This window comes from Streptomyces sp. NPDC008092, from assembly GCF_042957285.1.
Classification (GTDB): Bacteria; Actinomycetota; Actinomycetes; order Streptomycetales; family Streptomycetaceae; genus Streptomyces.
Map to the genome: position 1 here is coordinate 56,923 of NZ_JBIBHY010000008.1, position 56,327 is coordinate 113,249.

48 protein-coding genes (2 of these 48 only partly in view) are annotated in these 56,327 nt (G+C 72.5%); 24 read left to right on the forward strand and 24 right to left on the reverse strand.

What is annotated here, in order from left to right; genetic code table 11:
- A protein-coding gene (locus tag ACFZB3_RS25870) for an NADH-quinone oxidoreductase subunit D (RefSeq protein WP_391378995.1) crosses the window boundary here: on the reverse strand, positions 1-5 show its beginning. It extends 1,147 nt beyond the left edge of the window; the window shows 5 of its 1,152 coding nt (coding positions 1-5); the start codon lies at positions 3-5; its stop codon lies off the left edge, out of view.
- A gap of 31 nt (positions 6-36) precedes the next feature.
- Between ACFZB3_RS25870 and ACFZB3_RS25875 the strand changes: the two genes are divergently transcribed.
- Together ACFZB3_RS25875 and ACFZB3_RS25880 are read left to right on the forward strand one after the other, a co-directional pair.
- A complete protein-coding gene (locus tag ACFZB3_RS25875; protein WP_391378997.1) occupies positions 37-540 on the forward strand; it encodes a PH domain-containing protein in 504 nt (167 codons plus the stop codon).
- A complete protein-coding gene (locus ACFZB3_RS25880) occupies positions 537-1,877 on the forward strand; it encodes a PH domain-containing protein (protein WP_391378998.1) in 1,341 nt (446 codons plus the stop codon). The genes ACFZB3_RS25875 and ACFZB3_RS25880 overlap by 4 nt, the downstream gene beginning before the upstream one ends.
- A gap of 186 nt (positions 1,878-2,063) precedes the next feature.
- Here the strand turns inward: ACFZB3_RS25880 and ACFZB3_RS25885 are convergent, their stop codons facing one another.
- Both ACFZB3_RS25885 and ACFZB3_RS25890 read right to left on the reverse strand, forming a co-directional pair.
- The gene (locus ACFZB3_RS25885) at positions 2,064-3,317 is read right to left on the reverse strand and encodes a hypothetical protein (protein ID WP_391379001.1); all 1,254 of its coding nucleotides are present in this window, start codon (positions 3,315-3,317) and stop codon (positions 2,064-2,066) included.
- A gap of 97 nt (positions 3,318-3,414) precedes the next feature.
- Entirely contained in the window at positions 3,415-4,527 is a 1,113-nt protein-coding gene (locus ACFZB3_RS25890) for an alpha/beta hydrolase-fold protein (protein ID WP_391379003.1), read from the reverse strand.
- 224 nt (positions 4,528-4,751) lie between these two features.
- Between ACFZB3_RS25890 and ACFZB3_RS25895 the strand changes: the two genes are divergently transcribed.
- From ACFZB3_RS25895 to ACFZB3_RS25920, 6 genes are all read left to right on the forward strand, one after another.
- Positions 4,752-6,563, forward strand: coding sequence for a phosphatidylglycerol lysyltransferase domain-containing protein (locus tag ACFZB3_RS25895; protein ID WP_391379005.1), 1,812 nt, complete (start codon positions 4,752-4,754; stop codon positions 6,561-6,563).
- 100 nt (positions 6,564-6,663) lie between these two features.
- Entirely contained in the window at positions 6,664-7,599 is a 936-nt protein-coding gene (folP, locus tag ACFZB3_RS25900; RefSeq protein WP_391379007.1) for a dihydropteroate synthase, read from the forward strand.
- Positions 7,596-8,099 (forward strand): nuclear transport factor 2 family protein, encoded by a 504-nt coding sequence (locus ACFZB3_RS25905; protein ID WP_391379009.1) that lies wholly within the window; start codon positions 7,596-7,598, stop codon positions 8,097-8,099. Before folP ends, ACFZB3_RS25905 begins: the two co-directional genes overlap by 4 nt.
- A gap of 248 nt (positions 8,100-8,347) precedes the next feature.
- Complete coding sequence (gene folB / locus ACFZB3_RS25910) at positions 8,348-8,707, forward strand: dihydroneopterin aldolase (RefSeq protein ID WP_391379011.1); 360 nt, start codon at positions 8,348-8,350, stop codon at positions 8,705-8,707.
- Complete coding sequence (folK, locus tag ACFZB3_RS25915) at positions 8,704-9,315, forward strand: 2-amino-4-hydroxy-6-hydroxymethyldihydropteridine diphosphokinase (RefSeq protein WP_391379013.1); 612 nt, start codon at positions 8,704-8,706, stop codon at positions 9,313-9,315. Before folB ends, folK begins: the two co-directional genes overlap by 4 nt.
- 50 nt (positions 9,316-9,365) lie before the next feature.
- The gene (locus ACFZB3_RS25920; RefSeq protein WP_391379015.1) at positions 9,366-9,854 is read left to right on the forward strand and encodes a DUF3180 family protein; all 489 of its coding nucleotides are present in this window, start codon (positions 9,366-9,368) and stop codon (positions 9,852-9,854) included.
- A gap of 19 nt (positions 9,855-9,873) precedes the next feature.
- Here the strand turns inward: ACFZB3_RS25920 and folE are convergent, their stop codons facing one another.
- From folE to dacB, 6 genes are all read right to left on the reverse strand, one after another.
- Positions 9,874-10,479, reverse strand: coding sequence for a GTP cyclohydrolase I FolE (gene folE / locus ACFZB3_RS25925; protein ID WP_351960910.1), 606 nt, complete (start codon positions 10,477-10,479; stop codon positions 9,874-9,876).
- Between the two features lie 136 nt (positions 10,480-10,615).
- Positions 10,616-12,655 (reverse strand): ATP-dependent zinc metalloprotease FtsH, encoded by a 2,040-nt coding sequence (gene ftsH / locus ACFZB3_RS25930; RefSeq protein WP_391379018.1) that lies wholly within the window; start codon positions 12,653-12,655, stop codon positions 10,616-10,618.
- Between the two features lie 209 nt (positions 12,656-12,864).
- Positions 12,865-13,425 carry a hypoxanthine phosphoribosyltransferase gene (gene hpt, locus ACFZB3_RS25935; RefSeq protein WP_093500061.1) on the reverse strand — a complete coding sequence of 187 codons (561 nt, stop codon included), beginning with the start codon at positions 13,423-13,425 and terminating at the stop codon, positions 12,865-12,867.
- Positions 13,426-13,501: 76 nt separating this feature from the next.
- Entirely contained in the window at positions 13,502-14,623 is a 1,122-nt protein-coding gene (tilS, locus tag ACFZB3_RS25940; RefSeq protein ID WP_391379019.1) for a tRNA lysidine(34) synthetase TilS, read from the reverse strand.
- Positions 14,624-14,814: 191 nt separating this feature from the next.
- Entirely contained in the window at positions 14,815-15,948 is a 1,134-nt protein-coding gene (locus ACFZB3_RS25945) for a zinc-dependent metalloprotease (RefSeq protein WP_391379022.1), read from the reverse strand.
- 244 nt (positions 15,949-16,192) lie between these two features.
- Positions 16,193-17,854, reverse strand: a complete 1,662-nt coding sequence (gene dacB, locus ACFZB3_RS25950) for a D-alanyl-D-alanine carboxypeptidase/D-alanyl-D-alanine-endopeptidase (protein ID WP_391379024.1) — start codon at positions 17,852-17,854, stop codon at positions 16,193-16,195.
- A gap of 79 nt (positions 17,855-17,933) precedes the next feature.
- On the opposite strand from dacB, the gene ACFZB3_RS25955 reads away from it, so the two are divergent.
- Both ACFZB3_RS25955 and ACFZB3_RS25960 read left to right on the forward strand, forming a co-directional pair.
- Positions 17,934-18,425 (forward strand): inorganic diphosphatase, encoded by a 492-nt coding sequence (locus ACFZB3_RS25955; RefSeq protein ID WP_018547987.1) that lies wholly within the window; start codon positions 17,934-17,936, stop codon positions 18,423-18,425.
- A 160-nt stretch (positions 18,426-18,585) separates the two neighbouring features.
- Complete coding sequence (locus tag ACFZB3_RS25960; protein WP_391379027.1) at positions 18,586-20,241, forward strand: threonine/serine exporter family protein; 1,656 nt, start codon at positions 18,586-18,588, stop codon at positions 20,239-20,241.
- A 95-nt stretch (positions 20,242-20,336) separates the two neighbouring features.
- On the opposite strand, the gene ACFZB3_RS25965 is transcribed toward ACFZB3_RS25960, so the two are convergent.
- Positions 20,337-21,251 (reverse strand): VTT domain-containing protein, encoded by a 915-nt coding sequence (locus tag ACFZB3_RS25965; protein WP_391379781.1) that lies wholly within the window; start codon positions 21,249-21,251, stop codon positions 20,337-20,339.
- A gap of 156 nt (positions 21,252-21,407) precedes the next feature.
- Between ACFZB3_RS25965 and ACFZB3_RS25970 the strand changes: the two genes are divergently transcribed.
- Complete coding sequence (locus ACFZB3_RS25970; RefSeq protein ID WP_391379029.1) at positions 21,408-21,773, forward strand: heavy metal-binding domain-containing protein; 366 nt, start codon at positions 21,408-21,410, stop codon at positions 21,771-21,773.
- Positions 21,774-21,848: 75 nt separating this feature from the next.
- Here ACFZB3_RS25970 and ACFZB3_RS25975 read toward each other — a convergent pair whose 3' ends face one another.
- Positions 21,849-22,619: a TipAS antibiotic-recognition domain-containing protein gene (locus tag ACFZB3_RS25975; protein WP_391379031.1), complete on the reverse strand. Its 771-nt coding sequence runs from the start codon at positions 22,617-22,619 to the stop codon at positions 21,849-21,851.
- A gap of 136 nt (positions 22,620-22,755) precedes the next feature.
- On the opposite strand from ACFZB3_RS25975, the gene ACFZB3_RS25980 reads away from it, so the two are divergent.
- On the forward strand, positions 22,756-24,042 hold the full coding sequence (locus ACFZB3_RS25980) for an ion channel protein (protein WP_391379033.1): 1,287 nt from the start codon (positions 22,756-22,758) through the stop codon (positions 24,040-24,042).
- 40 nt (positions 24,043-24,082) lie between these two features.
- On the forward strand, positions 24,083-25,492 hold the full coding sequence (locus ACFZB3_RS25985) for a glutamate decarboxylase (protein WP_391379035.1): 1,410 nt from the start codon (positions 24,083-24,085) through the stop codon (positions 25,490-25,492).
- Positions 25,493-25,635: 143 nt separating this feature from the next.
- Here ACFZB3_RS25985 and ACFZB3_RS25990 read toward each other — a convergent pair whose 3' ends face one another.
- The 3 genes from ACFZB3_RS25990 to ACFZB3_RS26000 form a co-directional block, all read right to left on the reverse strand.
- Positions 25,636-26,175: a DinB family protein gene (locus ACFZB3_RS25990; protein ID WP_391379036.1), complete on the reverse strand. Its 540-nt coding sequence runs from the start codon at positions 26,173-26,175 to the stop codon at positions 25,636-25,638.
- Between the two features lie 113 nt (positions 26,176-26,288).
- Positions 26,289-27,749 (reverse strand): aldehyde dehydrogenase family protein, encoded by a 1,461-nt coding sequence (locus ACFZB3_RS25995; RefSeq protein WP_391379038.1) that lies wholly within the window; start codon positions 27,747-27,749, stop codon positions 26,289-26,291.
- A 127-nt stretch (positions 27,750-27,876) separates the two neighbouring features.
- Positions 27,877-28,701 carry a Scr1 family TA system antitoxin-like transcriptional regulator gene (locus ACFZB3_RS26000; protein WP_391379783.1) on the reverse strand — a complete coding sequence of 275 codons (825 nt, stop codon included), beginning with the start codon at positions 28,699-28,701 and terminating at the stop codon, positions 27,877-27,879.
- Between the two features lie 333 nt (positions 28,702-29,034).
- Between ACFZB3_RS26000 and ACFZB3_RS26005 the strand changes: the two genes are divergently transcribed.
- Complete coding sequence (locus ACFZB3_RS26005; protein ID WP_391379040.1) at positions 29,035-29,535, forward strand: ATP-binding protein; 501 nt, start codon at positions 29,035-29,037, stop codon at positions 29,533-29,535.
- A 91-nt stretch (positions 29,536-29,626) separates the two neighbouring features.
- On the opposite strand, the gene ACFZB3_RS26010 is transcribed toward ACFZB3_RS26005, so the two are convergent.
- The 5 genes from ACFZB3_RS26010 to rpmG form a co-directional block, all read right to left on the reverse strand.
- Positions 29,627-29,845 (reverse strand): DUF397 domain-containing protein, encoded by a 219-nt coding sequence (locus tag ACFZB3_RS26010; protein ID WP_089100703.1) that lies wholly within the window; start codon positions 29,843-29,845, stop codon positions 29,627-29,629.
- Positions 29,846-30,448: 603 nt separating this feature from the next.
- Complete coding sequence (gene rpsR, locus ACFZB3_RS26015; protein ID WP_391379041.1) at positions 30,449-30,709, reverse strand: 30S ribosomal protein S18; 261 nt, start codon at positions 30,707-30,709, stop codon at positions 30,449-30,451.
- A 4-nt stretch (positions 30,710-30,713) separates the two neighbouring features.
- Positions 30,714-31,913, reverse strand: coding sequence for a GTP-binding protein (locus ACFZB3_RS26020; protein WP_391379043.1), 1,200 nt, complete (start codon positions 31,911-31,913; stop codon positions 30,714-30,716).
- Positions 31,913-32,173, reverse strand: a complete 261-nt coding sequence (locus ACFZB3_RS26025) for a type B 50S ribosomal protein L31 (protein ID WP_391379045.1) — start codon at positions 32,171-32,173, stop codon at positions 31,913-31,915. The genes ACFZB3_RS26020 and ACFZB3_RS26025 overlap by 1 nt, the downstream gene beginning before the upstream one ends.
- A gap of 9 nt (positions 32,174-32,182) precedes the next feature.
- Complete coding sequence (rpmG, locus tag ACFZB3_RS26030) at positions 32,183-32,347, reverse strand: 50S ribosomal protein L33 (RefSeq protein ID WP_217556043.1); 165 nt, start codon at positions 32,345-32,347, stop codon at positions 32,183-32,185.
- Between the two features lie 74 nt (positions 32,348-32,421).
- Between rpmG and rpmB the strand changes: the two genes are divergently transcribed.
- The 4 genes from rpmB to ACFZB3_RS26050 all read left to right on the forward strand — a co-directional run bounded on the left by rpmB (position 32,422) and on the right by ACFZB3_RS26050 (position 34,315).
- Complete coding sequence (gene rpmB / locus ACFZB3_RS26035; protein WP_391379048.1) at positions 32,422-32,658, forward strand: 50S ribosomal protein L28; 237 nt, start codon at positions 32,422-32,424, stop codon at positions 32,656-32,658.
- 18 nt (positions 32,659-32,676) lie between these two features.
- A complete protein-coding gene (gene rpsN / locus ACFZB3_RS26040) occupies positions 32,677-32,982 on the forward strand; it encodes a 30S ribosomal protein S14 (RefSeq protein ID WP_391379049.1) in 306 nt (101 codons plus the stop codon).
- A gap of 207 nt (positions 32,983-33,189) precedes the next feature.
- Positions 33,190-33,645 carry a hypothetical protein gene (locus ACFZB3_RS26045; RefSeq protein WP_391379051.1) on the forward strand — a complete coding sequence of 152 codons (456 nt, stop codon included), beginning with the start codon at positions 33,190-33,192 and terminating at the stop codon, positions 33,643-33,645.
- A gap of 154 nt (positions 33,646-33,799) precedes the next feature.
- Entirely contained in the window at positions 33,800-34,315 is a 516-nt protein-coding gene (locus ACFZB3_RS26050; RefSeq protein WP_391379053.1) for a DUF4232 domain-containing protein, read from the forward strand.
- Between the two features lie 298 nt (positions 34,316-34,613).
- Here ACFZB3_RS26050 and ACFZB3_RS26055 read toward each other — a convergent pair whose 3' ends face one another.
- Positions 34,614-35,750: a DUF2786 domain-containing protein gene (locus ACFZB3_RS26055; protein WP_391379055.1), complete on the reverse strand. Its 1,137-nt coding sequence runs from the start codon at positions 35,748-35,750 to the stop codon at positions 34,614-34,616.
- 160 nt (positions 35,751-35,910) lie between these two features.
- Between ACFZB3_RS26055 and ACFZB3_RS26060 the strand changes: the two genes are divergently transcribed.
- Both ACFZB3_RS26060 and ACFZB3_RS26065 read left to right on the forward strand, forming a co-directional pair.
- On the forward strand, positions 35,911-36,705 hold the full coding sequence (locus ACFZB3_RS26060) for a Clp protease N-terminal domain-containing protein (RefSeq protein WP_391379057.1): 795 nt from the start codon (positions 35,911-35,913) through the stop codon (positions 36,703-36,705).
- Between the two features lie 67 nt (positions 36,706-36,772).
- A complete protein-coding gene (locus ACFZB3_RS26065) occupies positions 36,773-38,461 on the forward strand; it encodes a bifunctional 3'-5' exonuclease/DNA polymerase (protein WP_391379059.1) in 1,689 nt (562 codons plus the stop codon).
- 9 nt (positions 38,462-38,470) lie between these two features.
- Here ACFZB3_RS26065 and ACFZB3_RS26070 read toward each other — a convergent pair whose 3' ends face one another.
- Both ACFZB3_RS26070 and ACFZB3_RS26075 read right to left on the reverse strand, forming a co-directional pair.
- Positions 38,471-41,920, reverse strand: a complete 3,450-nt coding sequence (locus tag ACFZB3_RS26070; RefSeq protein ID WP_391379061.1) for a BTAD domain-containing putative transcriptional regulator — start codon at positions 41,918-41,920, stop codon at positions 38,471-38,473.
- A 503-nt stretch (positions 41,921-42,423) separates the two neighbouring features.
- Positions 42,424-43,317 carry a glycosyltransferase gene (locus ACFZB3_RS26075; protein WP_391379063.1) on the reverse strand — a complete coding sequence of 298 codons (894 nt, stop codon included), beginning with the start codon at positions 43,315-43,317 and terminating at the stop codon, positions 42,424-42,426.
- 377 nt (positions 43,318-43,694) lie between these two features.
- On the opposite strand from ACFZB3_RS26075, the gene ACFZB3_RS26080 reads away from it, so the two are divergent.
- A complete protein-coding gene (locus ACFZB3_RS26080; RefSeq protein ID WP_391379065.1) occupies positions 43,695-47,495 on the forward strand; it encodes a BTAD domain-containing putative transcriptional regulator in 3,801 nt (1,266 codons plus the stop codon).
- 27 nt (positions 47,496-47,522) lie between these two features.
- On the opposite strand, the gene ACFZB3_RS26085 is transcribed toward ACFZB3_RS26080, so the two are convergent.
- Positions 47,523-48,392: a ricin-type beta-trefoil lectin domain protein gene (locus ACFZB3_RS26085; protein ID WP_391379067.1), complete on the reverse strand. Its 870-nt coding sequence runs from the start codon at positions 48,390-48,392 to the stop codon at positions 47,523-47,525.
- Between the two features lie 648 nt (positions 48,393-49,040).
- A complete protein-coding gene (locus tag ACFZB3_RS26090; RefSeq protein WP_391379069.1) occupies positions 49,041-49,667 on the reverse strand; it encodes a LuxR C-terminal-related transcriptional regulator in 627 nt (208 codons plus the stop codon).
- 371 nt (positions 49,668-50,038) lie between these two features.
- On the opposite strand from ACFZB3_RS26090, the gene eccCa reads away from it, so the two are divergent.
- The 3 genes in view from eccCa to ACFZB3_RS26105 are tightly spaced (at most 26 nt apart) and all read left to right on the forward strand, a layout consistent with a single transcriptional unit that may run on beyond the window.
- Entirely contained in the window at positions 50,039-54,070 is a 4,032-nt protein-coding gene (gene eccCa, locus ACFZB3_RS26095) for a type VII secretion protein EccCa (RefSeq protein ID WP_391379071.1), read from the forward strand.
- A complete protein-coding gene (gene eccD, locus ACFZB3_RS26100; protein ID WP_391379073.1) occupies positions 54,067-55,578 on the forward strand; it encodes a type VII secretion integral membrane protein EccD in 1,512 nt (503 codons plus the stop codon). Before eccCa ends, eccD begins: the two co-directional genes overlap by 4 nt.
- Positions 55,579-55,604: 26 nt before the next feature.
- Positions 55,605-56,327: the 5' end (the start) of a type VII secretion protein EccB gene (locus tag ACFZB3_RS26105; RefSeq protein ID WP_391379075.1), read on the forward strand. It continues 852 nt past the right edge of the window; the window shows 723 of its 1,575 coding nt (coding positions 1-723); the start codon lies at positions 55,605-55,607; the stop codon falls past the right edge of the window.

Here is a 56,327-nt window from a genome sequence, read left to right on the forward strand (position 1 = left end):
GTCATGGACCCAGTCTCCCCTACGTACGCTGGCCCTATGGAGACGGGGAGCGCCGCCGGCGCCGAGACCACGGGGACCGAGCCGGTGTGGACGGGGCTGCCGCCCGGGCTGCTGCGGATGCGCCGGCTGCTGCTGGTGGTGTGGCTGGGGCTGCTGGCCCTGGCCCTGGGAGTGCTGCTGGGCCTGCTCGCGGGCCCGGTGTGGGCGGCCTTCGCGCTGCTGCCGCTGGCCGTGCTGGCCTGGGGCTGGGTGCTGCTGGGCCGCAACTGGCGCTCCTGGCGGTACGCCGAGCGCGCCGACGACCTGCTGATCACCCGCGGGGTGCTGTGGCGCGAGGAGACCGTGGTGCCGTACGGGCGGATGCAGCTCGTGGAGGTCACCTCGGGACCCGTCGAGCGGCACTTCGGGCTGGCCAGCGTGCAGCTGCACACCGCGGCCGCGGCCACCGACGCGACGATCCCCGGGCTCGACCCGGCCGAGGCGGAACGGCTGCGCGACCGGCTCACCGAACTCGGCGAGGCCCGATCGGCGGGGCTGTGACCGCCCCGGGCGTCGAGGGCGCCATAGACACGGGCCAGAGCGCGGGCAAGACCGCGGGCGAGCGGCGGCTGCACCCGGTGACGCCGTTCCGGCGGGCGTGGGCGCCGGTCGCGGTGCTCACCGGCTGGGCGGTGCACGACCCGAACCAGGCACAGGAGCAGCTGACGAAGCTGACCACGACCATGGTCCTCGGCGGGCTCGCCGCCCTGGTCACGGCGGGGGCCCTCTACGGCTTCCTGACCTGGTGGTTCACCTACTTCTCGGTGACCGACAGCGAACTGCGGATACGCACCGGCCTGTTGTTCCGGCGGACCGCGCACATCCGGCTGGAGCGGATCCAGGCAGTCGACATCACCCAGCCGCTCCTCGCGCGCGTGGCGGGCGTCGCCAAGCTGCGGATAGACGTCGTCGGCACCGACAAGAAGGACGAACTCGCCTTCCTCGGCCAGGGCGAGGCGCGCCGGCTGCGCGCGGAGCTGCTCGCGCGTGCCGCCGGGTTCGCGCCCGAGACGGCGCGCGAGGTCGGCGAGGCGCCGGCGCACGAGCTGATGCGGGTGCCCCCGGGCAAGCTCGCGATCTCGATCCTGCTGACGGGCGCGACCTGGGGCTCGCTGGCCGCCGCCCTCGTGGCCCCGCCGTTCCTCTGGCTGACCACCCACAGCGTGTGGACGGTCCTCGCCACGGCCGTGCCGCTGCTCGGCGCGGCGGCCACGACCAGCGTGGGGCGGTTCGTCGGGGAGTACGACTGGACGGTCGGGGAGTCCCCGGACGGGCTGCGCATCGACCACGGGCTGCTCGACCGCACGCACGAGACGGTGCCGCCGGGGCGGGTGCAGACCGTGCGGATCGTGGAGCCGCTGATGTGGCGGCCGCTGCGCTGGGTGCGGGTGGAGCTGGACGTGGCCGGGTCGGCGAACTCCGTGCTGGTGCCGGTCGCCCCGCGCGCGGTCGCCGAGTCGGTCGTCGCGCGCGTGCTGCCCGGGGTGACCGTGCCCGGTGAGCTGCTGCGGCCGCCGGGGCGGGCCCGGTGGTGCGTGCCGCTGTGGTGGCGCGGGTACGGGCTCGCGGTCACGGACGCGGTGTTCGCGGCACGGCACGGGCTGCTGCGCCGGCGCCTCGCGCTCGTCCCGCACGCCAAGGTCCAGAGCGTACGGCTCACCCAGGGGCCCTGGCGGCGGCTGTGGCGGCTCGCGGACGTTCATGTGGACACGGGGGCCGACAAGACCGTGACGGCCCGGCTGCGGGGCGCCGAGGAGGCCGCGGGCCTGCTTCGCGAGCAGGCCGAGCGGTCACGGACTGGGCGCCGGTCGGCCCGCCCGGACCGCTGGATGGCCTGACGGCCGGACCGGTCGGTGATCAGGTGCGGCGCCATCGTGGCCGGTCGCGCAGTTCCCCGCGCCCCTGAAGGGCGCTGACCTGCTTTCAGGGGCGCGGGGAACTGCGCGACCAGCCCCCACGCACCCGCACCCGACCACCGGCCGGCCGTCCCCGGCTCGGAACCGCCGCGTGGAACCGCCGCGTGTTCAGGACGCGGCGCTGCGCAGGCCGCCGAGGTTGATCTGCTCCGTCTCGTCGTGCGCGGTCAGGTCGATGACCTGGCCGACGCCCCGCGCCTGTGCGTCGGCGGGCTTGAACTCGGCCTCGGCCTCGGTCTTGTGGAGCGCGAGCGCCTCCTGGCCGACGACGTCCGCGAGGTCCTCGTTGTGCATGGCGTCCAGGCCGCCCGCCGACGCGCCCTTCTGGGTACCGAAGAAGTCGAAGCCGCCGGTGACCAGCGGGCGCGGCATCGGCGCGGCCGGCAGGACCGCCACCGCGGTCGGCACCGTGAAGTGGCCCGAGGGCTTGACGGAGTTCGCGGACGGAGCCGGCGCGGGGTGGGCGTCCTGCTCCGCCCGTGCCGGGGCGGTGTCCCCGGCCTCGTCCTGGTCGTCCGGACCGGCCGTGCTGGCGGCGGCCGCGCGCGCGTGCCCGTCGGCCGCCTCGGGCTGCCCCTGTGCCTCGTCCTCCGGTGCGGTCTCGCCCGTCGGGGCGGCCTCGGGTTCGGCGACCGTCTCCGCCGTGCCCTCGGCTTCGGCGGCCGCGTCGGTCCCGGCCTTCGGGGCGTCCTTCGGAGCGTCCTTCTCGTCGAACCGGGCCAATGCCACCTTGGCCCGCAGGAACAGCTTGGAACCCTCCGGCGAGAAGACCGCGGGAACCGTCTCCTCGACCGTCAGCTCCTCGGCCTTCTCCTCGGCAGTCTTCTCGGCCTTCTCCTCGACGTCCGCGGCGGACCCCTCCGCCTCGTCCGCCTTGCGGGGGCCCGGGAGTGCGTTCGACGGCTCGGCGGCCTCGATCTCCAGCAGGCGGCGGCCCTCCAGGGCGCTCGCGCGCTCCGTCTCGGCCGTGGCGTAGCGGCGCAGCAGGGACGCGTGCTCGTTGCGCAGCCCCGCCAGCTCCGACCGCTTCGCGCGCAGTCGCTGCTCCAGCTTGGCGCGCAGCTCCCGCGACTCCTCCAGGTCGGTCTCCAGCTCGGCGATCCGCTCCTCGTGGCGCCACTCGTCGCTCGCACGCGCGCGTGCGAGGTCGGCCACCTGCTTGCCCGCCTCGCTGTCCCAGCGCCGCATGACGGCGGCACCGACGGCCGCGGTGGCCGCGGCTATCGCGGCCAGGGTGCGCAGCACCGTCGGTTGGGAGAACAACCAGGGGCCCAGGGCGCAGACGAGGGAGACACCGGCGATCGCCGAGGGAGGCAACAGCCTGTGCAAGGGCGGTGAATGACGGTGACGTCCACGTGGCATGGCCAGAAACTTACCGCGCGTAGGCGAATCGTGGTGCCCCGGGCCGTAAAAACACAGCGACAACGAAGTCTTCACACGGTATCGGCAAGGGCGGGGCTCAGCGGTCGCTCAATCGGCCGCTGATCCACTGGAGCGTCGCGGGGATCTCGCGGCGCCAGGTGTTGAAGTTGTGGCCGCCGCTGTCGAGGATGATCGACGAGATCCGGGTCGGCTTCACGGCCTCGACGGACGCGATGAATCTCAGCGTGGCCTTGTAGTTCGTCTCCCCGACTTTGCTGCTGGTGACCAGCAGGGAGGTGTCCGGGGCGGGCTCGTGCTTCAGGAACCACCAGAGGTCCGCGCGGTTCCGGAGATTCCGGTCGCCCTGGAAGAGGTCGCCGGTCGTGGCGTCGAGAGGCGCCTTGTACGACGGGGAGAGCCCGGCGCCGGCCCCGTACACGCCGGGGTGGTGCATCGCGAGCTTGAGTGCGCAGTACCCGCCCGTCGAGTCGCCGACGATCCCCCAGCCGCCCGGCTTCACGGCGGCCCGGTAGTGCGCGCGCACGGCGTCGGGCAGGTCCCTGGCGAAGAAGGTCTCGGTCTGCGGGCCGCGCGGGACGTCCACGCACTCGGTGTCCCGGGGCGGCGCGACCGTCGGCCGCAGCATCACCAGGATCGTCGGCCGCATCCGCCCGTCCCTGACCAGGTGCTGCGCGGTGCGCGGGTAGTGCAGCTTGTCGACCAGCGCCCGGGCGGTCCCGGGATAGCCGCTGAGGACGACCACCACCGGGAACGTGCGCGTGCGGTACTGCGGCTGGAAGTACTCCGGCGGCAGGTACACGTACGCGGGCGTGGCGATGTGGGTGGTACGGCCGACTATGCCGACCTGCTGGATCTGTCCGGCCGTCCGGGGCAGCGAGCCGCCCATGCCGTGCACCTCCGACGTGGACACCACCTGGAGCGGGCCGGACGCGTGGTCGACGACGACGCCCTGGTCGGTCTCCGTGCCGAACAGGTCCGCCCAGCTCGCGTAGAAGCCGAAGGCCTGGTTGACCGCTATCCCGACGCACGCGAAGAGTGCCAGCTGGGTGGCCAGCAGAAGACCGACGCGGCCGCTGACGGCCCGCCAGTTCCGGCGGCCCAGCCGGGGCCACAGCCACACCGTGCCTACGAACAGCAGTGCGGCGGACAAGATCGCCATTGCCAGCAATTTATTGCTCGTGAGACCCATGAGGTGCTTCCTGCCTGCGCTTCCCCCCGTGGCCACCGCTGCTTTCAGCAAGGCTTGCCCCGGGCTTTCCCTGGCCTTTGAACCGGCTTTCCGGTGGGGAGTGAACCTCTCCCCCCGAGACACCGTCCTAGAGGGCGCAATGTCGCCGGATGCCCGAATCGGGCCCGGATTCAAGGTCTCTCGCAGAACTACGGGATGCGATGTCTGTCAGGATAGATGGGGAAATGTCGGGCGGGGTTCCGAGCCGATCAGGCCGGGCGCGGCGCATAGTCCGTGGCCCGCGCCCTGAGGCCGTCCCCGCTCTGGTCGGCAGGGCGTGCGCGGTCGTGGGCGTCCTGGACATCGCCGCGGGCGTGTTCCCGCGCTTCCGTCACAGCCGTATGCACGCCATGGCAGAGGTACTGCCCGGCTCGCTCGGCCCGTTCGCCGCCGCGCTCTCGCTCAGCGTCGGCGTGCTGTTGCTGCTGCTCGCGCACGGGCTCAAGCGCCGCAAGCGCCGGGCCTGGCGGGCCGCGGTCGCGCTGCTGCCGGCCGGCGCGATCTCGCAGTTCGTGTACCGGCACTCGGTCATCGGCGCGCTGATCTCACTGGCCCTGTTCGTGCCGCTCGTGCTCCACCGCGACGAGTTCAAGGCGCTGCCCGACCCGCGCAGCCGCTGGCGGGCGCTCGCCAACTTCGTCCTCATGAGCGCCGGTTCGCTCGCCCTCGGCCTGGTCATCGTCAGCGCCCACCCGAAGCGCACGATCGGCGACCCGAGCCTGGCCGACCGCATCACCCACGTCCTGTACGGCCTGTTCGGCTTCGAGGGCCCCGTCGACTACGAGGGCTCCACCTCCTGGACGGTCGCCTTCTCCCTCGGCGCCCTCGGCCTGATCACCGCCGTCACCACCATCTACCTCGCCTTCCGCCCGGAACACCCCGCCGCGCACCTCACCGAGGAGGACGAGGCCCAGCTGCGCGCCCTGCTGGAGAAGCACGGCGCCCGCGACTCCCTCGGCCACTTCGCGCTCCGCCGCGACAAGGCCGTCGTCTTCTCCCCCAGCGGCAAGGCCGCGGTCACCTACCGCGTCGTCTCCGGCGTCATGCTCGCCAGCGGCGACCCGATCGGCGACGTCGAGGCCTGGCCCGGCGCGATCGAACGCTTCATGGACGAGGCCAAGGCCCACTCCTGGACCCCCGCCGTCATGGGCTGCTCGGAGACGGGCGGCGAGGTGTGGACCCGCGAGACCGGCCTGGACGCCCTCGAACTCGGCGACGAGGCGGTGGTGGACGTGGCGGATTTCTCGCTCGCCGGACGCGCGATGCGCAACGTGCGCCAGATGGTCAAGCGCATCGAGCGGGCCGGCTACGAAACCCGGGTACGGCGCATCCGTGACCTCGGCGAGGCCGAACTGGACCGCATCCGCCGGGCCGCCGAGGACTGGCGCGGCACCGACACCGAACGCGGCTTCTCCATGGCGCTCGGCCGCATCGGCGACCCCAACGACGGCGACTGCCTGATCGCCACCGCCCACAAGACCGACGAGACACCCGGCCAGTACGGCGACCTCAAGGCGATCCTGCACTTCGTGCCCTGGGGCACCGACGGCGTCTCCCTCGACCTGATGCGCCGCGACCGCTCCGCCGACCCCGGCATGAACGAACTGCTCATCGTGGCCGCCCTCCAGGCGGCCCCGAAACTCGGCATCACCAGGATCTCGCTCAACTTCGCGATGTTCCGCTCCGCCCTCGCCCGCGGCGAGAAGATCGGCGCCGGACCGGTACTGCGCGCCTGGCGCGGACTGCTGGTCTTCCTCTCCCGCTGGTTCCAGATCGAGTCCCTGTACAAGTTCAACGCCAAGTTCCAGCCCCGCTGGGAGCCCCGCTTCGTGGTCTACCGGGCCTCCGGCGACCTCCCGCGCATCGGCCTCGCCGCCATGCAGGCCGAGGGCTTCGTCAGCCTCGCCCTCCCGCTCCCCCGCTTCCTGCGCCGCCAGGCACCCGCCCCCCGCCCGTGCGCCCACAGCATCGCCGAACAGGGCGTACGAGCGGCCTGACCCCGGGACCGGCCCGAGCGGACGCCCCGCCCCCTCCGGCCCGGGGGCGCCGCTCGGGCCACGGGGGCTGGCCGCAGGGCCCTGGGCCTACGCTGAACGTATGAGCAACCACAGCGGACGTGGCCAGGTGACAGGGCTTCCGGCATGGGACCGGTGCGCGGTCATGGGGGTTGTGAACGTCACCCCCGACTCCTTCTCCGACGGCGGCCGCTGGTTCGACACGACGGCCGCCGTGAAGCACGGCCTCGACCTCGGCGCCCAGGGCGCCGACCTGGTCGACGTCGGCGGCGAGTCCACCCGCCCGGGCGCCACCCGCGTCGACGAGGACGAGGAACTGCGCCGGGTCGTCCCCGTCGTCCGCGGCCTCGCCTCCGAAGGCGTGGTCGTCTCCGTCGACACCATGCGCGCCTCCGTCGCCCGGCAGGCCCTCGCCGCCGGCGCCGCCCTCGTCAACGACGTCAGCGGCGGCCTCGCCGACCCCGACATGATCCCCGTCGTCGCCGACTCCGGCGCCCCCTTCGTCGTCATGCACTGGCGCGGCTTCCTGGAGGGCGGCAACGTCAAGGGCGTGTACGACGACGTCGTCGGCGAGGTCCTCGACGAACTGCACGCACGCGTGGACGCCGTCCTGGCCGGCGGCATCTCCCCCGACCGCGTCGTCGTCGACCCCGGGCTCGGCTTCTCCAAGAACTCCGAGCACGACCTGACCCTGCTCGCCCACCTCGACCGGCTGCACGCCCTGGGCCACCCCCTGCTCGTCGCCGCCTCCCGCAAGCGGTTCCTCGGCCGGGTCCTGGCCGGGCCCGAAGGGGCGCCCCCGCCCGCCCGGGAGCGTGACGCGGCGACGGCCGCCGTCTCGGCACTCGCGGCGCACGCCGGCGCATGGGCGGTGCGCGTGCACGAGGTACACGCCACGGCGGACGCGGTACGGGTCGCGCGCGCCATAGAGGGAGCGCGCGCCGGAACGGACACGCCGGGCGCAGCGACCGCACAGGCCACGCCGAACACCCCCCACCGCGCAGAAGGAGCCCGGTGAGCGCCCCCCATACCGACGTCGAGCAGGTCGAGGCCGCCAACACCGCCTTCTACGAGGCACTGGAGAACGGCGACTTCGAGACCGTCTCCTCCCTCTGGCTCACCCCCGCCGACCTGGGCGTCGACGAGGAGTACCACGACCCCGCCGACAGCGGCGTGATCTCCTGCGTGCACCCGGGCTGGCCGGTGCTCACCGGCCGCGGCGAGGTCCTGCGGTCGTACGCGCTGATCATGGCGAACACCGACTACATCCAGTTCTTCCTCACCGACGTGCACGTCTCCGTCACCGGCGACACCGCCCTGGTGACCTGCACGGAGAACATCCTCAGCGGCGGCCCCGCCCCCGAGGGCGGCCAGGAACTCGGCCCGCTGGTCGGACAGCTGGTCGTCGCCACGAACGTGTTCCGGCGCACCCGGGACGGCTGGAAACTCTGGTCCCACCACGCCTCCCCGGTGCTCTCCGACACCGACGAGGACGAGGAGGACGACACGCCCTCCTGAGCACCGGACCCCCCTCGCGGCCCAAGAAGTGGCTGGAATCACGAACTCGCGAGTAGGTACGGCCACCGGCCCGTGAGCCGCCGGGTTCTCCGGGGGAAACACGCGATGAACCCTGCCGCACCCCGGCGGACCCAGCGCCCCGTACCCCGGCGCTGTCAGTGCCCGCAGGTAGATTCATGGGTGGCCGGTCCGTCGCCCGCACGCGATGCCACCCGGCCGCCACACCGACGATTGCAGGAGTGATTCGCGTGGATCGTGTCGCGCTGCGCGGCCTCAGGGCCCGCGGGCACCACGGTGTCTTCCCCAAGGAGCGCGAGGAGGGCCAGACCTTCATCGTGGACCTCGTCCTTGGCCTGGACACCCGTCCGGCGGCGGCCGACGACGACCTGGCGAAGACCGTGCACTACGGCATCGTGGCCGAGGAGGTCGTCGCCGTGGTCGAGGGGGAGCCGGTGAACCTGATCGAGACGCTCGCCGAGCGGATCGCCCAGGTCTGCCTCAAGCACGAGGGGGTACAAGAGGTCGAGGTCCAGGTCCACAAGCCGGACGCGCCCATCACCGTCCCCTTCGACGACGTCACCGTCACCATCACCCGGAGCCGAGTATGACCGCATCCTCTCTGCGGGGTCCCAGCGACCCGACCGTCCAGCCGGTGCCCGCCTCCGTCGTCGCGCAGGTCGACGCCGCCGACACCACCCTGTCCAACCCCAGACGGGCCGTGGTCGCCCTCGGCTCCAACCTCGGCAACCGCCTGGAGACCCTGCAGGGCGCCATCGACGCCCTGGAGGACACCCCGGGCGTCCGCATCAAGGCCGTGTCGCCGGTCTACGAGACCGAGCCGTGGGGCGTCGAGCCCGGCAGCCAGCCGACGTACTACAACGCGATCGTGGTGCTGAAGACCACGCTCCCGCCGTCCTCCCTGCTGGAGCGTGCCCACGCGGTCGAGGAGGCGTTCAACCGGGTGCGGGACGAGCGCTGGGGCCCGCGCACCCTCGACGTCGACATCGTCGCCTACGCCGACGTCGTCTCCGACGACCCGCACCTCACCCTGCCCCACCCGCGCGCCCACGAGCGCGCCTTCGTGCTGGCGCCCTGGTACGACATCGACCCGGAGGCCCTGCTGCCCGGCCGCGGCACGGTCGCGGACCTGCTTGCCGCCGTCACCCGGCACGGTGTGGAAGCCCGCGGGGACCTGGAACTCCGACTGCCCGAGTAGTCGTTAAGGTCGAGACGACCACATCGCTGCGGGGGAGCTGAAGGAAAACAGTGAAAGAGCTGCGGATCAGGGTGCTGGCCGGCGTCTTCGTCGTGGCCGGAGTGCTGTCCTGGGCGGCCGCCCGCCTCTGGAACGCGGTGGGGACGCTGCCCAGCGTGCCGGTGGCCGCCCCGATCGTCCTCGCCCTGATCGCCGTGGTCCTGCTCTCCACCGCGCTCTCGCTGCGGGCCCGCCTCAAGGCCCAGCGCGAGCGCCGCCCCGGCGCCAAGGGCGTCGACCCCCTGATGGCGGCCCGCGCGGTCGTCTTCGGCCAGGCGAGCGCCCTGGTCGCCGCCCTCGTCGCCGGCATGTACGGCGGCACCGGCGTCTTCCTCCTGGAACTCCTCGACCTCCCGACCCGCCGCGACCAGGCCCTCTACGCGGCCTTCTCGGTCGTCGCCGGCATCGCCGTGATAGCGGCGGCCATCTTCCTGGAACGGGTGTGCAAGCTCCCGGAGGACGACGACAACAACCACGGCGGGGCCGAACCGGTGGCGTGACCCCGGTCAGGGGCAGGCGTCAGCGGGCCATGATGAGGCTCATCGCCTCGTTCCGCGTGGCCGCGTCCCGCAGCTGGCCGCGGACCGCCGACGTTATGGTCTTCGCGCCGGGCTTGCGGATCCCCCGCATCGACATGCACATGTGCTCGCACTCGACGACCACGATGACGCCCCGCGGCTCCAGGATCTGCATCAGGGAATCGGCGATCTGCGTAGTGAGACGTTCCTGCACCTGCGGGCGGCGCGCGTAGACGTCGACCAGCCGGGCCAGTTTGGACAGCCCGGTGATCTTCCCGGTCACCGACGGGATGTACCCGACGTGGGCGACGCCGTGGAACGGGACCAGATGGTGTTCACAGGTGCTGTAGACCTCGATGTCCTTCACCAGCACCATTTCGTCGTGCCCGATGTCGAACGTGGTGGTCAGGACGTCCTCGGGCTTCTGCCACAGCCCCGCGAAGATCTCCTTGTAGGCCCGCGCCACCCGCGCCGGAGTCTCCCGCAGGCCCTCGCGGTCCGGGTCCTCGCCGACCGCGATGAGGAGTTCGCGTACGGCGTTCTCGGCGCGTTTCTCGTCGAACTCGCCGATGGTGCCTTCGCCGTCCAGGGTCACGGGGTCGGTCATCTGGGGTGCCTCGTTCCATCGGGTGTGCGCATGTGGATCACGCGCTCATGTACAGGCATTACGGAAATGCCGCGCCCCCCAGGCTAGATCCTGGGGGGCGCGGCATCCATTCCGAGCCAGGTGAGACCGGTGTGACTCAGCTCTCGGGTCGGTCCTCCGGGGCCTTCTCGACCGCGGTGGCGGGCTCGGCCGCCGTGGACTTCACCGTGCTGATCGCCGGCGTCGAGCCGTTCGCCCCGTTGGTCAGTGCGAGCTCCCTGGGGGAGAGCACCGGCGGGCGGGTGGACGGCGTACGGCGGGAGGAGCCGGTCCACGCGGGGCGCGCGGGCCGCTTGTGGATCGCCGCGAAGACCTCGGCGATCTCCTCCTTGTTCAGGGTCTCCTTCTCCAGCAGCTGGAGAACGAGGTTGTCGAGGACGTCGCGGTTCTCGACCAGGATCTCCCAGGCTTCGTTATGCGCGTTCTCGATGAGTTTCTTCACTTCCTCGTCCACCAGAGCGGCGACCTCTTCCGAGTAGTCGCGCTGGTGGGACATCTCACGGCCGAGGAAGGGCTCGGTGTTGTCGCCGCCGAACTTGATCGCGCCGAGACGCTCGGTCATGCCGTACTGCGTGACCATCGCGCGGGCGGTGGCCGTGGCCTTCTCGATGTCGTTCGCGGCGCCCGTGGTCGGGTCGTGGAAGACCAGTTCCTCGGCCGCGCGGCCGCCCAGCATGTAGGCGAGCTGGTCGAGCATCTCGTTGCGCGTGGTCGAGTACTTGTCCTCGTCCGGCAGGACCATCGTGTAGCCGAGGGCGCGGCCGCGGGACAGGATCGTGATCTTGTGGACCGGGTCGGAGTTCGGGGAGGCCGCCGCGACCAGGGCGTGTCCGCCCTCGTGGTACGCGGTGATCTTCTTCTCCTTGTCCGACATGATCCGGGTCCGCTTCTGCGGGCCCGCGACCACGCGGTCGATCGCCTCGTCGAGCATCTGGTTGTCGATGAGCTTGCGGTCGCTGCGGGCCGTGAGCAGCGCCGCCTCGTTCAGCACGTTCGACAGGTCGGCGCCGGTGAAGCCCGGGGTACGGCGGGCGACCGCCGCGAGGTCGACGTCGGGCGCGACCGGCTTGCCCTTCTGGTGGACCTTGAGGATCTCCAGACGGCCCTGCAGGTCCGGCGGGTCGACCGCGATCTGGCGGTCGAAGCGGCCGGGGCGCAGCAGCGCCGGGTCGAGGATGTCGGGCCGGTTCGTCGCGGCGATGAGAATCACGCCGCCCTTGACGTCGAAGCCGTCCATCTCGACGAGCAGCTGGTTCAGCGTCTGCTCGCGCTCGTCATGACCGCCGCCGAGGCCTGCGCCACGGTGTCGGCCGACCGCGTCGATCTCGTCGACGAAGACGATCGCCGGGGCGTTCGCCTTGGCCTGCTCGAAGAGGTCGCGGACCCGGGAGGCACCGACACCGACGAACATCTCGACGAAGTCGGAACCGGAGATCGAGTAGAAGGGGACCCCTGCCTCGCCGGCGACGGCACGCGCGAGCAGCGTCTTGCCGGTGCCGGGGCGGCCGTAGAGGAGAACGCCCTTGGGGATCTTGGCGCCGACGGCCTGGAACTTGGCCGGCTCCTGCAGGAACTCCTTGATCTCGTGGAGTTCCTCGACGGCCTCGTCGCAGCCCGCGACGTCCGCGAAGGTCGTCTTCGGGGTGTCCTTGGTGATGAGCTTCGCCTTGGACTTGCCGAAGTTCATGACCCGGGAGCCGCCGCCCTGCATCTGGTTCATCAGGAACAGGAAGACGACCACGATGAGGACGAAGGGCAGCAGGGAGAGCAGGACGCTGACGAAGGCGTTCTGCTTGGTCGGCGCGACGGTGTAGCCGTCGGGGATCTGCTTGTCCTGGTACTTGGTCTGCAGCGTGTTGGCGAGGGTGACGCCCTGGTCGCCGATGTAGCTCGCCTGGATCTTCGAGCTGCCCTCGACCTTCTCGCCGTTCTTGAGCGTGACCTTGATGGTCTGCTCGTCACCGGTGGTCAGCTTGGCCGATTCCACCTTGTTGTCATTGATCGCCGCCACGACCTGGCCGGTGTCCACCGTCTTGTAGCCGCCGGACGAGCCGACGACCTGCATCAACACGACCACGGCAAGGACGGCCAGCACGATCCACATGACCGGCCCACGGAAGTATCGCTTCACGTCCATCCATACGGAGCGGTGTCGCCCCGTCCCTCCTGCCATAGTGAGTTTGATAAGACAGTTCTTCTGACGGTACCCCAGCATTGTCGCCCGAAGCCGCACGAAGCTGCGCGGACGACTGGTGAAACCCGTCTCTGCATGCTCCAACGGCGCGAAACCCGCTGGGGTTCCCGATCGTCTTACGTAAGTGGACCCTCCGGCGTATCAGCCGGGGTTCAGCCGCCGTAGACGTGAGGCGCGAGCGTACCGACGAACGGGAGGTTGCGGTACTTCTCGGCGTAGTCGAGGCCGTAACCGACGACGAACTCGTTGGGGATGTCGAAGCCGACCCACTCGACGTCGATGGCGACCTTGGCCGCGTCCGGCTTGCGCAGCAGCGTGCAGATCTTCAGGGTCTCGGGCTCGCGGGAGCCGAGGTTGTTGATCAGCCAGGACAGGGTCAGGCCCGAGTCGATGATGTCCTCGACGATCAGGACGTGCCGGCCCTTGATGTCGGTGTCGAGGTCCTTGAGGATCCGCACCACACCGGAGGACTGGGTGCCCGCGCCGTACGAGGACACGGCCATCCAGTCCATGGTGACGGGGGTGGACAGCGCCCGGGCGAGGTCCGCCATGACCATCACGGCGCCCTTGAGGACGCCGACGATGAGCAGGTCCTTGCCCGCGTACTCCGCGTCGATCTTCGCGGCCAGCTCGGCCAGCTTCGCGTCGATCTCTTCCTTGGTGATGAGCACCTGCTGGAGGTCGGCACCCATGTCTTTCGCGTCCACCCGCATCACTTTCGGTCGGTCGTCCCACCGGCCTACCCGGCCCTTCGGAGGAGCTCCGGGGAACTCTCCGCGAGGTCGGGATTCAGCCTTGCCGAATCACCAGTCTGCCACCCTGGCGCTGGGCGACGACTTTGCCCGGGAGATTGATGGCCCCCTGGCCGCGCCAGCCGGTGATCAGGCGGTCGACTTCCTCGATGTGCCGGGCGAACAGGGAACCGGCCGGTGCGCCCGCCTCGATGGCCGCGCGGCGCAGGATCCGGCGGCGGACCGCGGGGGGCAGCGCGTAGAGCTTGGCGCACTCCAGCAGGCCCGCCGCGTCCCGTACGGAGGCCTCGGCCTGGCTGGCCCAGGTGTCGAGGGCGTCGGCGTCGTCGCGGGAGAGCTGGGCGGTGCGGGCGAGCGCCTCGACGACACCCTTGCCGAGGGCCTTCTCCAGAGCGGGCAGGCCCTCGTGGCGGAGCCGGGAGCGGGTGTAGGCCGGGTCCGCGTTGTGGGGATCGTCCCAGACCGGGAGGGCCTGGACCATGCAGGCCTTGCGGGCGGTCTGCCGGTCCAGCTGGAGGAACGGGCGGCGGTAACGGCCGCCGGCCCCCGAGACCGCGGCCATTCCGGACAGGGAGCGGATGCCGGAGCCGCGGGCGAGGCCGAGCAGGACGGTTTCGGCCTGGTCGTCCCTGGTGTGGCCGAGCAGGATCGCGGTGCCGCCGTGCCGTTCGAGGGCGGCGTCCAGGGCGGCGTAGCGGGCGTCGCGGGCGGCGGCTTCGGGTCCGCCGTCGCGGCCGACGGTCACGGTGATGGACTCGACCGGGTCGAGGCCGAGTTCGCGCAGGCGCAGGACGACCTCGTCGGCGCGCAGGTCGGAGCCGGGCTGCAGGCCGTGGTCGACGGTGATGCCGCCCGCGCGGATGCCGAGCTTGGGGGCCTCGAAGGCGAGGGCGGAGGCCAGCGCCATGGAGTCGGCGCCGCCGGAGCACGCGACGAGGACGAGCGGAGAGGGGGGCCGCTCGTTCGGTGTCTGCTCCGGGATCTCGAGGATCTCGGGGACCACGGGGAGGCCGCCGGCGGGGCGTGCGAGGCGCACGCCGATGCGCCCACCGGCGCGCTCACCGGCGGTACGGCTGTGCCGACTGTCGTCGGTGAGGATGTCGTGGAGGACGCGGCGGACCGCCAGGCGTATCGCCGCGACCGCAGGATGGGGACCCATGTCCGGTTCCCTTCATGAAGTTTTCGGGGGGTGAGCCCGAGATCGGTCACTCAGAGTACGTAGATGGTGACAGAAACGGGCCGTTCCCCGAGCATCGCACGCCTACCCATCGCTCACGGTCCCTCGGACGGGTGATTGGAGGGGCGTTCGCCTGCCGTCGGCCGGTTTCCGTTCACCACACATCCGCTCGTTCACGACTCGGACTTGCGGTGCACCCGCGCGACCCAGTCCGCCGGTTTGGCGATCTCCGCCTTGGTCGGCAGGGTGTTCGGAGAGGTCCACACCCGGTTGAAGCCGTCCATGCCGACCTGTTCGACGACGGCCCGCACGAACCGTTCGCCGTCCCGGTACTGACGGAGTTTGGCATCCAGGCCGAGCAGCTTGCGCAGCGTCGTGTCGAGCCGGGAGGCGCCCTTGGCGCGCCGCTGCTGGAACTTCTCGCGGATCTCGGCGACGGTCGGCACGACCGCGGGTCCGACGCCGTCCATGACGAAGTCGGCGTGGCCCTCTAGGAGGGACATGACGGCGGTGAGCCGGCCGAGGATCTCGCGCTGGGCCGGGGTCTGCACGAGTTCGACGAACGACCGTCCGCCGTCGTCCTCCTCGGCCTCGGGGCGGCTGCCGGCGAGGGACTGGGCGGCGTCCCGGATGCGTTCGAGCACGGTCATCGGGTCGACATCGGTCTCCGACAGGAACGACTGGATCTCGCCCTCCAGATGGGCGCGCAGCCAGGGCACCGCCGTGAACTGGGTGCGGTGCGTCTCCTCGTGCAGGCACACCCACAGGCGGAAGTCGTGGGGCTGGACGTCGAGTTCGCGCTCCACGTGGACGATGTTCGGGGCGACGAGCAGCAGCCGGCCGCCGCCGTTCTCGTCCGCCGGGAGGTCGCGGGAGGAGGGGGCGAAGGTCTCGTACTGGCCGAGGACCCGGGACGACAGGAACGACAGCAGCATGCCGAGTTCCACGCCGGTGACCTTGCCGCCGACCGCGCCGAGGACCGCGCCGCCGGGGCTGCCCGCGCGCCGCTCCTGCATCTTCTCGAGCAGCGGCTTGAGGAGTTCGCGGAAACCGGCGACGTTCGCCTTGACCCAGCCGGGCCTGTCCACCACCAGAACGGGGGTGTCGTGAATGTCGTCGGTCCCCATACGAGTGAAGCCCCGGACGTGTTCCTCCGAGGCCTTCGCGTGCCGCCGCAGTTCCGCGACGATGACCCGGGCCTCGTCGCGGCTCACCTCGGGCCCCGGCCGCACGAGCCGGGTCGCGGTCGCCACCGCGAGATTCCAGTCGACCATCCCAGAAGAAGCAGCGCCACCGATGCTCGTCATGCGTCAACCGTACGTTAGCGCTACCGGTTGGGGCAGGCCGTGGGGGTTGGTGAGGTTGGCGTGACTTGTGTGGTGGGGTCGGGTTGGGCGCTTGCGTGGGCAGGGGCGGGGGTTTGTTTCACGGTGCCCGGCACTGTCCGCCGTGCCCGCCCTCCCCCACTCTCGGCTTCGCTCAAGCGGGGGGACCCCATCGCCGTGCGGAACGCCTGCCCACGGTGGTTGAGAGGCGGTCGCGGCCCGGCGGTCACAGGCCCGCCAAGGCCGTTGCAGCCTGGTCGAGAGCTGCCTGGGCCGCTGGTGGGTTCGTCGTGTTCGAGGTCAGGAAGGCGAAGGCCAGGAGGCGGCCGTCCTTGTCGACGACCGTGCCCGCGAGGGTGTTGACGCCGGTGAGGGTGCCGGTCTTCGCGCGGACGACGCCGGCCGCGCCGTCCGTGTAGCGGCTGGTGAGGGTGCCCGTGAAGTGGGCGACGGGGAGGCCCGTGAGGACCGCGCGCAGGCCCGGCCGGTCCGCGTCGGCGGCCATGACGAGGAGGGCGGTCAGGAGGTTCGCCGTCAGCCGGTCGTCGCGGTTCAGGCCGCTGCCGTCGTGGAAGGAGGCGCCGGTCATCGGCAGGCCCAGCTTGGTCAGCTGGGCGTCGATCGCGGCCGCTCCCCCGTCGAAGCCGGCCGCCTTGCCGCCGGCGAGCGCCGTCTGGCGGGCCAGGGCCTCGGCGATGTCGTTGTCGCTGTTGGTCAGCATGCGCTCGACGATCGCGGACAGCGGCGGCGAGGAGACGGTGGCGAGGGTGTCGGCCCGGCCGCTCGCCTTGGAGGTGCCCGGGGCCGAGGTCTTGATGCCGGCGTCCGTCAGGAAGCCCGCGAACTTCCGGGCCGCGTCGGCCGCCGGGTCGCTCACCCGGTTCACGGGTCCCTCGACGGAGTCGTCGGTGCGGCCCTCGTCGGCCGTCAGGGGGCTCACGCGCGCGAGGTTGCCGTTGACGCCGATGGGGTGCAGGTCGGGGCCGGAGTAGAGGGTGGTGTCGTACGAGAGGGTGATCTGCCTGATGCCCCGCGCGGTCAGCGCCTTCGCCGTCTGGGTGGCGAGGGTGCGCAGGCTGGCCCAGCCGGCCGCGTCCTTGCGGGCGGTCAGGGTGGGGTCGCCGCCGCCGACCAGGACGACCTCCCTGGTGCCGGGTTCGAGGGCCACGCGCGTGGTGATGCGGTGGTCGGGGCCGAGCGCGGAGAGGGCGGCGACGGCAGTGGCGATCTTGGTGGTGGAGGCGGGGGTCAGGGCGGTGTCGGCGCCGGAGCCGTACAGGCGGCTGCCGCTGGCCACGTCGACGACCACGGCGGTACGGACGCTGCCGAGCGCCGAGGCCTTCAGGAGGGGCCCCAGGAGGTTCGTGACGGCCGTTCCGGAGATGCCGACGGACTTTCCGGCGGGCGCCGACTTCACGGTGTTCGTGGCGCCGTTGAGCCCCGTGAGGACGGGTCCGGCGCTGGGCGCGGGGGCGGGCCCGCCGTCGGCTGTGACGGAGCCCGCACCGGAGCCGTGATCTGTGCCACCCGTCCGCTCCGGGGCGACGGCCCGGTCCCGCTCGGCCGTACGCTGGCCGTTGGCGTCCCAGGGGCCCGCCGCGGTCACCGCACCGGCGGCCAGCGCGAGCCCGGCCGTGGCGGCGCCCGCGGTGTACCGCCAGGTCCTGAACGTCACGGACCGCGGCCGAGGGGGGCGGACCAGGGTGGCAAGCCGGGGTCCCGTCGCGCGCGCGGCGCGTGCGAGCCGGGGTCCGACCGTTCGCCGCAACCTCGCGACCTGCGATTTCGTGGCCGTCACCAGGCGTGCCAGACGCGGTCGTACGGCGCCCGCGATCTTCCGCACACGCGGTTTCGCGGACTGCCAAGGCCTCAGCTCTGGCACGACCACCAGCCCCTTTCGCGATCACACACCTGCGTGGGGGACACTTAACCATCAGAACTATGTGTTGATCATGGAGGAGCCACCGGTGGAGTTCGACGTCACGATCGAGATCCCGAAGGGTTCGCGGAACAAGTACGAGGTGGACCACGAGACCGGTCGGATCCGCCTCGACCGTCGTCTCTTCACCTCGACCGCCTACCCGACCGACTACGGCTTCGTCGAGAACACCCTCGGCGAGGACGGCGACCCGCTGGACGCGCTGGTCATCCTGGACGAGCCGACCTTCCCGGGCTGCCTGATCAAGTGCCGCGCGATCGGCATGTTCCGGATGACGGACGAGGCCGGCGGCGACGACAAGCTGCTGTGCGTCCCGGCGACCGACCCGCGTGTGGAGCACCTGCGCGACATCCACCACGTGTCGGAGTTCGACCGCCTGGAGATCCAGCACTTCTTCGAGGTCTACAAGGACCTGGAGCCCGGCAAGTCCGTCGAGGGCGCCAACTGGGTGGGCCGCACCGACGCCGAGGCGGAGATCGAGCGGTCCTACAAGCGCTTCAAGGAGACGGGCGGTCACTGAGACCACCCCGCAAGCCGTAACCGGGAGACGGGCCGCACGCACGCGTGGGGCCCGTTTTCCGTGCCCGCGTTCTTCGCGGCCGCCGGATTTCGTGTCCGCTGCGTGGTCACGCGCATACTGAGGCTGTTGTGGAAGGTGTCGTTCAGGGAGCGTTGCGACGGTGACGGAGGCGGAGGACCGCAAGCCCGGGTCGGACGAGGCGCGGTACGACCCGGAACTCACGTCCGAGTTCGCCGTCCCCCAGGGCATCGAGGTCCCCGAGGGCGGCGGCGAGCCGGAGACGACGTCCGAGTTCGCGGTGCCGGAGGGACTCGCGGCGCCGCAGCCGGCGGGTGCCGAGGCGGAGGGGTCGGCGTTCAGCCTGCCGAGCACCTACAGCGCCCAGGAGGCCCCGGCCGTCTTCACGCCCGCCTCCGGGTTCCCCGCGGTCAGCCTCGTCAAGGACGCGCCCTGGCAGGACCGGATGCGCACGATGCTGCGCATGCCGGTGGCCGAGCGGCCGGCGCTGGAACCGGTGCAGAAGACCGAGGAGGGCGCTCCCGCCGTCCCGCGCGTGCTCGACCTGACCCTGCGTATCGGGGAGTTGCTGCTTGCGGGCGGCGAGGGCTCGGAGGACGTGGAGGCCGCGATGTTCGCGGTCTGCCGGTCGTACGGGCTCGACCGCTGCGAGCCGAACGTCACGTTCACGCTGCTGGCGATCTCGTACCAGCCCTCGCTCGTCGACGACCCGGTGACCGCGTCCCGGACGGTGCGGCGGCGCGGGACGGACTACACGCGCCTGTCCGCCGTCTTCCGGCTCGTGGACGACCTCACCGACCCCGAGGCCCACGTCTCCCTGGAGGAGGCCTACCGGCGGCTCGCGGAGATCCGCCGTAACCGGCACCCGTACCCCGGCTGGGCGCTGACCGCGGCGAGCGGGCTGCTCGCCGGGGCCGCCTCCGTGCTGGTCGGCGGTGACCTGCTGGTGTTCGTGGCGGCCGCGGTCGGCGCGATGCTCGGCGACCGGCTGGCGTGGCTCTGCGCGGGGCGGGGGCTGCCGGAGTTCTACCAGTTCATGATCGCCGCGATGCCGCCGGCCGCGATCGGGGTCGCCTTCTCGCTCGCCCACGTCGATGTCGCGGCGTCCGCCGTCGTCACCGGTGGGCTGTTCGCGCTGCTGCCCGGGCGGGCCCTCGTCGCGAGCGTCCAGGACGGGCTCACCGGCTTCTACATCACCGCCTCCGCGCGTCTGCTGGAGGTCATGTACTTCTTCGTCGGCATCGTCATCGGGGTGCTGACGATCCTGTACTTCGGCGTGAAGCTGGGCGGCAGCCTCAACCCCGACGTGGCGCTCGGCGTCTCCGAGCGGCCGCTGATCCAGATCGCCGCGTCCATGGTGCTGTCGCTGACCTTCGCCGTACTGCTCCAGCAGGAACGATCCACCGTGCTGGCCGTGACCCTCAACGGGGGCGTGGCGTGGTCGGTCTACGGAGCGATGCGCTACGCCGGGGGGATCTCGCCGGTCGCCTCCACGGCGGTGGCGGCGGGGCTGGTGGGGCTGTTCGGGCAGCTGCTGTCGCGGTACCGGTTCGCCTCCGCGCTGCCGTACACGACGGCGGCGATCGGGCCCCTGCTGCCGGGGTCGGCGACCTATTTCGGGCTGCTGTCGATGGCCCAGAACGAGGTCGACAAGGGGCTGGTGTCACTGGCCAAGGCGGCGTCGCTCGCCATGGCCATCGCCATCGGGGTCAATCTGGGGTCGGAGATCTCCCGGCTGACCCTGCGGGTGGGGTCGGCCGGGAAGCGGAGGGCCGCGAAGCGGACGAGGGGGTTCTGAGCGCCTGAGGGGGAGCCGGTGCGGGTACGTCGGCGGGTGCGGGTACGTCGTGGCTGGTCGCGCAGTTCCCCGCGCCCCTAAAGGGGCGCTTTCGCTTACGGCGCCCGGTAGTGGTCCTCGGTGTACGGGTTCTGCTGGCCGTAGCCGTTCTGGTCGTAGTACGGCTGCTGCTGGCCGTACCCGTACTGCTGCTGGGGCTGGGGCTGCTGCCCGTACTGCTGCTGAGGCTGCTGGCCGTACTGCTGCTGGGGCTGCTGGCCGTACTGCTGCTGGGGCTGCTGTGGGGTGTACGTCGGCTCGATCCTGCGCAGCTGGGTCGTCGCGTCGTCCATCACCGGGGGTGCCGGGTGCTGCCGGACCGGCTGCGGCTCCGGCTCCTGTGCGGCCGCCTTCTTGTCCTTCGCGCGGGCCCGCAGGAACTCGATGACGATCGGGACCACCGAGACCAGGACGATCAGGATCAGGATCGCCTCGATGTTGTTGTTGACGAATTCGATCTTGCCGAGCCAGGAGCCGAGCAGGGTGACGCCGGCGCCCCACAGGACGCCGCCGATGACGTTGAAGGTCAGGAACGAGCGGTACGCCATACCGCTGACGCCGGCGATGATCGGCGTGAACGTGCGGATCACCGGCACGAAGCGGGCCAGGATCAGGGACTTCGGGCCGTGCTTCTCGAAGAACTCGTGCGCCTTGGTGACGTTCTCCCGCTTGAAGAGGCGGGAGTCCGGGCGGTTGAAGAGCGACGGGCCGACCTTCTTGCCGAACATGTAGCCCGCCTGGTCACCGAGGATCGCGGCGAGGCAGATCAAGGCGATGGCGCCCCACAGCGGGAAGTCCAGCTGGTTCGAGGTGATCAGCAGGCCGCAGGTGAAGAGGAGCGAGTCGCCCGGGAGGAAGAAGCCGATCAGGAGTCCGGACTCGGCGAAGACCACCAGGAGCAGGCCCCAGATGCCGAACGAGTCGAGAAGTTGGTTCGGATCCAGCCAGCTCGGGCCGAGGGCGAGCGTCATAGACGTTCCGGTCGTCACGGTTCCGGGCTCCTGTGAGGTGAAGGCACTGCGGGTTCCTGGTGCGGGCGCACAAAACTATCAACGCAATGTGTCCGCCCCAGGTTCCACCGGTGGAACCAGGATGCACTGTGCCCGGCCTGGGGAATGGCTGTGGACATGGGTATCGAAGAGTACGGCGGCGGTCAGGGACCGCAGGCCGATGTGCTGGTGGTCACCACGAACGACGTTCCCGGGTACCGGGTGCGGGAGGTCATCGGCGAGGTCTTCGGGCTGACCGTGCGCTCCCGGCACCTGGGCAGCCAGATCGGTGCGGGCCTGAAGTCGATGATCGGGGGTGAGCTGAAGGGGCTGACGAAAACGCTCGTCCAGACCCGCAACCAGGCCATGGAACGGCTCATCGAGCAGGCACGCGCGCGTGGTGCCAACGCCGTGCTGGCCTTCCGGTTCGACGTGACCGAGGCGGCGGACACGGGGACCGAGGTGTGCGCCTACGGCACCGCCGTCATCCTCGACAAGGAGTAGGCAAGGAGTGGGCGAGGAGTAGGCAAGGAGCGGGCGAGGAGTGGGCGAGGCATAGGAGGCACAGACAGGGCGCGGTCACGCCGTGTGCCGGGCCGCGTTCGCCTCGATCGCCTCCTTCAGGTGCTCGGCCAGGCCCGGGGCCATCGAGTCGTAGAAGGCCCTGAAGCGCTCGTCGGACACGTACATCGCGGCGAGGGAGCGGTGCATCTCGGGCGGGCAGTCGTAGAACCAGGCCGAGATGTGCCGCCGGTGCTCCTCCGCCATGTCCATGGCCCGTTCGCCGGTGGGTGGCTCGGCGGCGGTCACCAGGGCGGCGTAACGCGCGCTCCAGTCGTCGACCTCGGCCTTCATCCGCTGCCAGTCGGCCTTGGTGTAGCGGGCCGCGCGGCGCCGGGACTCGGCGTACGCCTCGGTGCCGCCCCAGCGCTGCTCGGCCTCCTCGGCGTACTGCTCGGGGTCCTTGTCGCCGAAGACCTCGAAGCGTTCTTCGGGGGTGAGGTTGATGCCCATCCTGCGTGCCTCCATGGCGTGCTCCACGGCCGCGGCCATCTTCTGCAGCTTCCCGATCCGGGCGGTCAGCAGTTCGTGCTGCCGGCGCAGATGTGCGCGCAGGTCCGTTTTTCCGGTGGCCTCGCCGTCGAGCAGGGCCGCGACCTCGTCGAGCGGGAAGCCGAGCTCCCGGTAGAACAGGATCTTCTGCAGCCGGTCCAGGTCGGCGTCGCCGTAGCGCCGGTGGCCCGCGGTACTGCGCTCGCCCGGCACCAGCAGGCCGATCTCGTCGTAGTGGTGCAGGGTGCGCACGGTGACGCCGGCGAACCCGGCGACCTGTCCTACGGAGTAGTTCACTTCCGCTCCTTTCCGTGCTCCACCCTGGGTCCTCACGTCACGTGAGGTGCAAGCCCGTTCCGCGCGGAGGCCTTCGGATTCCGTACGGTGCACGGTTCGGGATGTTATGCCGGTTTTGCCCGCTTATCGTGGGCCCGTGGCCCAGGACACCGCGCAGCAGGCGCTCCCCATCCCGCCCTCGGCCCCCGCGCGCGCCCTGCTGCCGCTGATCCTGCCCGCTCTTGTCGTCGGTGTCGGCAGCAGCCTGCTGTTCCTGCTGGTGAGCTCGCTGGCCGAACAGTTGCAGCACGTGCTGTGGAACAACCTGCCGGACGCGCTGGGCATCGGACGGTACTCGGTGCCGTGGATGCTGGTGATGCTGACGGCCACCGGGGTCGCGGTGGGGCTGGTGGTGTGGAAGGTGCCGGGGCACGCCGGGCCCGATCCGGCCACCCTGGGCCTGGAGGCGGTGGCGCTGCCGCCGGCCGTGCTGCCGGGGCTGGTGCTGGCGACCGTGCTGATGCTGGCGGGCGGGCCGAGCCTCGGTCCGGAGAACCCCCTCATCGCCGTCAACGTCGGGCTCGCGCTGTGGCTGGGGCGGCTCGCGATGCCCCGGCTGCCGGGTTCGCTGTGGCCCGCGCTGGCCGACGCGGCGACGCTCGGCGCCCTGTTCGGGACGCCGGTGGCGGCGGCCCTGGTGATCTCCGAGGCGCTGGCCGGGAAGCCTCTGAAGGGCGCCCTGTGGGACAACCTCTTCGGGCCGCTGCTGGCCGCGGGGGCGGGCGCGATGACGACCGCCCTGGTGGCCCGCCCGACCCTGGACCTCGGGCTGCCCGCGCTCGGCCACCCGCGCTGGCCGGACCAGCTGGCGGCGCTGGTGGTCGCCTCCGCGGCCGCGGTGCTCGGCATGTGCGCCGTGTACGCCTTCCCGTACGTCCACGGCGTCTTCCGGCGCCTCGGGCACCCCATGGTGGCCCTTCCGGCCGGCGGGCTGGTGCTGGGCCTCCTGGGGGCGCTGGGCGGGCATCTGACGCTCTTCAAGGGGCTGGACGAGGTCGAGGAGCTGGCGAAGAACCCGGAGGGCTGGTCGGCCGGGCAGTTCGCCGTGATGACGGTCGTCAAGCTGGCCGCCCTGCTGGTGGCCGCCGCCTGCGGTTTCCGCGGTGGCCGGATCTTTCCGTCGGTGTTCATCGGCTCCGCCCTCGGGCTGTGCGCCCACGCCCTGGTGCCCGCGGTCCAGCCCTCGGTGGGCGTGGCGGCGGGTGTCCTGGGCATGCTGTTGGCGATCACCCGCCAGGGCTGGGTGAGCCTGTTCACGGCCGCGGTGCTGGTGGCCTCGCCGAGCATCATCGCGCTGCTGTGCGTCGCGTCGCTGCCCGCGTGGCTGCTGGTGACCGGGCGGCCGAGAATGCAGTTGCGGGCGGACGGTACGGCCCTGCGCTGATCCTTGTGAAATCCCTCGTGTCGTTCAGGAGGCACTCTTCATGCCGCTGCACAAAGGTCCCCAGAAACACCAACAGCGACCCATGTCCGTCAACCCGTTCTTCGGTGAGGCGAACCCGGTCGCCGGCATGGCCGAGGCCCCGCCCACGCACCGGCTGCCGGACGGCCCGCTGCCGCCCTCGACCGCCTACCAGCTGGTGCACGACGAGCTGATGCTGGACGGCAACGCCCGGCTGAATCTGGCCACTTTCGTCACCACCTGGATGGAGCCCCAGGCGGGCATCCTGATGGCGGAGTGCGACGACAAGAACATGATCGACAAGGACGAGTACCCGCGCACCGCCGAGCTGGAACGGCGCTGTGTGGCGATGCTCGCCGACCTGTGGAACGCGCCGGATCCGGCCAACACCGTCGGCTGTTCGACGACCGGCTCCAGCGAGGCCTGCATGCTGGCCGGGATGGCGCTCAAGCGGCGCTGGATGAAGCGCAACACCGACCGCTATCCGGGCGGCGCCCGCCCGAATCTGATCATGGGCATCAACGTCCAGGTCTGCTGGGAGAAGTTCTGCAACTTCTGGGAGGTGGAGCCCCGGTTCGTGCCCATGGAGGGCGACCGCTACCACCTGGACGCGCAGGCCGCCGCCGACCTCTGCGACGAGAACACCATCGGGGTCGTCGCCATCCTCGGCTCCACCTTCGACGGGTCCTACGAGCCGGTCGCCGACCTCTGCGCGGCCCTGGACGCCCTCCAGGAGCGCACCGGCATCGACGTCCCGGTCCACGTGGACGGCGCGTCCGGCGGGATGATCGCGCCCTTCCTCGACGAGGACCTGGTGTGGGACTTCCGGCTGCCGCGCGTGGCGTCGATCAACACCTCCGGCCACAAGTACGGGCTGGTCTACCCGGGTGTCGGCTGGGCGCTGTGGCGGGAGAAGGAGGCGCTGCCCGAGGAACTGGTCTTCCGGGTCAACTACCTGGGCGGCGACATGCCCACCTTCGCCCTCAACTTCTCCCGCCCCGGCGCCCAGGTGGTCGCGCAGTACTACACGTTCCTGCGGCTGGGACGGGACGGCTACCGCGCGGTGCAGCAGGCGTCCCGGGACGTGGCGACCGGGCTCGCCGAACGCATCGAGGCGCTCGGCGACTTCCGGCTCCTCACCCGGGGGGACGAGCTGCCCGTCTTCGCGTTCACCACCGCCGACCACGTGACGGCGTACGACGTCTTCGACGTGTCCCGGCGGCTGCGCGAGAACGGCTGGCTGGTGCCCGCGTACACCTTCCCGGCGAACCGGGCGGACCTGTCCGTGCTGCGGGTGGTGTGCCGCAACGGCTTCTCGAAGGACCTGGCGGACCTGTTCATCGAGGACCTGTCCCGGCTGCTGCCGGAACTGCGCCGGCAGCCGCATCCGCTGACCCATGACAAGGAAGCGGCCACCAGCTTCCACCACTGAGCGCTCGGCGCTGCGCTGGGAGAGCCGCGAGGTGCCGTCCGCCGTCCGCCGTGTGCCGTCTGCGGCGCCCTCGTGGCTGGTCGCGCAGTTCCTCCCCAGCCTTCGGCCGGGGGTACCCCCAGCGCCCCTTACGGGGCGCTCACCTAGGCGGACTGCTCAAGCGCCACCAGTTCGAAGGCCGTCTTGCCGTCCAGGGACTCGCGGATGATGTCGGCGTGGCCCGCGTGGCGGGCGGTCTCGCGGATCAGGTGGAGGCAGACCCAGCGCATGGAGACCCGGCCCTCCGGCGGGAACCAGGGCTGGGGCGGGAGCGGGAAGGTGTCGTCGAGGCCGGGGACCGAGCGGATGAACTTCTCGGTCTCGGCGGCGACCTGCTCCCAGTACGCCAGCTGCGAGGCCACCGTCTCGTCGCCGACCAGCTGGAAGGTCTCGTGCCAGTTCGACTGGTCGCGCTGGATCGCCGGCGGCTCCTGCTTGGCCCGGGCGATCCAGCTCTGCTCGACCTCCGCGCAGTGCTTGAGCAGGCCCGCCAGGGACAGCTCGCTCGCGCTCGGCCTGCTCGCGGCCTGCTCGTCGGTCAGGCCGAGCAGCGCCCGGCGGATGCCGCCGCGCTGCTCCTCGATGAAGGAGAGCAGAGCTCCGCGCTCGTCGCCCTGTGCTTCCGCGGGAACGTGAGTGACCATGACCGGCCGCCTTTCCTCAGGTGGTGTTTCCCCCGACACGACCGAAGCTACGGGCCCCTTAGGACAGATCTCGTCCTAAAGGGCCCGGGGCGCCGAGATGCTTCAGCGGGGTTCTAGAACGGGAAGCCGCTCCGGCCGTGCTGGACCGAGATCCACTTCAGGGTGGTGAAGGACTCCACGGTCGTCTCGCCGTTCAGGCGGCCGATCCCGGAGTGCTTCTCGCCGCCGAAGGGGACGACGGGCTCGTCGTGGACGGTGCCGTCGTTGACGTGGAACATCCCGGTGTCGATCTGCTTGGCGAAGGCCACGCCCCGCTCGACGTTCCCGGTGTGGACGGCGCCGCTGAGGCCGTAGGGGGTGTCGTTGACCAGGCGCACGGCCTCCTCCTCGCCGTCGAACGGGATGAGGAAGGCGACCGGGCCGAAGACCTCCTGGCGGAGCAGGTCGGAGTCGGCCGGGACGCCGGTGAGGACCGACGGCTCGACCAGGTTGTCGGTGGTCGAGCCGCGTACGAGGGCGGTGGCGCCCTCGGCGACGGCCTGCTCGACCGTGGCCGAAATCGACTCGGCCTGCTGGGAGTTGATCAGCGGGCCGATGACGGTCTGCGGGTCGTTCGGGTCGCCGACCTTGAGGGTCCTCACCTTGGCGACGAACTTCTCCGTGAACTCGTCCGCGATCGAGCGGTCGACCAGGACGCGGTTGGCGGCCATGCAGACCTGGCCCTGGTGGACGTACCGGCTGAAGACCGCCGCGTCGACCGCGTAGTCGATGTCCGCGTCGTCGAGGACCACGATCGCGCTGTTGCCGCCCAGTTCGAGCACCGAGCGCTTGAAGAGCGAGGCGCAGACGGTGGCCACGTGCCGGCCGACCTTGTCGGAACCGGTGAAGGAGATGACCTTGGGGACCGGGTGCTCGATGAAGGCGTCGCCGATCTCCGCGATGTCGGTGACGACGACGTTGAGCAGGCCGCCGGGCAGGCCCGCGTCCTCGAAGATCTTCGCGACCAGGGTGCCGCCGACGATCGGGGTGTTCTGGTGCGGCTTGAGGACCACGCCGTTGCCGAGCGCGAGCGCCGGGGCGACCGACTTGATCGACAGCAGGAAGGGGAAGTTGAAGGGGCTGATCACACCCACGACACCGACCGGCACCCGGTAGACGCGGTTCTCCTTGCCGTCCACCGGGGAGGGCAGGATCCTGCCCTCGGGGCGCAGCGCCCACTGGATCGACTCGCGCAGGAACTCCTTGGCGAGGTGCAGCTCGAAGGCGGCCTTCAGGTGCGTACCGCCGAGCTCGGCGATGATCGCCTCGGTGATCTCCGCCTCCCGCTCCTCGATGAGGCGCAGGGCCTTCTCGAAGACGGCGCGGCGGGCGTAGGGGTTGGTGGCGGCCCACTGCTTCTGGGCGCGCTCGGCGGCCCGGTAGGCCTGATCTATCTCGTCGACCGCGGCTATGGTGATCGACGCGAGCTTCTCACCGTCGTACGGGTTGAAGTCGATGATGTCCCAGGAACCGGTCCCCGGGCGCCACTCACCGTCGATGTACTGCTGGGCCAGGTCAGTGAAGTACGACGACATGTGATCCCCAAATCACTAGCGGCCATGATCAACATCACGGTCTGATCACACGTCATCGTACTTGTGTGACACGCCAGTTGGGGACGGAGAGCGAACTTCTGGGGAGAGCCCCGGGAAAGAGGACGCCCTAGGAGAGCTGGAGCAGCCCGCGCAGCAGGTCCCGGCTCTCGTCCGGTCCCGGGCTGTCCTGCTGGAGTTCCTTGAGCGCCTGCTCGTACTGGGCGACGTCCTCGCGCTTGTCGAGGTAGAGGGCGCTGGTGAGCTGCTCCAGGTAGACCACGTCGGACAGGTCCGACTCGGGGAAGCTCAGGATGGTGAACGAACCGCCCTCCCCGGAGTGCCCGCCGAAGCTGAACGGCATGATCTGCAGCCGTACGTTGGGCCGCTCGGAGATCTCGACGAGGTGCTGGAGCTGGCCGCGCATCACCTCGCGGCTGCCGTAGGGGCGGCGCAGGGCGGCCTCGTCCAGGACGATGTGGAAGTCGGGTGCGTTCTCGGCCACCAGGTACTTCTGCCGCTCCAGGCGCAGCGTGACCCGCCGTTCGACGTCGGCCTCGCCGGCCCCCTTCATACCGCGCCGCACCACCGCGCGCGCGTACTCCTCGGTCTGGAGGAGACCGTGGATGAACTGCACCTCGTAGGCGCGGATCAGATGCGCCGCGCCCTCCAGGCCGACATAGGTGGGGAACCAGGTCGGCAGGACGTCGGAGTAACTGTGCCACCAGCCGGCCACGTTGGCTTCCCGGGCGAGGGAGAGGAGCTGCTCGCGCTCGGCCTCGTCGGTGATGCCGTACAGCGTCAGCAGGTCTTCCACGTCCCTCGTCTTGAAGCTCACCCGGCCCAGCTCCATACGACTGATCTTCGACTCGGAGGCACGGATCGAGTACCCAGCGGCCTCCCGGGTGATTCCCCGGGCCTCGCGCAGCCGCCTGAGTTGCGAGCCGAGCAGCATTCGCCGCACCACCGATCCGGGCTCTCCCGCGCTCACGTTCGCCAGCCTCCCCAACCGTCTTCAGGGCCCGCAGTCTGCCACTAAAACACTTCGAGCAGTACTCGTCCGATTACGGAAACGGCAAGCGGCCAAAGTTTAAGCACAGGAAGTTGCAAGCAGGTAGTAAGCCAAGGGCGGGAAGTTGGCGGAAAAAATGGCCAACAAGCGGTACGGGAGGGTCCAATTCGGTCGCGTGCACGTGCATCTGCCCTTGCATCTGCTGTGCGCATCCGAAACCATGGTCCCGCGCCACCGCTGCATCGCAACGACCGCGAATTCCCGGGAGTGCCTCGCATGGGGACGAATGGATCGACCATGCTCAAGCCATTACGGCAGGGCCTTCCGCCGCTTGATCCCGCGGCCGTGTCCAACGCCGCCTCCTGTGCCCTGCCCGCCCGCTACGAAGCGGTGCGCGAGGCCCGCCTGTTCACCCGGAGAACGCTCGGCCAGTGGGACGTCGGCGACCGCTTCGACGACATCTGCCTCGTCGTGTCGGAACTCGTCACCAACGCCCTGCGGCACGCGGTGCCCGGTGAGACCGACTGCCTCGCGCCCCCGCAGGCGCCGGCGGTGCGGCTGCACCTGATGCGGTGGACCGGACGGCTGGTGTGCGCGGTGCGCGACCCCAGCCACGAGACGCCCGTCCCGCGCGACTCCGACGACTTCTCGGCGGAGTCGGGCCGCGGGTTGTTCCTGGTCGACTCGTTCAGCGACAGCTGGGGCTGGCACCCGCTGGCGGGCACCCTCAGCGGCAAGGTCGTGTGGGCGCTGTTCCGGCTGCAGGCCGCCGAGTGACGGACCCGGCGTCTTCGGACGCCGGGTTTCTACGCGCGTTACCCGCACGTTGTGCACCGAACGCACCGGGTTGCCCCGGATACGGCCGCCGTCAGCTCGTGATCAGGTGGTCGAACTCGCCGTCCTTGACGCCGAGAAGCATCGCCTCGATCTCGGCCCGCGTGTAGACGAGCGCCGGCCCGTCCGGGAAGCGCGAGTTGCGGACCGCGACGTCGCCGCCCGGCAGCCGGGCGAACTCCACGCAGGAACCCTGCGAGTTGCTGTGCCTGCTCTTCTGCCAGGCCACTCCGTCCAGCTGCGTGGCAGCCATGCCGTTGTACACGTCAAACCCCCCGTACACGCCGTCAACGTCGAGGTCGAGGTCCACAGGTCGCTCCCCGGTGGTGCACTAACTGGCTGATGTGACCATTGATGCAGCGGTCAACTGACCCGGATCATAACCTTGTTCACGTGCAGATGCATGAGCAGATGCACGTGCACGGGGGGTGTTCCTGCGATTACAGCTTTGACGTCCGCTTTACCCAACCCGTTCCAGCGTCTGCCCCAGACTCCGCAGGACATGCGACCGCCAGCCCCCGTCCATGATCGCGCGCCGTCATCTGCGCGGGATCGCCCGGATCGAATCCTTCATGCACAAAGAAAAGACGCACACCCCGGCCCCGGTGTTCCAGCGCCCGTGTGATGGTCCGGTGAGCGAGATTGGCCGGATCGGGACCGGACCGCCGGACGGACGCCGTCCACTACCTGGCGTAGGCGAGAACCTGCACGTCGACGACGCGCGAGAGGCCGGTGCGCGGTCGTACGACGACTCGCGCACCGGCCTCTGTGACGTTTCCTGCCGGGCTACGGCGATCGGGCTACGGCGATCCGTCCGCCCCGGCCGGGCCGAGACGGCCGGACTACGACAGCCGGACTACGACGACCGGACTACGACGGGTTGTCGCGCGGTCCCGTACGGCAGCAGTGCCATCTCGCGCGCGTTCTTGACCGCCCTGGCCAGCAGCCGCTGCTGCCGGGCGGAGACGCCGGTGACGCGCCGGCTGCGGATCCTGCCGCGGTCGGAGAGGAACTTCCGCAGCAGGTCGGTGTCCTTGTAGTCGATGTACGTCACGCCCGCCCGCTCCAGCGGGTCGGGCCGGCGCTTCACCGGGCCGCGGTCGGTCTTGCGGGGCATCGGGTCAGACCTCCAGAAGGGTGTCGAAGGCGGGCGGCAGCCGTTTCCAGGCGGCGCGTCCGGCGGCGTACTCGGCATCGGTCAGCAGGCAGGACTCCAGCAGCCGTTCGAGCCCGTCGCGGTCGAGCCCGGGGGACGTGAAGACCAGGCGCTGGCAGCGGTCGCCGTGTTCCGGGTGCCAGTCGAGGGCGGCGGCGGCCCGTCGCACCGGCGGGACCAGGTCCCAGGCCGCGTCCGGCAGGGAGGCGAGCCACGGCCCCGCGCTCTCCACGCACAGGGCGCCGCCCGCCGCGTCCCAGTGCAGCAGCACGTCGGGCTTGTCGGCGAGCCAGAACCGGCCCCGGCTGCGGGCGGCCGCGCAGGTCAGGTCCTCCAGCGCGGCGTACAGCCGCTCGGGGTGGAACGGCCGCCTGCGGTGCCAGACCAGCGTGGCGACACCGTGGCCGTCGGCCTCCGCGGGGAGCAGCGCACAGGCCGGGTGCTGGGCGGCCGCGGCCGCCTCGACGTCGAAACCGGCGAGGGCGGCCCGGGCCAGCGCGCCCGCGGCGCCCGCCAGGTCCCCGGGGTGGCCGCCCGGGAGAGGGACCTGGCGGGCTGTCGGGTGGAGTTGCGCGAGCAGCTCGCGGTCCTCGTCGTCGGCCTCCGGGGAGTCGAGGACGGCGAGGACGGGGGCGTACTCCAGCTGCCGGGCGAAGGTGTCGGCGACCGTGCGCCGGTCGGTGGCGGCCGCGGCGAGCCCGGCGTCGGCGAGGTCGTCGCCGTTGCCGAGGTACGGCAGCAGGAGCGACGGGTCGACGGCGGTGATCACGCCGGTGACGGTGAGCCCGCCGGCGACGACGACCTCGGTCATCGCCTTGGGCTCGACCGAGTCCCACAGCTCCACGATCGCGAGCCGGGTGGCGCCGTCGGCGGCGAGCCGCCGCAGTTCGGGCACCAGGTCCTCGCGCAGGGCGCAGCACGCGCAGTCGTCGACCAGGGGTGTCTCGGCACTGGACAGCAGGCCGCGGGCGTCCCGGACCGTCCGGACGACCGTGCCGTCGGCGGCCGTGGCGAGGTCGTGGTGGAGTACGACGCTCCCCGGGACGTCGGCGAGCAGCCGGGCGACGGCCTGCCTGCGGGCGTCGGCGTGCAGCCCGCCGACGATCACTACGGGGAGCGGGGCGCCTGGGGGCAGGGCTTCGGGGGGCTGGGCTCCGGGGGGCATCAGCCCTGCCTTCCGTACCGTCGCTCGAAGCGCTCCACGCGCCCGGCGGTGTCCAGGACGCGGGCGGTACCGGTGTAGAAGGGGTGGCTGACGTTCGAGATCTCGACGTCGACCACCGGGTAGGTCCGGCCGTCCTCCCACTCGACCGTCTTCCCGGTCGCCTCGGCGCCCGCCAGCGTCGAGCGGGTGAGGAAGGCGTGGTTCGCGGCCCGGTCACGGAACACGACGGGCCCGTAGGCGGGGTGGATTCCGTTGCGCATGGCGGCGGTTCAGCGCTCCTCTCGGAAGTCGACGTGCCGACCCGCGACCGGGTCGAACTTGCGCAGGGTCATACGGTCCGGGTCGTTCCGGCGGTTCTTGCGGGTCACGTAGGTGTAGCCGGTCCCTGCGGTGGACCGGAGCCTGATCACCGGACGGAGTTCGTTGCGTGCCATGGCTGGTACCTTACTGAAAATGAATCCCATTAGCATCAGCTTCTGGGGCTCCAGACCGAGAGAGGTACGTCACCATGTCCGCCCACTGCATGCTGACCGGCGCCCAGCCCGGCTTCGGCAACCGGATCTCCCACTCCCACCGGCGGACCTCCCGCCGCTTCGACCCCAACATCCAGACCCGGCGCTACTGGCTGCCGAGCGAGAACAGGCAGGTACGGCTCCGGCTGAGCGCGCGTGCCGTGAAAACCGTCGACACGATCGGCGTGGAGGCGGCCGTGGCCCGCATCCGCGCGCGGGGCGTGAAGGTCTGACGGGGGCGGGGCACCGACATGGCGAAGAAGAGCAAGATCGCGAAGAACGAACGGCGGCAAGCGGTCGTCGCGCGGTACGCCGCCCGCAGGGCCGAGCTGAAGGAGATCCTCCGACGGCCGTCCTCGACCCCGGCGGAGCGCCTCGCCGCCGGGCGTGAGCTGCGCGGGCAGCCGCGCGACGCGAGCGCCACGCGGGTGCGCAACCGCGACCAGGTGGACGGCCGTCCGCGCGGCTACTTCCGTGCGTTCGGCCTGTCCCGGGTGAAGCTGCGGGACCAGGCCCACAGCGGATACCTACCTGGCGTACGCAAGTCCTCCTGGTGAGTGCTGGTAGCTTGCCGCTGTCGTCCGGGCGGCCGGGCGGCCGACCCCCTAGAGCTCGGGAGCGTTGCGGTGACCACGGCTACGGCGAGTACGGCTACGACGCACAGCGACACGGCTTCGGCGGGGGCCGTTTCGGCACGGACGGCTGCGACGAGAACTGCTTCGGCACGGACGGCTGCGGCGACCGCGCGGCCGGCCCTAAGGACCGTGGCCGCCGCGGCCGGGCTGGTCGGCGCGCTCGCGCTGACCGCGTGCAGCGGGGGCGGCGGGTCCGGCAGCGACTCCTCGGGCACGTCGTCCGCCGGCGCCACCGCCGCGGCCGGTACGGACGGCTCCACGGCCTCCTCCGACGCGCTGCAGGGCAGCTGGATCACCACGAGCGGCGGCAAGATCGTCGCACTGGTCGTCACCGGCAAGGAAGCCGGGCTCTTCGAGACCGGCGGATCCGTGTGCAGCGGGACCGCCGGTGAGGAGGCCGGCATGCGGATGATCCACCTCACCTGCACGAACGGCAGCAAGGACCGGGTCACCGGAATGGTGGACTCGGTCAGCAAGAGCGGCATGAAGGTCACCTGGTCCGGAAAATCGGGCGAGGAGACCTACACCAAGGCCGAGGGCGGCAAGCTGCCGACGGGGCTGCCGACGGCGAGCCTTGGGCAGTAGGGCCGCACAGGACCGTTTCCGACGTGTTTTCGCCGGCCCGCGCGGGTCGGCGAAAACACGTCGGAAACGGTCGTCGGCGGGGGCGGGCGCGCGGGGCCCGGGCCGGGGCGTGATGATGCTGGGACACCGTCACGACCTCGATGGGGATCTGCACATGCGCGCCATTCCGCTCACCGTCACCGCCGTCGCCGCCGCCCTCGCCCTGACCGCCTGCAACAACGGCGGCTCGGGCTCCAGCGGCAAGAACAGCTCGGCCTGCGAGATCGGCAAGGTCTCCGTCCAGGTCGGCTCCGCGAGCGTGGCGCCTGCCGCGGGGGACACCGGCGAGGTGCCGGTGTCCATCACCAACCAGAGTGCGCCCTGCACGCTGGACGGCTTCGCCGGCGTCACGCTGAAGGCGGGCGGCACGTCGGCGACGGTCGCCGCGCAGTCGGGCGCGAAGAGCGACGAACTCAAGCTCGCCAAGGGCGACTCCGCGACGTTCTCGATCAGCTACGTGCGCGGCAAGGACGGCGACCAGGCGAGCCTCGCGGCCACCTCGCTGACGGTGTCCCTGCCGGGGGGCGACGCGACGGAGAGCTTCCCGTGGAAGTACGGGGCGGTGGCGGGCAAGGGGGCGGCGTCGAAGCCGAACGCCGCGGTGGGGGCTTTCCAGCAGGCGGGGGACTGATCCGGGGCCTGATTCGGGGGTTGGTTCATTGGGCCGACTCGTTGGGTTGATTCGGTGGGCCGACTCGGTGGGTTGATTCGGTGGGCCGACTCGGTGGGTTGATTCGGTGGGCCGACTCGGTGGGTTGATTCGGTGGGTTGATTCGGTGGGCGCGGTCGGGTTTCGGCTGACGGGCGGTGGGGGCTGGTCGCGCAGTTCCCCGCGCCCCTGACGGGGCGCCGGCGGGCCTTGGACGCGCCCGCGCGGCGGCAACCGAACGTCGGCACTACCCCTTGCCCCCGCACCGGGGCGCCGGCCCTCAGGGCAGTCGGGTGCGGGAGCGGACCTGGGCCTGGTCCGCGGCTCTTGTGCCTTCCGTCCAGCCCGCTTCGTCGGTCACTCCGCGCAGGCGGGTCGTCGTGGTCTCCGGGAACATCTGCTCCATGCGGTCGGTCACGGCCAGCTCTCTCGTGGCCAGGACCGGGAGCAGGTCCCGGGGCGACTCGGCGTCGGCCACCGCAGACCGGGCCGCTGCTCTGAGGCGGTCGCCGACCCGGTGGGCGTAGGCCGCCAGGAAGGACTGGCGGAAGGTCTTCGTCCGCTTGCGGCCGCCCGCCCGCTGCGCCGCCTCCGCCTTCGTCATCGCGTGCGTGGCCTGCACCAGCAGCGAGGTGTGCAGCAGCTCGACCGCTTCCAGGTCCGCCTCGAAGCCGACGACCGTGGAGAAGGCCAGCGGCTCGTTCCACACCGCGCGGCAGTGGTTGGCCGTGGCGACCGCGTCCAGCAGCACCGCCTTGGCCTGCTCGTACGGCGGCTCGACGCCGATCCGGCAGGCACCCGGCGCGTCCGGCGCGGGCGCACCCGCGGCGAGCAGCGCCTCGTCCACGCTGTGCCGGGCCATCAGCTCCTGCGCCTTGGCGCTGAGCGCCTCCGCCTCCTCCGGAAAGCCGGTCGCCTCCGCCTTGGCGAGCAGCGCGCGGATCCGGGCGAGCATGCGGGACTCCGGGCGGTGCGCGGTCGCGGCGGAGCGCGGCTCGTCGAGGGGCTCCAGGGCGGGCAGCCGCAGCAGCAGGCGGTAGAGCTCCAGGACGGCGGTGGCGTGCGAGAAACGGTCGCCCACGCGCGCGTGGCCGTCCGCCTCCGGCAGTTCGTCGAGCTGCCCCCGCCAGCGGGGGCCGCGCGGCCGGTCGTCCGGTGCCTGCGCCCGGATCAGCCCGGCGGCGAGCCGGAGGTGCGGTTCGTCCAGCTCACGCCGCACCAGCCGTACGACGTCGGCGGGCTGCCAGCCGCGCCGCCAGGCCGCCGCGACGAACTCCCGGCCTCGGTGCGCGAGTTCCGCGTCGGCGCCGGAGTCGGCCGCGAGGAGGGACGCGCCCGTGTCGAGGCCGGAGTCGGTGTCGTCGCACAGGGCGCTCTGGAAGGCTCGGTCGACGGTGCTGGGCTGGCTGCTGGTCACGTGTCGATCGTGCCATGTGGCGCCGGTGGCGTTCGATGGCCGTCCACACCCTGTGGATAAGTGCCCGCCCTGCCGTCGCCGAGCTTCCCTCGCGAGCTCCCTGGCACCAAAGTGTCAACCGACGGTTGACAGGGCCAAGGTGTCAACCTAAGGTTGACACATGGCTACCGACCCGAACATCACGGCATCCGTACGCCTCGACGACCTCATCGCGGCGATCAAGAAGGTGCACCCCGAACCCCTCGACCAGCTCCAGGACGCGGTGATCGCCGCCGACCACCTGGGCGACGTGGCCGACCACCTGATCGGGCACTTCGTCGACCAGGCCCGGCGCTCGGGCGCGTCCTGGTCCGAGATCGGCAAGAGCATGGGCGTGACCCGGCAGGCGGCGCAGAAGCGCTTCGTACCGAAGGAGTCCGCCGCCCTCGACCCCGGCCAGGGCTTCGACCGCTACACCCCGCGCGCGCGGAACGTGGTGATGGCGGCCCACAACGAGGCGCTCGCGGCCCGCAACCCCGAGGGCCGCCCCGAGCACCTGGTCCTCGGCCTGCTGGCCGAACCGGACGGCATCGCGGCGAAGGCGATCCTCGCGCAGGGCGTCCTGCTGGACAGCGTGCGCCAGGCGGCGACGGCCGCGCTGCCGCCGGCCGCCGACGACGTCCCCGACCTCGTCCCCTACGGCCCGGAGGCCAAGAAGGCCCTCGAACTCACCTTCCGCGAGGCCCTCCGCCTCGGCCACAACTACATCGGCACCGAGCACCTGCTGCTGGCCCTCCTCGAACACGAGAACGGCGACGGCGTCCTCAGCGAACTGGGCATCACCAAGCCCGCGACCGAGGAGTACATGACCAAGGTGCTGTCGCTGCTGCTGGAACAGAAGAACGCGGCGGCGGAGGCGGCGGGCGCGGCCGAGGCGGCGGGAACGGAGGGAACGGCAGGCACGGAGGCTGGCTGAAAAGCCCGCCGGAGCGCTGAATCCGCAGGTCAGAGCGTTTGTCAGTGGTGGGTGCCACACTCGCAGCATGACCGACCGGTGGGCTCTCGCTCCGGCCGAGGACGGTGGCGTGGACGTCGCCCCCCTCGGTCCGGACGGGCTGCCCGCCGGACCGGTGCGGCGGGAGCCCGATCTCGCCGGGGCGGTCAGGGGCCGCCCGGAGGTAACGCGCTGGGTGTGGCGGTCGACCGCCGAGGTCTACCCGCGTCTGCTCGCCACGGGGGTGCGAGTGGAGCGGTGCTACGACATCGAGGACGCCGAGACACTTCTGCTGGGCCACGAGGGACGGTCCGGCGAGCCGCACTCGGCCGCCGCCGCCCTGGCCCGCCTCCGCGGCGGCCCCGTACCGCCGGACCCGCCGCAGCGCGCGGCCGAGCCGGGCGCGCAGTCCCCGCTGTTCGAGCCGCAGGGCACCGCCCGCCTGACGCTCGACGAACTCCTCGCGGTCTACGCCGAGCAGCAGCGCCGGCACGACCGGGCCGAACACCCGGACCGGATGCGGCTGCTGACCGCCGCCGAGTCGGCGGGGATGCTGATCGCCGCAGAGATGAACGGCGCGGGCGTGCCCTGGAGCGCCGAGGTGCACCGCGAGGTGCTGCGCGAGCTGCTCGGCGAGCGGTACGCGGGCGGCGGCGAGCCGCGCCGGCTGGCCGAGCTGGCCGACGAGGTGTCGGCCGCGTTCGGCAGGCGGGTGCGCCCGGACCTGCCGGCCGATGTGGTCAAGGCCTTCGCCCAGGCCGGGATCAAGGTGAAGTCCACCCGCCGCTGGGAGCTGTCGGCCGTCGACCACCCGGCCGTGAAGCCGCTCCTCGAATACAAGAAGCTCTACCGGATCTGGGTGGCGCACGGCTGGACCTGGCTCCAGGACTGGGTACGCGACGGCCGTTTCCGGCCCGAGTTCCACGCGGGCGGTACGGTCACCGGGCGCTGGGTGACCAACGGCGGGGGCGCGCTGCAGATCCCCAAGGTGATCCGGCGGGCCGCGGTCGCCGACCCCGGCTGGCGGCTGGTCGTGGCCGACGCCGACCAGATGGAACCGCGCGTGCTGGCGGCGATCTCCCGCGACCCCGGCCTGATGGAGGTCGCCGGGCGGGAGACCGACCTGTACCAGTCCGTTTCCGACCGCGCCTTCTCCGGCGACCGCGCGCAGGCCAAGCTCGCCGTCCTCGGCGCGGTCTACGGCCAGACCTCGGGCGACGGACTGAAGAACCTGGCCGCACTCAGACGCCGTTTCCCCAAGGCGGTGGCGTACGTCGACGAGGCGGCGCGAGCGGGCGAGGAGGGCCGGCTGGTGCGCACCTGGCTGGGCCGGACCTGTCCACCGGCGACCGGCGCGGGCGACGGCACCGAGGAGGCCGGGATGCCCCAGGAGGAGCCGGAGGAGCAGGCCGCCGAGGGCTGGGTGCCGGGGTACGCCTCCACCAACTCCCGGGCCAGAGGCCGCTTCGCACGCAACTTCGTGGTGCAGGGCAGTGCCGCCGACTGGGCCCTGCTGATGCTCGCGGCACTGCGCCGGACCTGCGCGGACCTCTCGGCCGAGCTGGTCTTCTTCCAGCACGACGAAGTGATCGTGCACTGCCCCGAGGAGGAGACCGAGACGGTCGTGGCGGCCATCCGGGAGGCGGCCGACCTGGCCGGACGGCTGACGTTCGGCCGGACACCGGTGCGGTTCCCGTTCACGACCGCGGTGGTGGAGTGCTATGCCGACGCGAAGTGACCGGTCCGGTCAGTCGCCGGATGCCAGCAGGGTGCGCAGTTCGGCGAGGACGTCGGGCTCGTCCGTGCCGTCCAGGGCGGTGAGGGCGGCTCGCCAGGTGTCGTACGCCTCGCCGGTGCGCCCCTGCTCGCGCAGGAGCAGACCGAGTTGGTGGCGGGCGAGACCGCCGCTGTAGCGGTCGGCGCGGGCGTCGGCGCGGCGCAGGAGTTCGGCGCACTCGTGGTGGGCGCGGTCGGTCCGGCCGAGGGCGCGCAGTGCGCGGACCAGCCCGAGCCTGGTCTGGGACTCGCCGTGCCAGTCGCCGTGGCCGCCGAGGATGCGCAGGCTCTCCTCGAAGTGGGCGGCGGCGGCCGCCGGTTCGCCGAGGCGGAGGTGCGCGTAGCCGATGTTGCAGTGCGCCGAGTGCTGCAGGATGACGGCGCCGATCGCGTCCCCGATCGCGAGGGAACGCCGGTGCTGCTCGATGGCGGCGCGCGGGTCGGTGTGCTCGTAGAGGTTGCCGAGATGGCTGTGGGTGACGGCCTCGCCGTAGGGGTCGTTCAGCTGCCGGGAGTGGTCCAGGCTCTGCAGGAGTGCCTCGCCCGACTCCTCGTACCGGCCGAGCCCCTCCAGCAGCAGCCCGCGGTTGTTCAGGCCGCGCCGGATCCAGGACAGCACGCCCAGCCGCCGCCACAGGACCAGCGCCCCGTCGGTCAGGGCGAGGGCCTCCCGGTGGCGGCCGGTGAGGAAGCGCAGGCCGGCGAGGTCGCCCAGGGCGTAGGCCTCGGCGGGCTCGTCACCGAGGCGCCGGGCGGCGGCCAGGGCGGCGGTGCCCAGCACCTCCATCTCGGCGACCCGGCCGCTGCGCAGCACGTAGGGGTAGAGGAGGCGGACGAGCGTGGAGAGACAGGCGCTGATCCGGGCGTCGGCGGTGCCGGCGTACCGCTCCACGAGAGCGACGATGTTCTCCAGCTCCATGTCGCCCCAGGCGAAGGCGTGCTCGGCGCATTCGAAGGGCGGCAGGGCGGTGGCGTACGGCCGGTGTTCGGCGGGCTGGGCCGTGGTGGGCCGGCGGCGGTCGTCCCGGTCGAGTCCTGGTTCGAGGATCGCGAGGAGGGCGCGTTCGGCGACGGCGGCGAACCAGCGCAGGGCGGTGAGAGCGGCGTCGGTGCGGTCGGCGCCGTCGGTGCCGTCGGCCAGCTCGCGGGCGAAGTCCCGTACGAGGTCGTGCGGGGTGTAGCGACCGTACGCGGTCTCCTCCAGCAGGGCGACGTCGACCAGGCGGTCGAGGGCGGCCTCGGCGCGGCGCTCGTCGGTGCCGGTGAGCCGGGCGATCAGGGGGGCGCCGCAGGTGGGCAGGTCGAGGGCGCCGAGGTGGCGCAGGACGAGGGCGGCGTCGCGGTCGGCGGCGCGGTCGGAGCCGGCGAGGGCGTCATGGGCCACGGCGAGGGAGCGCCGGACGCTCAGGTCGTCGTATTCGAGGTGGTGCAACCTGTCCTCGGTGGCGGCCAGCTGACCCGCCAGCACCTCGGGGGTGAGCGCGCGTCGGGCGGCCAGCCGGGCGGCCACCACGCGCAGGGCGAGTGGAAGCCGTCCGGTGAGGCCGACGAGCGGGTGACCGGCGTCGATCTCCGCCCGCCCGCTGACCGCGCGCAGCAGCGCCGCGCTGTCCTCACCGGTCAGCGGCCCGAGCGGGAAGCGGCGGGCGCCGTCGAGCGCGGTGAGCGGCGAACGGCTGGTGACGATCACCGCGCAGCCGGGGCCGCCGGGGAGCAGCGGCCGCACCTGCGCGGCGGTCGCGGCGTCGTCGAGAAGCAGGAGGGTGCGGGTCGGCGCGAGCAGGGAGCGCAGCAACGCGGCGGCCGCGTCCGGGTGTTCGGGGATGTGCCGGGGGTCGGCGCCGAGGTCCCGCAGCAGCGCGGCGAGCGCCTGGCCGGGGGCGAGCGGGGGCATTCCGGGGGTGGCGCCGTGCAGGTTGACGTAGAGCTGGCCGTCGGGGAAACGATTCCGCAGCTGGTGCGCGACGTGCAGCGCGAGGGCGGTCTTGCCGACGCCGGCCATGCCGGTGATCGCGGTGAGGGTGGGGGTGGCTGTGGCCTCGGCTTCGCCATCGGCCCTTGTGTTCCCACCCGCACCACCCGTGACAGTTTCGTGGTCGGGTGCGGGTGGCCCCAGTGGGGCGGAATCGCCGTCGGCGGCTGCGGGGGGAAGGGGGGCGGGGGAAGCGGGAGGGTGGGGATCGGTGGGGGCAAGAGGGCGGGGATCGGTGGGGGTGGGGGGCAGGGTTGTTGGCGTGGGTTCGGGGTGGGGGGCGGGGTGGGCGATGAAGGGGGCGGGGGGTGGCGGAGCGAGAGGGTGCGTCGGGTCTTCGTGGGTGGGGTGGGGTGGCGGAGTGAGGGTGTGGCGCAGTTCCTCGGTGACGGTGGTGCGGCCGGTGAAGTGGGCGGGGGGTGGGGGGAGTTGAGCAGGGGGTGGAGGGAGTTGAGCGGGGCGGGGGGTCGGGGGGGCGTCGCGCGTAGAAGCGGGCGCGACGGGGTCGTCCAGGGGGTGGGCGGGCTCTGTCCGGTCGGCGGCGTTCCCGGCTTTCGTCGCGCGGTCCGTTGACGTGTCTTTCGAGGGCGCGGCGAAACACGCGTCCGCGCCTGTTTCACCCTCGTCGAGCGCCCCACCGCCCGAGGGACCCCTGTCCCCGTGCGGCAGCGCCTCCCCCGCCGCGTCGCTCCCCCGCAGCACCTCCACGTGGGCCCGGCGGACCGCCGGGCCCGGCTCGATGCCCAGGTCGTCTCTCAGGCGGTTGCGCAGGTCGCGGTGGACGGCGAGGGCCTCGGCCTGGCGACCCGTGCGGTGGAGGGCGAGCATCAGCTGGCGGTGATAGGCCTCCCGGAGGGGGTACTCGGCGACCAGCGCCGCCAACTCCGGTGCGACACCGCCCAGCCGGGGCCCGCCCAGGGCGAGCTCCGCGTCGTAACCCCACTCCAGCAGCAGGAGCCGGGCCTCCTCCAGGCGCTGTACGAAGGCACGGCCGCCGAAATCGGCGGGGAGACCGCCGAGCGGGCTGCCGCGCCACAGATCGAGCGCCTCGGCGCAGGCGCGCAGCACCGGCGCCCACTCCCGCCGCCTGTGCGCCGCGCGCGCCTGGGCCACCCGGGCGTCGAACACGTCGACGTCCAGCTCACCGTCGTCGACACGCAGCAGGTACCCGGGCGGTACGGCCCGCAGCCGCTCCGGATCGTCGAGGAGCCGGCGCAGCCGGGTGACGTGGTTGTGCAGCGAGGCGCGCGCCGACACCGGGGGCGCCCCGCCCCACAGGGCCTCCCTGAGCGAGTCGACGGAGACGACCCGCCCGGCCTCCAGGAGCAGCGCGGCCAGCAGCGCGCGCACCTTGGGGCTGCCGATGGGGCGTACGCCGGACGCGTCGTAGAGGACCGGAGGTCCCAGCAGTCCGAACCGCAGCTCGTACCGCCGCATCACTCCGCCCATCGCCTTCCCGCACGGCGGACGTACCCGCCGGTCCTGGATCCTGGCGGAATCCCATCCCGTAGGGGATGATTTCCCGCCACCTTCTCTGTGCTGGCCGGAGCCGGAATCCGCTGGGTTTCCGGGCTGTTCCCGGAGCCGTACGGCGGCTTCGCGCCAACCGGTTCGCGACCTCCGGGAGAACCGCTGGCCACATGTTAGCGATCCGTTGGCGAACCCTGATGTGATCTTCGCATCGGATCGGGTCCGACGGCGCGCGCGTGGATCGCGCAACTCGGGGGAGTGTCGCCGCAGGCCAGGGTCCGGGGACGCGAGAGGGTTCCGGTCGGCGGAGGTGATCGACCGGGGCCCTCGTCCCGCCCCTCCCGTACGGATTCCCGCGTTCACGCGTTTCCGCGCTCACGCGTTTCCGCGTTCCCGTATTTCCGCGTTCGCTTACTCCCGTGTTCGCCTATTCCCGTGTTTCCGGTGGGTCTGCGGGTCGGTGGGGGACAGTGGGCCCGGGTTCAGACGACCGGGGGGCGGCCCAGTCTGGTGAGCCGCCAGACCGTGCGCCAGCGCATGGGGCGGCGCTCCCCGGCCGGCTCGCGCAGTCCCTCCGCGAAGCCCGCGAACCAGGCCCGCAGGCCGCCCGTCGAACGGGTGCGCAGGACGGTGATCAGTATCCAGACGCCCAGGTGGACCGGGATCAGCGGCAGGGGGAGCCGACGGCGGGTCAGCCAGACCCGGTTGCGGGCGGTGACCCGGAAGTAGACGGCGTGCCGGGCGGGCGAGGTCCGGGGGTGCTGGAGGAGCAGTTCGGGCGCGTAGAGGATCTTCCAGCCGGCGTCGGCGGCCCGCCAGGCGAGGTCGGTCTCCTCGTGGGCGAAGAAGAACTCGGCGGGCCAGTCGCCGGTCTCGGCGAGCATGTCCATGCGCAGGGCATGGCCGCCGCCGAGGAACCCGGTGACGTAACCCCCGCGCAGGGGGTCGGCGTTGCCCACGCGCGGCACATGCCGGCGCTGGGTCACGCCGTGCTCGTCCGCGATCCGGAAGCCGACGATGCCGAGGCGGGGGTCGGCGGCGAACAGATCCCGGACCTGCCGGAACACCTCGACGTCGACGAGCAGGCCGTCGTCGTCCAGTTCGACGACGACGTCCACGTCGCCGAAGGCGCGCAGGGTGGCGAGGGCGACGTTGCGGCCGCCGGGGCAGCCGAGGTTGTCCTCGACGTCGACGGTGGTGACCTCGCCGGGCAGGTCGAGACGGCCGGCGAACTCGGGCAGCGGGCAGCCGTTGCCGACGATCACGATGCGGTCGGGGGCGAGGTCCTGCTTGGCGACGGACAGAAGCAGGGCGTCGACTTCGTCGGGGCGGTTCCCCATGGTCACCACGGCAACCCCGAGTCTCGGCTCCTGCATGCCCCTCACCCCATCCGGCCGACGGCTGCAGCCGCACCTGTCCCCAAGGATGGCCATTGTTCACCAAGGCGTCACCACAGGTAGGTCGATACTCCATAAATGGGCCTGCCTCGTGGCGCCACGCGGATGCCCGCACGCACCGGACGCGCACCGGACACACATCGGACGCACCCGACACGCACCCGGCACGGGCGGTCGGGAACCGGACGGGCACCGGGCGGGAGCCGGACGCACACCGGGCGGGAACCGGACGCACACCGGGCGGGAACCGGACGGGCACCGGGCGGGAGCCGCTTCCCGTCGGGCCCCGGGAAGCGCGTCGGACACGCCACGGAGCGCCTCCGAAGGGGTGAAGCGGCGCTGTAAATTGCCCGTTCATGCTCTGTGTTCAGGTCCTGGGACCGATCGGTGCCGACATCGACGGTGCACCGGTCCACCTGGGAAGCCCCCGGCAACGTGCGGTCCTCGCCCTCTTGCTGGCGAACCGCGGCCGGGTGGTGCCCGTCGACCGGCTCATCGACCGCCTGTGGCAGGGCCGGCCCCCGCGGAAGGCAGCGGCCTCCCTGCATGTCTACGTGTCGAACCTGCGCCGCGCGCTCGAACCCGGCCGGGCGCCGCGCACCCCCGCCGGTGTCCTGGTCAGCGTCGCACCCGGGTACGCGGTGCGGCTGCCCGAAGGGGCGGTCGACGCCTGGCGGTTCGAGGCGGCGGTGCGGCGGGCCCGTACGGCGCCGCCGGCCGAGGCCCGGCGCCTCCTTGAGGAGGCCATCGGGTGGTGGCACGGGGCCGCGTACGGCGAGTGGGCCGACGAGGAGTGGGCGGCCGCCGAGGCGACCCGGCTGGGTGATCTGCATCTCGCGGCACGGGAGTTGGCGATCGGCGCGACCCTCGCGTCCGGCACCCCGGCGGAGGCGGTACCGGCGGCCGAGGCGCTCGTGCGGGAGCATCCGCTGCGCGAGGAGGGCTGGCGGTTGCTGGCCCTCGCGCTGTGGGCCGGCGGGCGGCGTGCCGACGCGCTGGCCGAGCTGCGCCGCGCCGCCGCCGTCATGGCCGACGAACTCGGCCTGGGCCTGGGCGACGCGCTGACCGAACTGGAGAAGGCCCTGCTGGCGGGGCGGACCGAGATCCTGCGCGCGTCGGTGCCGACAGGGATGAGGGGGGTGACAGGGACGGCGGTGGCGACGGAGGTGACAGGGGCGACGGGGGCGAAAGTGCCCGCGGTGCCTACTGCGCGGTCGACGCCCGTACCGGTTTCGCCTGTACCGGCTTCGCCTGTACCGGTTTCGCCCATACCGGTTGCACCTGTACTGGCTTCGCCCATACCGGTTTCGCCCGTCCCGCTCGTGCCCTTCGCGGAGTCCGCGGCCCCAGCCGACGTGAACCTGCCTGCCGAGGAGCCGGCCGAAGAGCCGGCTGAGGAGCCGGCCGGGGAGCTGTTCGTGGGTCGGGACGGCGAGCTGCGGGCCCTCGTCGAGGTCGCGCGTGCCGCCCGGCGCGGCGGCGGGGTGGTCCTGGTGACCGGGGAGGCCGGTGCGGGCAAGTCGGCGCTGCTCGGCCGGTACCGGCTGTGGTTGCGGGAGCAGGGCTGGACCGTGGTGGTCGGCCGGTGCCCCGAGTTCGACGGCGCCCCCTCCGCCTGGGCCTGGGCGGAGGCGCTCGACACGCTCGCCCTCCACGTGCCGCCCACCGATCCGGACGCGCTCGGCGCACTGCTCCAGGAGGCCGGCTACGGCGAACGGGGAGCGGACGACGTCAGGGGCACCGGGCTCCCGGGCCCGGACGGCGGGGCGGCGTCGGCCGGACGGTTCCGGCTGCACCGGGCGTTCGCCGCCTGGCTGCGGGAGGCCGCGGCGAAGACCCCGCTGGCGGTCGTCCTCGACGACCTGCACCGGGCGGACGGCGAGACGCTGGCCCTGCTGGAACGCGCCGCCGAGCTGGTCGGCTCAGCGGTGCTGGTGATCGCCGCGTACCGCCCGGCCGACGCGGCGGACCGGCTGACCAAGACCCTCGCCGAACTCGCCCACCGCTCGCCGTTCCGGCTGGCGCTCGGCGGGCTGCCGTTGCCGGACGTGGCCGCCCTGGTCGGTGCGGTGTGCGGGGGGCCGGTCGACACGGCCATCGTGACCGCGCTCGCCGAGCGCACGGGCGGCAACCCCTTCTACGTCCGCGAGAGCGCACGGCTGCTCGCCAGCGAGGGGGCCCTGGTGGCGGTCTCCGAGGTACCGCAGGGCGTGCGCGACGTGCTGCGCCGACGGTTGCGGCAGCTGCCCGAAGGGGCACCGCCCGTCCTCCAGCTCGCCTCGGTGGTGGGTCGCGAGACGGAGGTCGGTGTGCTCGTGGAGGCCGCGGACCCGGCACGGCACGGCGAACACGACGTGCTCGACGCCGTCGAGGCGGCCGTCGTGGCCGGGCTGCTGACCGAACCGGCGCCGGGGGTGGTCCGGTTCGCGCACGCACTGGTCCGCGACACCCTCTACACGGACCTGGTCGGGGTGCGGCGCGCGCGGCTGCACGCCCGTCTGGCGGAGGTGCTGCGCCGGCGCCGTCCGGACGATCTGGCGGCCCTCGCGCACCATTTCGCACGGGCGGCGAACGCGCGGACGGCGGCGCTCGCCGTCGAGTACTCGCTGGGCGCGGCCGACCTCGCCGAGCGGCGCTACGCCCACGACACCGCGGTCGAACTGCTCACGCAGGCCATCGAGTCCTTCGCGCTGATACCCGCCGCCACCACGGACGGCGACACGGCCTGGGACTCGAACGGCGACACCGGCGACACCGGCTACACCGGCTACACCGGCGACTCCGGCTACACCGGCGACGCGGGAGGCGGCCGGGCGGGGCGGCTGGTCGCCCTGCTCGGGCGGTTGCTGCGGGCGGAGATACGGGCCGGGGCCATCGTGGCGGCGCGCCACACCAGGCAGCGCGCCCTGGCCGCGGCCGAGGGCCTCGGGCACGACGAACTGGCGGCGGCGGCCCTCGGCGCGTGGATCGGACCTGAGCCGGCGCCGAGCGGGGCCCTCAGCGGACCGTGGGGGCTGGTCGAACCGGCGGCGGTCGACACGTTCGTCGACCGGCTGATCGCACGCGCCGACCTGGACCCGGCCGTCCTCGGCACCCTGCCGCCCTCCCCTGCGGACGAAGAGGGCCGCGGGGACGCCGACGGCAGCGGCAGCGGCAGCGGGGACGGGGGCCGGGGCGATGCCGGAGTCGAGGCGAGCGTCCGGGGGCGTGCGGAGCAGGTGGTGGAGGCGAGGCGGCGGCTGGCCGTCGCCCGTGCGGTCGGGGACCCGCTGCTGCTCTCCTCCGCGCTGACCGTCGCGTCCGTCGTCACGCCCGACGGGTTCCCGGACCGCCGCGAGGCACTGGCGGCCGAACTGCGGGTGCTCGGGTACGCGCACGACCTGCCCGCCAACAGCTGGGTGCGGGAGCACATCGGAGCCATGGCCGCCGGCGCCCGCAACGACGTCGCCCACGTCCGCCGGCACACCGGGGAGGGGCGGACCGTCGCCCGGCGGCACCGGCTGGCTGAGGCGGAGACCATCAACCTGACGACCCTGGCCATGCTGGCCCATGTCGAGGGCCGCTTCGCGGAGTCCGAGGCCGGCTACGCGGAGGTGCGGGAGCGGCTGCGTTCCCGCGGATCGCCGTACGGCGACTTCGTGCACGTCCTCGGGCTGACGACCGTACGGCTGGGTCAGGGCCGCCCGCGGGAGGCCGAACCACTGCTGCGGGCCCTCCTCGCCGAACCCGAGCCCGAGCCCGAACCCACCGCCGAGCTCGCCCTCGCAGTGGTCCTCGCCCGGCTGGGCGAACGCGGGCAGGCACACGCGCTCGGCCGGCGCACCGAGGCCGCCGTACCCGTCGTACCCGACCACCTGTACGGCATCGCCCTGTCCTTCCGGGCCGAACTGGCGTTCCTGCTGGGCGACATGGCCACCGCACTGGAGCTGGTCCCGCTGCTGCTGCCGCTGCGCACCCAGCTCGCCGGTGCCGCCAGTGTCTCCTTCGCCACCCGTCCGTTCGCCCACTCGCTGGGCGAGTTGTACCGGCTGCTGGGTGACCAGGAGGAGGCGCGACGGCAGTTCGCCCTCGCGGAGGACGTGGCACGGCGGTGGGGTTCGCGGCACCTGGTGGAGGCGGCCCGGGCAGCCGCGGAGGACAGGGCCCCACGCAGCTGACACGAGGGCTGCCGGTTGCTGCCGGTCTCAGGCCAGATGCCACTTCTGGTTGGACGTCCCGGCGCAGTCCCACAGCTGGAGCCGGGTGCCGTTGGCGGTGCCCGAGTCCTTGGCGTCCACGCACTTGCCGATCACCGAGTTGACCAGGTCGTGGGAGCCGTTGAGGTTGAACTTCTGGGCCCAGCCGCCGTTGCAGGTCGCCAGCTGGACGGCCGCGCCGTTGTCCTGGGAGGCGTTGGCGATGTCCAGGCACAGGCCCATGGAGCGCACGGTGCCGTCGGACTTGAAGACCCACTTCTGCCAGGCGTCGCCGTCGCACCCCCACAGCCGCAGCGGGGAGCCGTCCGTGCCGGCGTGGGCGCTCACCTCGACGCACTTCGAGGAGGCGTAGCCGACGATCGCGTCGCCGGACACGGTGGCCGAGGAGGCGGCGTGGGTGGCGGTCGGCTTCGACGCCGGCTTGCTCGTCGCGGTGGTGCCGGTACCGCCGGCGGCGGCGTGGGTGGCCTTGGTGCCGGTCGCCTTGTCCGGGTGGGCGGCGTCGGCCTCCGCGGACGAATCCCCGGTGGTGTGCGCGCCCTTGGTCCTGCCGGGCTTCGTGCCCTTGGAGTCGTGCGCCGGACGGCCGCTGCCGGAGGCCGACGCGGAGCCGGAGCCCGAGCCGGTGGGCCAGGCCGCGGCGCCCTCGGTGAGCTGGGGGACGGCGCCGTCGCCTACGGCCGCGGCGTGCGGTGCGGAGTCGCCGTGGTCCGGCAGCGCCATGAACGCGGCGCTGCCGAGGCCGAGGACCAGCAGGACGCAGGCGGCGACCACGGCGCCGACGACCCGCGCCCCGCGCTCCGGCCGGGCTTCCCCGGAGCCCGCCTCGTCCGGTGCACCGGGCTGCTCCGGGCGCACCGCCGGCGACCGGAACAACCCGCCGGGCTGCCCGGCCGTAACCGACTCGGCCGCACCGGGTGCGGTCGCGGGCGGCGACGCAGGTGTGCGGTCGGGGGTCGGGGTCGGGGTCGGTACGGGTGCACTCTCGCCGTCCGGGGCGGGCCCGGACCCCCGGCCGCCCGCCGCCGGTTCCGCGGCCGGCGCTTCGGAAACGGGCTCCGTCCCGGTCGCTCCCCGTGACCCGGCCTCGGACCCGGGCTCAGACCTGGTCTCGGACCCGGTCTCCCGGAGCCACGGCAGCGGCCGTTCCCAGACGGCCGGCTCCTCCGGCGTCTCCGGCTGCCCTGCGGTGTGCTCCATGTCTGCCTGCCCGTCTCCGCGTGTGTTGTTCCCCGGCGCGCGAATCTAGGGGCGCGGCGGCGGACGGCCCGCCGATCGCCGCGGGCTCTGCCCCGCAGGACCGGAAATTCTTCCCCTGCGGGCCGACGGGGGCTGGTCACGCCCACGCGGCGGAGCCGCATACCGACACAGCCCCGCGCCCCCTGAAAGCAGGGCGCTGCTGTGGCGCCCCTTAGGGGCGCGGGGAACTGCGCGAGCAACCCCCACGCAGCCGCAGGCGCCCGACGGCATCGAGCGGCACCCTCTTCGGCGCTCCGGCCCCGCCCGCTACAACGTCCCCGAGCGCAGGGCGAAGGCGACCGCGTGGGTGCGGTTGCGCAGGCCGAGACGGTTCATCATGACGCTGACGATGCTCTTGATGGTGCGCTCGGAGTAGTTCAGCTTCTGGGCGATCTCCGTCGTCTCCAGGCCCTCGGCCAGCAGCCGCAGCACGTCGACCTCGCGGGACTCCAGCCCGGACGCGGTCAGTCCGAGCGGCCCCAGGACGTCGCGCTGGACCTCCCGGATGTGGTCGACGAGCCTGCCCTGGACCGTGAGCGGCAGCGCGGCCCCGCCGTCGGCCACCGCGCGCACCGCCTCCACGACCTTGTCGTACGTGGTGTCCTGACGCCACATCACCCCGCGCAGGCCGTGGCGCACCGCCCGCAGCAGGTGGGCGTCGCCGATGTGCCCGGTGACCAGGACGACCCCCACACCGGGGTTGGCCGAGCGGGCGGTCACCGACTCCAGCAGCAGTACCGTCTCCTCGGTGACGTCCGGCGTGATCATGAGGACCACGTCCGCGTGCCGGTGCTCCTCCTGGGACACCACCTTCAGCCCCGGGTACCTGCGCAGGCACGAGACGGCGCCCTCGCCGGTCATCGGGTCACCGGCGAGGACTGCGATCGAGATCATCCCCAACGTCCTTGCTTTCCTTCCGGGAGTCACGGGAGTGACGAGAGTGACGGGAGCAAACGGAAGTGACGGGGGTGGACCGTCGTTCCGAAGCGGCGTACGGGGATGTTCACCGGACCGCCTTAACGCCGACTTGGCGTGTACTTGGCGAAGCTGCCCCTCCGGCCAGGCTTCGCTGTCCGCGGGGGCGGACCTCGGCTCGTGCGGCGCGGGCGCGAGCGGCCTCCTGCCTACGCTCCACGCGCGGATCCCGCCGCGCGCACGCCAGGAAGTGCGGCAGACGCGCACACCAGGAAGTGCCGCGGAGCAGCAGAGCAGCAAAGCAGAAGCGAAGCAGAGCAGAGCAGCAGCGAAGAAGAGAAGAGAGCACGTTGAGCACCGTCGTCGCCAAGCGCTCGCCGCGTGCCGAAGGCCCCCCGATGCCGGAGGGCCAGGTGGAACTGGCCGAGCCCCCGGTCCTCGGCGAACCGGCCACCGCCGACTTCGGCTCGGTGATGACGTACCTGCCGATGGGCCTGGGTGCCGGGGCCATGGTGCTGATGTACTCGGTCGGCAGCGGCGGTACGTCCATGTACATGATGACCGGGATGATGGGCATCGCCATGGTCAGCATGACGCTGACCCAGATCGGCCGGCCCGGAGCGGAGCGGCGCCGCCGGATGCGCGCCGAACGCCGTGACTACCTGCGCTACCTCGGCCAGAAGCGGGTCCAGGCCCGGCAGGCGGCCGACGGACAGCGGGCCGCGCTGCTGTGGGACAACCCCGAGGCGGCCGATCTGTGGGCGCTGGCGAGCGGGCCCCGGCTGTGGGAACGCAGGCCCGGCTACGAGGACTTCGGCCGGGTCCGCATCGGACTCGCGACCCGCCGCGCCGCGCTGGAGTTCCTGCCGCCGCAGACCCGGCCGGTGGAGGACCTGGAGCCGCTGTGCGCGATCTCGCTGCGCCGGTTCACCAAGGCCCACCAGACCGTGCCCCTGCTGCCCGTGCCGGTCTCGCTGCGGCGCTTCACCAGCGTCGAGTTCACCGGCGAGACCGAGGAGGCGGTGGCCCTCGCCCGGGCGATGCTCGGGCAGTTGGCGGTCCTGCACTCCCCCGACGAACTGCGGGTGGCGGTGCTCGGCGACGAGGCCGCGCACCGCTCGTGGGACTGGCTCAAGTGGCTGCCGCACAACGCCCATCCGGCCGAGGAGGACGCGGCGGGGGCGGTGCGGCTGGCCGCCGGGGACCACGACGAGCTGATGGACCTGCTCGGGCCGGACGTCCGGGACCGCCCCGACCACGACCCGGCCTCCTCGCCCAGCGTGGCCGAGCCGTTCACGGTGATCGTCGCCCAGGGCGTACGACTCCCGGCGACCTCAAGGCTGTTGGGCGCCGGACTGCGCGGGGTGGTGCTGCTGGACCTCACCGGCGCGGTGCCCGGCGGCCCCAAGGTGCTGCGGCTCACGGTGCGCGGCGGCCGGGTGGACTTCCCGAGCGGCGCCGAGAACGTCAGCGGCCGGGCCGACCGGCTCGGTCCCGTCGAGGCCGAGAACCTGGCGCGGGCGCTCGCCCCGATGCGCACCGGCGGCGTCGTCGACCTGGCGGACCAGCCACTGGAGTCCGACTTCGACCTGGCCACCATGCTCGGCATCCGGGACGTGCGCGGCTTCGACGTCGCGGCCAAGTGGCGTCCCCGGCTGGCCCAGGAGGCCCGGCTGAAGGTGCCGATCGGGGTCACCGAGGACGGCGAGGTCGTCGAGCTGGACCTGAAGGAGTCCGCGCAGGGCGGCATGGGCCCGCACGGCCTGCTGATCGGCGCCACCGGCTCCGGCAAGAGCGAGCTGCTGCGCACGCTGGTGACCGGTCTGGCCGCCACCCACTCCTCCGAGATCCTGAACCTGGTCCTGGTGGACTTCAAGGGCGGCGCCACCTTCCTCAACATGGACCGGCTGCCGCACACCTCCGCCGTCATCACCAACCTCGCCGACGAACTCCACCTCGTCGACCGCATGCGGGACTCCATCAACGGCGAGATGATCCGCCGTCAGGAACTGCTGCGGGAGGCCGGCTACGCCTCGCTCTACGAGTACGAGAAGGCGCGCTCCGCCGGGGTCGGCACCCTCGCCCCGCTGCCCTCGCTGCTGGTCATCGTGGACGAGTTCTCCGAACTGCTCGCCAGCAAGCCCGAGTTCGTGGAGCTGTTCGTGTCCATCGGGCGGCTCGGGCGCAGCCTCGGCGTCCATCTGCTGCTGGCCTCGCAGCGGCTGGACGAGTCCCGGATCCACCGGGTCGAGGGCCACCTGTCGTACCGGCTGGCGCTGCGCACCTTCTCCTCGATGGAGTCCCGCAGCGTGATCGGCACCTCCAGCGCCTACGAGCTGCCGTCCGCGCCGGGCAACGGCTACCTCAAGGTCGACACCACCAACCTGGTCCGGTTCAAGGCCGCGTACGTCTCCGGGCCCGCGCCCGCGGCGCCGGGTCCCGAGGAGACGGCCGGGCGGCAGGGTGTCGTACGCGAGGTGACCGCCTTCGGCCTGGAGCGGCAGGGCCCTCCGGCCGCGGACCGGGAGGCGGAGGAGGCCGCCCGGCTGGTCTCGCTCGCCGAGGAGAACCTGCGCGGCCACGACACCGGGGCGGAGGAGGAGGCGGCGGACGGCAGCGGCGGCGAGGACAGCCTGCTGGAGGTGTTCGTCGGACGGCTGGAGGAGAGCGGTCCGCCCGCCCGGCAGGTCTGGCTCTCCCCGCTGTCCGAGTCGCCGGGACTGGACCAGCTGCTGCCCGGCATCGTGCCCGATCCCGAGCGCGGCATGGGCGCCGCCGACCCGCGGGTGCAGGGCGCGCTGCGCGTCCCGCTGGGCATGGTGGACCGTCCGTTCGAGCAGCTGCGCGAACTGCTGACCGCCGACCTGTCCGGCGCCGACGGCCACCTCGGCCTGGTGGGCGCGCCGCAGACCGGCAAGTCGACCCTGCTGCGCACCCTGATGCTGTCGCTGGCCCTGACCCACACGCCCCGCGAGGTGCAGTTCTACTGCCTGGACTTCGGCGGCGGCGGTCTGGTCTCGACGGCCGGTCTGCCGCACGTCGGGTCCGTCGCCACCCGCCTGGAACGCGACCGGGTGCTGCGTACCGTCGAGGAGCTGACCCAACTCCTCGAACAGCGTGAGCAGTTGTTCACCTCCCGAGGCCTGGAGTCGATGGCCGCCTACCGGGCGCTGCGCGCGGACGGCACGATCGACGACCCGTTCGGCGACGTCTTCCTGGTGGTCGACGGCTGGGCCACGCTCCGCCAGGACTTCGACGAGCTGGAGCAGCGGATCATGGAACTCGCCGCGCGCGGCCTGTCGTTCGGCCTGCACGTGGTGGCCTCCGCGGTCCGCTGGTCCGAAGTACGGCCCCGGCTGCGGGACATGCTCGGCACCAAGCTCGAACTGCGGCTCGGCGACTCGATGGAGTCCGAGGTCGGTTCCCGGGCCGCGGCCGGTGTCCCGCACCGGCCCGGACGCGGCCTGACCAGCTCGGGACACCACTTCCTGTCCGCGCTGCCCCGCCTCGACAGCTCCTCGCGCACCGACGACCTGACGGCCGCCACCAAGGCCGCGGTCGCCGAGATCGACACGTTCTGGACCGGCCCCCGGGCCCCCGGCGTACGGCTGCTGCCGACCCGCCTGGACGCCCGGCAGCTGCCCGCCCCCGCAGACACCCGCGACCTCAGGTTCTGCCTCGGCTGGGACGAGCAGCGCCTCGCCCCCGTCTGGCACGACTTCGGCACCACCCCGCACCTGCTGGTCTACGGCGACGGCGAGACCGGCAAGACCAACGCCCTGCGCCTCGCCATCCGCGCCATCACCGCCCGCTACCGCCCGGAGGAGGCCAGGATCCTGCTGGCCGACCCCGGCCGCGGACTCCTCAAGGACGTCCCCGAGGAGTACCGGGTCGGCTACGTCGTCGACGGCGACGCGCTCGGCAAGCTCGCCGACAGCGCCGCGGTCTCCGTGGTCAAGCGGGCCCCCGGCGCCGACGTCACCCCGGAGCAGCTGGAGAAGCGGGACTGGTGGACCGGACCGCTGCTGTTCGTCCTGGTCGACGACTACGACCTCTTCGCCGGCGCGCCCGGCACGCCTTCCCCGATGACGCCGCTGGTGCCGCTGCTCGCGCAGGGCGCCCACATCGGGCTGCACCTGGTCGTGGCCCGCTCCACCTCCGGCGCCATGCGGTCCGTGATGGACCCGCTGATCCGCCGCATGTGGGAGCTCGGCAACCCGGCGCTGCTGTTCTCCTACCCCAAGGAGGAGGGCAAGTTCATCGGCGAGGCCAAGCCCCGCACCCTGCCCGCCGGGCGGGCCCAGCTCGTCACCCGGCGCACCGTCCAGCTCGTCCAGACCGGCCTGGTGTCGGCGGCGCCCGTCCCCACAGGAGCACGATGACCACCGCCCCGGCCAACACCGTTCCGGCCACTACCGCCCCGGCCACCACCGGACCGGCCACCACCGGACCGGCCGCCACCGGACCGGCCGCCGCCCTGGCCGCGACGAGCCCCACCGGCGGGCCGCCGTCCGTCCGGGTCACCGAGGTCTGCCGCCTCACCGTCGAGGCGCCGGCCGGCCGGGCCGACCTCGCCGTCCCGGTCACCACCCCGGTCGCCGCCCTGCTGCCGGTGCTGCTGCGCCAGGCCGTCGGCGACGACCTCCAGGCCCAGGGCACGCCCTGGATCCTGCAACGGCTCGGCGCGGAACCCCTCGACCCGGAGGCGACCCCCGAGAGCGCCGGGCTGCGCGACGGCGACGTGCTGCACCTGCGGCCGGCCGACGCGGCGCTGCCCGCCCTGCACTTCGACGACGTCTCCGACGGTGTCGCGCACGCCGTCGGCGCCGGCTCCGGCCGCTGGCGCCCCGGACTCACCCGGAACCTCGGTCTCGCCCTGTCCTGCCTGGCGCTTGCCGCGCTCGCCGCCACGCTGCTCGGCGCCGGTCCCGGTGCGCTCACCTCGGCGGCCGCGGGCGCGGTCGCCCTGGTGCTGGCCGCGGCCTGCGCGGCGGCCGCCCGCGCACAGGCCGACCGGGGCGGTGTCCTGGTCGCCGGGGTCGGCGCGTTCGGCTTCGCCGCGCTGGCCGGGACGGCCCTGCGGGAGGGCCCGTCCGGCGGGTTCGCCCCGGGCACCACGGGGACGCTGCTGGCCGCCGGGTTCGTGGTCGCGCTGGCCGGGCTGCTGCTCGCGCTGGGCGCGCTGCCGCTCGTCGTACCCGGCACCGTACTGCTCACGGCTGTCGCCGCCGCGATCGGCGCGGGACTCGCCCAGGCCACCGGCCTGCACGGCGTCCAGGCCGCCGCGGTGGTCGCGGTGGGCCTGTTCGTCCTGGGACACCTGGCCCCCCGCCTCGCCCTGCGCACAGCCCGGCTGCGCGTACCCCAACTCCCCCACGACGCCGAGGAACTCCAGCTCGACATCGAGCCCGAGCCCGGCCACGCCGTGGCGAACCGGGTCGCCGTCGCCACCGCCTGCCTCGACATGATCAGCATCTCCTCGGCGCTGGTGTGGGGCGTCGCCCTGTGGCTGCTCGCCGACCGCGAGCACGGCTGGGCCGGCTGGCTGCTCCCGCTCACGCTCAGCCTGGCCGTCCTGCTCCGCGCCCGCGGCACCAACGGCACCCTCCAGCGGGTCCCCGCCGTGCTGGCCGGCGCCTACGGCCTGGGGCTCGTCCTCATCGTCCGGGTCGCGGCCACCGGCCCCGGCGGCCGGGCCGCCGTCCTCGCGGTCCTGCTGGCCGCCGCGCTGCTCCTGCTGGTCGGCGCCTGGCGGCTGCCACGCGCCCGGCTCCTTCCCGTATGGGGGCACTTCGGCGACCTCCTGGAGACGGTCACGGCGATCGCGCTGCTGCCGCTGCTGCTCCAGGTGCTGCACGCGTACGGCTACTTCCGCGGCCTCGCGGGCTGAGGACGAGGACAGGGACGGCGGCAGTCATGCAGACGCGACGCGATCACGTACAGGCCTACCAGTTCGCCATGGGCCGCCTCGCCTCCGCCCTGGTGAGCGGCGATCCCGGCCGGGGCGACAGCCCGACCCGGCGGTCCGCGCTCGGCTCGGTCTTCGGGGTGGGTGTGACGGTGCTGCTGTGCGCCGGGTTCGGGGTGTACGGGCTGATCTCGCCCGTCGCCAAGGACGACTGGCGCAAGGACGGGGCGATCGTCCTGGAGGAGGACACCGGCAACCGGTACGTGTACGCGGGCGGCGAGCTGCGCCCCGTACGCAACTACGCCTCCGCGCTGCTCATCGCGGGCGGGCGCGGCACGCCGGAGACGGTGTCCGCGAAGTCCCTGGCCGGGGTCCCGCACGGCACCCCGGTCGGCATCCAGGGCGCACCGGACACCGTGCCGACCGCGTCCGCACTGGCGACCGGCGCGTGGGCGCGGTGCCTGGCGGGGGAGGGGGCGGGCGGCAGCCAGTCGGGCAGCCTGCCGGGCACGCAGTCGGGCGGCGAAGAGCCGGACGGCAAGGGGCCGACCGGCAAGGAGGCGGGCGCCAAGGGCACGGGGGCCGAGGGCACGGGGGCCGAGGGCGCGGGGGCTGAGGGCGCGGGGGCCGAGGACGCGGGCGCCAAGGACCCGGCCGACCAGGGGCAGGCGCTCGTCTTCGGGAGTTCCGCCGCCGCGCTCGCCGCGCTGCCCGCCGACCGCCAGGTGCTG

What these genes read in the sequence shown, in the direction of transcription:
- ACFZB3_RS26090 (WP_391379069.1), bottom strand. Translation starts at nt 49,667, where the DNA reads ATGATCTCGATCGCAGTCCTCGCCGGTGACCCGATGACCGGCGAGGGC.
- folK (WP_391379013.1), top strand. Translation starts at nt 8,704, where the DNA reads ATGACCGCATCCTCTCTGCGGGGTCCCAGCGACCCGACCGTCCAGCCG.
- ACFZB3_RS26025 (WP_391379045.1), bottom strand. Translation starts at nt 32,173, where the DNA reads ATGCGCAACGGAATCCACCCCGCCTACGGGCCCGTCGTGTTCCGTGAC.
- ACFZB3_RS26060 (WP_391379057.1), top strand. Translation starts at nt 35,911, where the DNA reads ATGGCTACCGACCCGAACATCACGGCATCCGTACGCCTCGACGACCTC.
- rpsR (WP_391379041.1), bottom strand. Translation starts at nt 30,709, where the DNA reads ATGCCCCGCAAGACCGACCGCGGCCCGGTGAAGCGCCGGCCCGACCCG.
- rpmG (WP_217556043.1), bottom strand. Translation starts at nt 32,347, where the DNA reads ATGGCACGCAACGAACTCCGTCCGGTGATCAGGCTCCGGTCCACCGCA.
- ACFZB3_RS25995 (WP_391379038.1), bottom strand. Translation starts at nt 27,749, where the DNA reads ATGTCGTCGTACTTCACTGACCTGGCCCAGCAGTACATCGACGGTGAG.
- ACFZB3_RS25990 (WP_391379036.1), bottom strand. Translation starts at nt 26,175, where the DNA reads ATGGTCACTCACGTTCCCGCGGAAGCACAGGGCGACGAGCGCGGAGCT.
- ACFZB3_RS25890 (WP_391379003.1), bottom strand. Translation starts at nt 4,527, where the DNA reads ATGGGTCTCACGAGCAATAAATTGCTGGCAATGGCGATCTTGTCCGCC.
- rpmB (WP_391379048.1), top strand. Translation starts at nt 32,422, where the DNA reads ATGTCCGCCCACTGCATGCTGACCGGCGCCCAGCCCGGCTTCGGCAAC.
- ACFZB3_RS26075 (WP_391379063.1), bottom strand. Translation starts at nt 43,317, where the DNA reads ATGCAGGAGCCGAGACTCGGGGTTGCCGTGGTGACCATGGGGAACCGC.
- ACFZB3_RS26010 (WP_089100703.1), bottom strand. Translation starts at nt 29,845, where the DNA reads ATGGCTGCCACGCAGCTGGACGGAGTGGCCTGGCAGAAGAGCAGGCAC.
- ACFZB3_RS26020 (WP_391379043.1), bottom strand. Translation starts at nt 31,913, where the DNA reads ATGCCCCCCGGAGCCCAGCCCCCCGAAGCCCTGCCCCCAGGCGCCCCG.
- rpsN (WP_391379049.1), top strand. Translation starts at nt 32,677, where the DNA reads ATGGCGAAGAAGAGCAAGATCGCGAAGAACGAACGGCGGCAAGCGGTC.
- ACFZB3_RS25895 (WP_391379005.1), top strand. Translation starts at nt 4,752, where the DNA reads ATGTCGGGCGGGGTTCCGAGCCGATCAGGCCGGGCGCGGCGCATAGTC.
- ACFZB3_RS25945 (WP_391379022.1), bottom strand. Translation starts at nt 15,948, where the DNA reads ATGACGAGCATCGGTGGCGCTGCTTCTTCTGGGATGGTCGACTGGAAT.
- folE (WP_351960910.1), bottom strand. Translation starts at nt 10,479, where the DNA reads ATGACCGACCCCGTGACCCTGGACGGCGAAGGCACCATCGGCGAGTTC.
- ACFZB3_RS25970 (WP_391379029.1), top strand. Translation starts at nt 21,408, where the DNA reads ATGGGTATCGAAGAGTACGGCGGCGGTCAGGGACCGCAGGCCGATGTG.
- ACFZB3_RS25875 (WP_391378997.1), top strand. Translation starts at nt 37, where the DNA reads ATGGAGACGGGGAGCGCCGCCGGCGCCGAGACCACGGGGACCGAGCCG.
- ACFZB3_RS25965 (WP_391379781.1), bottom strand. Translation starts at nt 21,251, where the DNA reads ATGACGCTCGCCCTCGGCCCGAGCTGGCTGGATCCGAACCAACTTCTC.
- ACFZB3_RS26005 (WP_391379040.1), top strand. Translation starts at nt 29,035, where the DNA reads ATGGGGACGAATGGATCGACCATGCTCAAGCCATTACGGCAGGGCCTT.
- ACFZB3_RS26070 (WP_391379061.1), bottom strand. Translation starts at nt 41,920, where the DNA reads ATGGGCGGAGTGATGCGGCGGTACGAGCTGCGGTTCGGACTGCTGGGA.
- eccD (WP_391379073.1), top strand. Translation starts at nt 54,067, where the DNA reads ATGACCACCGCCCCGGCCAACACCGTTCCGGCCACTACCGCCCCGGCC.
- ACFZB3_RS26080 (WP_391379065.1), top strand. Translation starts at nt 43,695, where the DNA reads ATGCTCTGTGTTCAGGTCCTGGGACCGATCGGTGCCGACATCGACGGT.
- ACFZB3_RS26000 (WP_391379783.1), bottom strand. Translation starts at nt 28,701, where the DNA reads ATGCTGCTCGGCTCGCAACTCAGGCGGCTGCGCGAGGCCCGGGGAATC.
- ACFZB3_RS26065 (WP_391379059.1), top strand. Translation starts at nt 36,773, where the DNA reads ATGACCGACCGGTGGGCTCTCGCTCCGGCCGAGGACGGTGGCGTGGAC.
- ACFZB3_RS26050 (WP_391379053.1), top strand. Translation starts at nt 33,800, where the DNA reads ATGCGCGCCATTCCGCTCACCGTCACCGCCGTCGCCGCCGCCCTCGCC.
- ACFZB3_RS25985 (WP_391379035.1), top strand. Translation starts at nt 24,083, where the DNA reads ATGCCGCTGCACAAAGGTCCCCAGAAACACCAACAGCGACCCATGTCC.
- ACFZB3_RS25885 (WP_391379001.1), bottom strand. Translation starts at nt 3,317, where the DNA reads ATGCCACGTGGACGTCACCGTCATTCACCGCCCTTGCACAGGCTGTTG.
- hpt (WP_093500061.1), bottom strand. Translation starts at nt 13,425, where the DNA reads ATGCGGGTGGACGCGAAAGACATGGGTGCCGACCTCCAGCAGGTGCTC.
- ftsH (WP_391379018.1), bottom strand. Translation starts at nt 12,655, where the DNA reads ATGGACGTGAAGCGATACTTCCGTGGGCCGGTCATGTGGATCGTGCTG.
- tilS (WP_391379019.1), bottom strand. Translation starts at nt 14,623, where the DNA reads ATGGGTCCCCATCCTGCGGTCGCGGCGATACGCCTGGCGGTCCGCCGC.
- folP (WP_391379007.1), top strand. Translation starts at nt 6,664, where the DNA reads ATGAGCAACCACAGCGGACGTGGCCAGGTGACAGGGCTTCCGGCATGG.